General features: G+C 59.9%; 46 protein-coding genes and 2 tRNA genes. 6 read left to right on the top strand and 42 right to left on the bottom strand.

Going from position 1 to position 50025, the window contains the following annotated elements:
- Positions 1-95, top strand: a 95-nt coding sequence (locus tag Q8M73_08125) for an MBL fold metallo-hydrolase (protein ID MDP2288513.1), incomplete at its 5' end; no start/stop codon positions are given.
- Between the two features lie 30 nt (positions 96-125).
- On the opposite strand, the gene Q8M73_08130 is transcribed toward Q8M73_08125, so the two are convergent.
- The 7 genes from Q8M73_08130 to Q8M73_08160 form a co-directional block, all read right to left on the bottom strand.
- Complete coding sequence (locus tag Q8M73_08130) at positions 126-1115, bottom strand: TerC family protein (GenBank protein ID MDP2288514.1); 990 nt, start codon at positions 1113-1115, stop codon at positions 126-128.
- On the bottom strand, positions 1116-2081 hold the full coding sequence (locus tag Q8M73_08135) for a TerC family protein (GenBank protein MDP2288515.1): 966 nt from the start codon (positions 2079-2081) through the stop codon (positions 1116-1118).
- Complete coding sequence (gene uvrB / locus Q8M73_08140) at positions 2078-4135, bottom strand: excinuclease ABC subunit UvrB (protein ID MDP2288516.1); 2058 nt, start codon at positions 4133-4135, stop codon at positions 2078-2080. Before uvrB ends, Q8M73_08135 begins: the two co-directional genes overlap by 4 nt.
- Positions 4136-4166: 31 nt before the next feature.
- Positions 4167-4757, bottom strand: a complete 591-nt coding sequence (gene coaE / locus Q8M73_08145; GenBank protein MDP2288517.1) for a dephospho-CoA kinase — start codon at positions 4755-4757, stop codon at positions 4167-4169.
- A gap of 89 nt (positions 4758-4846) precedes the next feature.
- A complete protein-coding gene (gene rpsA / locus Q8M73_08150; GenBank protein MDP2288518.1) occupies positions 4847-6301 on the bottom strand; it encodes a 30S ribosomal protein S1 in 1455 nt (484 codons plus the stop codon).
- 132 nt (positions 6302-6433) lie between these two features.
- A complete protein-coding gene (gene polA / locus Q8M73_08155; protein ID MDP2288519.1) occupies positions 6434-9082 on the bottom strand; it encodes a DNA polymerase I in 2649 nt (882 codons plus the stop codon).
- A gap of 28 nt (positions 9083-9110) precedes the next feature.
- Positions 9111-9707, bottom strand: coding sequence for a response regulator (locus Q8M73_08160; protein ID MDP2288520.1), 597 nt, complete (start codon positions 9705-9707; stop codon positions 9111-9113).
- A gap of 50 nt (positions 9708-9757) precedes the next feature.
- On the opposite strand from Q8M73_08160, the gene Q8M73_08165 reads away from it, so the two are divergent.
- Together Q8M73_08165 and Q8M73_08170 are read left to right on the top strand one after the other, a co-directional pair.
- A tRNA-Leu gene (locus Q8M73_08165) sits at positions 9758-9831 on the top strand.
- Between the two features lie 283 nt (positions 9832-10114).
- Positions 10115-12601, top strand: a complete 2487-nt coding sequence (locus tag Q8M73_08170; protein MDP2288521.1) for an EAL domain-containing protein — start codon at positions 10115-10117, stop codon at positions 12599-12601.
- A 191-nt stretch (positions 12602-12792) separates the two neighbouring features.
- Here the strand turns inward: Q8M73_08170 and Q8M73_08175 are convergent, their stop codons facing one another.
- The 17 genes from Q8M73_08175 to Q8M73_08255 form a co-directional block, all read right to left on the bottom strand.
- Positions 12793-13647, bottom strand: a complete 855-nt coding sequence (locus Q8M73_08175) for an SDR family oxidoreductase (GenBank protein ID MDP2288522.1) — start codon at positions 13645-13647, stop codon at positions 12793-12795.
- A gap of 116 nt (positions 13648-13763) precedes the next feature.
- Entirely contained in the window at positions 13764-14552 is a 789-nt protein-coding gene (locus Q8M73_08180; protein MDP2288523.1) for a matrixin family metalloprotease, read from the bottom strand.
- 82 nt (positions 14553-14634) lie between these two features.
- The gene (gene nusB, locus Q8M73_08185) at positions 14635-15075 is read right to left on the bottom strand and encodes a transcription antitermination factor NusB (GenBank protein ID MDP2288524.1); all 441 of its coding nucleotides are present in this window, start codon (positions 15073-15075) and stop codon (positions 14635-14637) included.
- Positions 15075-15638 carry an elongation factor P gene (efp, locus tag Q8M73_08190; GenBank protein MDP2288525.1) on the bottom strand — a complete coding sequence of 188 codons (564 nt, stop codon included), beginning with the start codon at positions 15636-15638 and terminating at the stop codon, positions 15075-15077. Before efp ends, nusB begins: the two co-directional genes overlap by 1 nt.
- 82 nt (positions 15639-15720) lie before the next feature.
- Positions 15721-16158 carry a type II 3-dehydroquinate dehydratase gene (gene aroQ / locus Q8M73_08195; GenBank protein ID MDP2288526.1) on the bottom strand — a complete coding sequence of 146 codons (438 nt, stop codon included), beginning with the start codon at positions 16156-16158 and terminating at the stop codon, positions 15721-15723.
- A 32-nt stretch (positions 16159-16190) separates the two neighbouring features.
- Positions 16191-17279 carry a 3-dehydroquinate synthase gene (aroB, locus tag Q8M73_08200; GenBank protein ID MDP2288527.1) on the bottom strand — a complete coding sequence of 363 codons (1089 nt, stop codon included), beginning with the start codon at positions 17277-17279 and terminating at the stop codon, positions 16191-16193.
- Positions 17272-17808, bottom strand: a complete 537-nt coding sequence (locus Q8M73_08205; protein MDP2288528.1) for a shikimate kinase — start codon at positions 17806-17808, stop codon at positions 17272-17274. Before Q8M73_08205 ends, aroB begins: the two co-directional genes overlap by 8 nt.
- Positions 17805-18983: a chorismate synthase gene (gene aroC / locus Q8M73_08210; GenBank protein ID MDP2288529.1), complete on the bottom strand. Its 1179-nt coding sequence runs from the start codon at positions 18981-18983 to the stop codon at positions 17805-17807. Before aroC ends, Q8M73_08205 begins: the two co-directional genes overlap by 4 nt.
- Positions 18984-19027: 44 nt before the next feature.
- Entirely contained in the window at positions 19028-19816 is a 789-nt protein-coding gene (locus Q8M73_08215; GenBank protein ID MDP2288530.1) for a shikimate dehydrogenase, read from the bottom strand.
- Between the two features lie 10 nt (positions 19817-19826).
- Positions 19827-20855: an endolytic transglycosylase MltG gene (gene mltG / locus Q8M73_08220; GenBank protein ID MDP2288531.1), complete on the bottom strand. Its 1029-nt coding sequence runs from the start codon at positions 20853-20855 to the stop codon at positions 19827-19829.
- A complete protein-coding gene (ruvX, locus tag Q8M73_08225; GenBank protein MDP2288532.1) occupies positions 20852-21256 on the bottom strand; it encodes a Holliday junction resolvase RuvX in 405 nt (134 codons plus the stop codon). The genes mltG and ruvX overlap by 4 nt, the downstream gene beginning before the upstream one ends.
- Positions 21257-21270: 14 nt before the next feature.
- The gene (gene alaS, locus Q8M73_08230; GenBank protein ID MDP2288533.1) at positions 21271-23946 is read right to left on the bottom strand and encodes an alanine--tRNA ligase; all 2676 of its coding nucleotides are present in this window, start codon (positions 23944-23946) and stop codon (positions 21271-21273) included.
- Between the two features lie 2 nt (positions 23947-23948).
- A complete protein-coding gene (locus Q8M73_08235; protein MDP2288534.1) occupies positions 23949-24161 on the bottom strand; it encodes a hypothetical protein in 213 nt (70 codons plus the stop codon).
- Positions 24162-24193: 32 nt separating this feature from the next.
- The gene (locus Q8M73_08240; protein MDP2288535.1) at positions 24194-25519 is read right to left on the bottom strand and encodes a replication-associated recombination protein A; all 1326 of its coding nucleotides are present in this window, start codon (positions 25517-25519) and stop codon (positions 24194-24196) included.
- 9 nt (positions 25520-25528) lie between these two features.
- Entirely contained in the window at positions 25529-27274 is a 1746-nt protein-coding gene (gene aspS / locus Q8M73_08245; GenBank protein MDP2288536.1) for an aspartate--tRNA ligase, read from the bottom strand.
- Positions 27271-28557, bottom strand: a complete 1287-nt coding sequence (hisS, locus tag Q8M73_08250; GenBank protein MDP2288537.1) for a histidine--tRNA ligase — start codon at positions 28555-28557, stop codon at positions 27271-27273. The genes aspS and hisS overlap by 4 nt, the downstream gene beginning before the upstream one ends.
- Before the next feature lie 11 nt (positions 28558-28568).
- Complete coding sequence (locus Q8M73_08255; GenBank protein MDP2288538.1) at positions 28569-29276, bottom strand: MBL fold metallo-hydrolase; 708 nt, start codon at positions 29274-29276, stop codon at positions 28569-28571.
- Positions 29277-29320: 44 nt separating this feature from the next.
- Between Q8M73_08255 and Q8M73_08260 the strand changes: the two genes are divergently transcribed.
- Both Q8M73_08260 and Q8M73_08265 read left to right on the top strand, forming a co-directional pair.
- Positions 29321-30112, top strand: a complete 792-nt coding sequence (locus tag Q8M73_08260) for a peptidylprolyl isomerase (GenBank protein ID MDP2288539.1) — start codon at positions 29321-29323, stop codon at positions 30110-30112.
- Positions 30113-30151: 39 nt separating this feature from the next.
- Positions 30152-31462, top strand: a complete 1311-nt coding sequence (locus Q8M73_08265; protein ID MDP2288540.1) for a DUF349 domain-containing protein — start codon at positions 30152-30154, stop codon at positions 31460-31462.
- 12 nt (positions 31463-31474) lie between these two features.
- Here the strand turns inward: Q8M73_08265 and Q8M73_08270 are convergent, their stop codons facing one another.
- The 15 genes from Q8M73_08270 to Q8M73_08340 form a co-directional block, all read right to left on the bottom strand.
- Complete coding sequence (locus Q8M73_08270) at positions 31475-33667, bottom strand: bifunctional (p)ppGpp synthetase/guanosine-3',5'-bis(diphosphate) 3'-pyrophosphohydrolase (GenBank protein ID MDP2288541.1); 2193 nt, start codon at positions 33665-33667, stop codon at positions 31475-31477.
- 123 nt (positions 33668-33790) lie between these two features.
- Complete coding sequence (locus tag Q8M73_08275) at positions 33791-34327, bottom strand: adenine phosphoribosyltransferase (protein MDP2288542.1); 537 nt, start codon at positions 34325-34327, stop codon at positions 33791-33793.
- Positions 34327-35421 carry a protein translocase subunit SecF gene (gene secF / locus Q8M73_08280; protein ID MDP2288543.1) on the bottom strand — a complete coding sequence of 365 codons (1095 nt, stop codon included), beginning with the start codon at positions 35419-35421 and terminating at the stop codon, positions 34327-34329. The genes Q8M73_08275 and secF overlap by 1 nt, the downstream gene beginning before the upstream one ends.
- Positions 35418-37001, bottom strand: coding sequence for a protein translocase subunit SecD (gene secD / locus Q8M73_08285; GenBank protein MDP2288544.1), 1584 nt, complete (start codon positions 36999-37001; stop codon positions 35418-35420). Before secD ends, secF begins: the two co-directional genes overlap by 4 nt.
- Positions 37001-37306: a preprotein translocase subunit YajC gene (gene yajC, locus Q8M73_08290; GenBank protein MDP2288545.1), complete on the bottom strand. Its 306-nt coding sequence runs from the start codon at positions 37304-37306 to the stop codon at positions 37001-37003. The genes secD and yajC overlap by 1 nt, the downstream gene beginning before the upstream one ends.
- 34 nt (positions 37307-37340) lie before the next feature.
- Positions 37341-38369 (bottom strand): Holliday junction branch migration DNA helicase RuvB, encoded by a 1029-nt coding sequence (gene ruvB, locus Q8M73_08295; protein ID MDP2288546.1) that lies wholly within the window; start codon positions 38367-38369, stop codon positions 37341-37343.
- Positions 38366-38977, bottom strand: a complete 612-nt coding sequence (gene ruvA / locus Q8M73_08300) for a Holliday junction branch migration protein RuvA (GenBank protein ID MDP2288547.1) — start codon at positions 38975-38977, stop codon at positions 38366-38368. Before ruvA ends, ruvB begins: the two co-directional genes overlap by 4 nt.
- A 1-nt stretch (position 38978) precedes the next feature.
- On the bottom strand, positions 38979-39488 hold the full coding sequence (gene ruvC, locus Q8M73_08305; GenBank protein ID MDP2288548.1) for a crossover junction endodeoxyribonuclease RuvC: 510 nt from the start codon (positions 39486-39488) through the stop codon (positions 38979-38981).
- A gap of 106 nt (positions 39489-39594) precedes the next feature.
- Positions 39595-40347 carry a YebC/PmpR family DNA-binding transcriptional regulator gene (locus tag Q8M73_08310; GenBank protein MDP2288549.1) on the bottom strand — a complete coding sequence of 251 codons (753 nt, stop codon included), beginning with the start codon at positions 40345-40347 and terminating at the stop codon, positions 39595-39597.
- Positions 40344-40952, bottom strand: coding sequence for a pyridoxal 5'-phosphate synthase glutaminase subunit PdxT (gene pdxT, locus Q8M73_08315; protein MDP2288550.1), 609 nt, complete (start codon positions 40950-40952; stop codon positions 40344-40346). Before pdxT ends, Q8M73_08310 begins: the two co-directional genes overlap by 4 nt.
- Positions 40949-41818, bottom strand: coding sequence for a pyridoxal 5'-phosphate synthase lyase subunit PdxS (gene pdxS / locus Q8M73_08320; GenBank protein MDP2288551.1), 870 nt, complete (start codon positions 41816-41818; stop codon positions 40949-40951). The genes pdxT and pdxS overlap by 4 nt, the downstream gene beginning before the upstream one ends.
- Before the next feature lie 133 nt (positions 41819-41951).
- Positions 41952-42506 carry a hypothetical protein gene (locus tag Q8M73_08325; protein MDP2288552.1) on the bottom strand — a complete coding sequence of 185 codons (555 nt, stop codon included), beginning with the start codon at positions 42504-42506 and terminating at the stop codon, positions 41952-41954.
- Between the two features lies 1 nt (position 42507).
- Positions 42508-43698 (bottom strand): glycosyltransferase family 4 protein, encoded by a 1191-nt coding sequence (locus tag Q8M73_08330; GenBank protein ID MDP2288553.1) that lies wholly within the window; start codon positions 43696-43698, stop codon positions 42508-42510.
- Positions 43695-44579, bottom strand: coding sequence for a phosphatidylinositol mannoside acyltransferase (locus tag Q8M73_08335; GenBank protein MDP2288554.1), 885 nt, complete (start codon positions 44577-44579; stop codon positions 43695-43697). The genes Q8M73_08330 and Q8M73_08335 overlap by 4 nt, the downstream gene beginning before the upstream one ends.
- On the bottom strand, positions 44576-45178 hold the full coding sequence (locus Q8M73_08340) for a CDP-alcohol phosphatidyltransferase family protein (protein MDP2288555.1): 603 nt from the start codon (positions 45176-45178) through the stop codon (positions 44576-44578). Before Q8M73_08340 ends, Q8M73_08335 begins: the two co-directional genes overlap by 4 nt.
- A gap of 132 nt (positions 45179-45310) precedes the next feature.
- Here Q8M73_08340 and Q8M73_08345 point away from each other — a divergent pair, with 132 nt between their 5' ends.
- Positions 45311-47422 (top strand): GTP-binding protein, encoded by a 2112-nt coding sequence (locus tag Q8M73_08345; protein ID MDP2288556.1) that lies wholly within the window; start codon positions 45311-45313, stop codon positions 47420-47422.
- Here the strand turns inward: Q8M73_08345 and Q8M73_08350 are convergent.
- The 3 genes from Q8M73_08350 to Q8M73_08360 form a co-directional block, all read right to left on the bottom strand.
- A complete protein-coding gene (locus Q8M73_08350; GenBank protein MDP2288557.1) occupies positions 47419-47925 on the bottom strand; it encodes an HIT domain-containing protein in 507 nt (168 codons plus the stop codon). The genes Q8M73_08345 and Q8M73_08350 overlap by 4 nt on opposite strands.
- 2 nt (positions 47926-47927) lie before the next feature.
- Positions 47928-49868, bottom strand: a complete 1941-nt coding sequence (thrS, locus tag Q8M73_08355) for a threonine--tRNA ligase (protein MDP2288558.1) — start codon at positions 49866-49868, stop codon at positions 47928-47930.
- A gap of 49 nt (positions 49869-49917) precedes the next feature.
- Positions 49918-49992 (bottom strand) — tRNA-Val (locus Q8M73_08360).
- Positions 49993-50025 lie beyond the last annotated feature (33 nt).

Consider the following 50025-nt stretch of genomic DNA (forward strand, 5'->3'; position numbering starts at 1 on the left):
CCGATGAGACGTGGGTCTACCCGGGACACGGGCATGACACAACCTTGGGCACCGAACGACCACATCTGGCCGAATGGCGCGCGCGTCAGTGGTGAACTGGTGAAGGGCTCGTCGGCCTTCGTGAGCTAGTCGTCGTGACGATGTGGATCGGTAATTCGGCCGGCATGGCCCTTGGCGGTTGGATCACGTCGCACCTTGATCCAGGAGCCCACGGTGACCACCACGAGCACCAAGGCAATGAACACCAGAGACTGATTGGTGCTGATGTGCGGCACCTCCGGCCACACACCACTTGCCCAGGTCAACACCAGCTTTATGCCGATGAAGACCAGGATCACAGCAAGCCCGGTGGACAGATAGATCAACTTGTCGAGCAGCCCCTTGAGCAGGAAATACAGCGCACGCAGGCCCATGAGCGCGAAGGCGTTTGCGGCGAATACCAAGTACGGCTCCTGGGTCACGCCAAAAGTTGCCGGAATTGAATCGAGGGCAAACAGAAGATCTGTGGCACCGATGGAGATCATGACGATCAGCAACGGTGTGGCCAGGCGAACGCCGTTCTCGGTGATGAAGAGCTTGGTGTCTTGGAACTTGTCTGTGTACGGGACGCGTTTGCGAACTGTGCGCACAATCAGGCTGTTCATCGGATCGGGATCCTCATTGCGATGGCGGGCCAGCTGCACACCTGTCCAGATCAGGAGCGCGCCGAAGATGACGAAGGTGAATGCGAATGTCTCCAGAGCCGCAGCGCCAATGGCAATGAAGATGCCGCGGAGAATGAGCGCAAGTACGACGCCGAACAGGAGCACTCGTTGGTGCAGGGCAGTGGGAACTGCGAACTGCGTCAGGATGATGATGAAGACGAAGAGGTTGTCAACACTGAGGGATTTCTCAACGAGATACGCCGCGAAATATTCGCTGCCGATGGCAGATCCTTGCCAGACGATGAGAGCAAGTCCGAAAGCAACTGCGATCCCGACATAGAAGATCGACCAGATGAGCGCTTCCCGAAAGCCGACATCATGCGGCTTGCGACTGACGAAGACAAAGTCGAGCGCGATGAGCCCAACGATGCCAAGGACCGTGACTGTCCACAGCAATGCCGAAGTCTCCATCTATGCCTCCGGCAATGCGGGATCGACCGGAGTCTGGTCTGGACTTCGCAGGCTGAGAATGGCGGTCAAGGCAAGTACTCCAATGATGAAGGCCAACGAGAGCCAGATGGGAATGAGTGGAACTTCAAGCGAGGTTGTTTCGTGAATGGCTTCCAAAATGAGCTTGACTCCGATAAAAGCCAAGATGATGGCCAGACCGTAGTTCAGATGTCGTAGACGTCCCATCAAGCCCTGCAGCAGGAAGTACAGTTGGCGCAGCCCCATCAAGGCGAAGGCGTTGGCAGCGAACACGATGTACGCCTCTTGGGTGATGCCGAACACCGCGGGGATGCTGTCCAGCGCAAACAGCACATCGGTTGTGCCAATGGCCAGCATCACCAGCGCCAAAGGGGTGAGCATCCTTTTGCCGGCAATTTTGGTGAGCAGTTTGGAGCCGTCGTAGTGCGGCGATACTGCGAATCTCTTGGACACATAGCGCACCAGACCGTTGCCTTGCGGATCTGGCTCCTGATCGTGTGAGAACCAGACCTTCCAGGCTGTGAAGAACAGAAATGCGCCGAAGATGTAGAACACTCCGGCAAAACGCGAGATGAGCTCCGCGCCGATCACGATGAGGATTGCCCGCAGAATCAGGGCGATCACCACACCAACAAGCAGCACTCGGTGCTGCAAGGTGGCCGGTACCGCGAAGGACGTCATCAATACGAGGAATACGAAGAGATTGTCGACGCTCAACGAGTATTCAGTGAGATACCCGGCAACAAATTGACCGCCGTAATTCAGACCGAAGTAGATCGACATGAAGATGGCGAAGCACACGGCCAAGGCGAAGTACACCGCAACCCACCTGCCGGCCTCACGCGTGCCGAATACATGCGGACGGCTGTCCACCACAAACAGGTCGATCAAGATAATGATGACAAAGCCACCGATGGTGGCTACCCAGAGCCAGGTAGGAACAATCATGTCCCGGTGGCCTCCTGCATGCCGCGCAGCTCCTTCTTCAGATCGCGAATTTCATCGCGCAAGCGCGCAGCGAGTTCGAAATGTAACTCAGTAGCCGATTGGTGCATTTGGGCGGTCAGATCATCGATGAGCTGCACCAGCTCACCCTGATGGGCCGGAGCGCGTCGCTTGGATTTGCTGGACGCGATCTCACTGACGAGTGCTTGAGTATCAGCATCTTCACGCGCCAGGAGATCGGTGATGTCAGCAATCTTCTTGCGCAGTGGCTGTGGATCAAGCCCGCGCTCCAGGTTGTATGCCACCTGCTTCTCGCGACGGCGAGAAGTCTCATCGATGGCATTGCGCATCGAGGGAGTGATCTTGTCGGCATACATGTGCACTTGTCCGGATACATTTCGGGCAGCGCGACCGATGGTCTGAATGAGTGAGCGTTCGGAGCGAAGGAAACCCTCTTTGTCAGCATCGAGAATCGCGACCAGGGATACTTCCGGAAGATCCAGTCCTTCGCGCAGCAAGTTGATGCCGATCAGGACATCGAATACGCCCATCCGAAGCTCGCGCAGCAATTCGACTCGACGAAGAGTGTCGACCTCAGAGTGCAGGTACTGCACCCGAATGTTGTGATCGAGCAAGTAGTCAGTGAGGTCTTCGGCCATCCGCTTGGTCAAAGTTGTGACGAGCACTCGCTCATCACGGGCAGCCCTGATCTTGATCTCATCCATCAGATCATCGATCTGGCCCTCGGTGGGCTTCAGGACAATCTCAGGATCGATGAGCCCGGTTGGTCGGATGACTTGCTCGACAACTTCACCTTCTGCAGCTGCGAGCTCAAAGGGGCCAGGGGTGGCCGAGAGATACACCGTCTGGCCAACGCGCTCTTCGAACTCCGACCAGCGCAATGGTCGGTTGTCCATGGCACTGGGCAGGCGGAAGCCATGTTCAACAAGCGTGCGCTTGCGACTTGCATCGCCTTCGAACATGGCCCCGATCTGCGGAACGCTTACATGGGATTCGTCGATGACCAGCAGGAAATCCTCGGGGAAGTAATCGAGAAGGCAATTGGGCGGACTCCCGGCGGCGCGGCCGTCGATGTGGAGTGAGTAGTTCTCGATACCCGCACAGGTGCCCAGTTGGCGCATCATTTCAATGTCGTAGGTGGTACGCATGCGCAGCCGCTGAGCCTCGAGCAGTTTGCCCTGCTGGTCGTACTCGGCCAGCCGCTGGGCCAGCTCGGCCTCGATGCCGGCAATTGCGCGATCCATGCGCTCGGGGCCAGCCACGTAGTGCGAGGCGGGGAATACATAGATCTCTTGGTCCTCGGTGATGATCTCGCCAGTGACAGGGTGCAAAGTCATCAGTCGCTCGATCTCATCTCCGAACATCTCAATGCGGACCGGGTGCAACTCGTACATCGGGAAGATCTCCACGGTGTCCCCGCGCACGCGGAAGGTGCCGCGCGTGAAGGCCATGTCATTGCGGGTGTATTGAATGTCCACGAATCTACGCAGCAGCTTGTCGCGCTCTATTGACTCCCCTACTCGAAGTCGAACCATGCGATCGATGTATTCCTGAGGTGTGCCCAGGCCATAGATGGCTGAGACTGTGGCAACCACCAAGACATCGCGCCTGGTGAGCAGGCTGTTGGTGGCCGAGTGACGAAGTCGCTCTACCTCCTCGTTGATCGAGGAGTCCTTCTCAATGAAGGTGTCGCTTTGCGGGATGTACGCCTCGGGCTGGTAGTAGTCGTAGTACGAGACGAAGTACTCAACGGCATTGTCTGGCAGCAACTCACGGAATTCTGTGGCCAATTGGGCTGCGAGAGTCTTGTTCGGTGCCATCACCAAGGTGGGGCGCTGCAGGGCTTCGACCAGCCAGGCCGTGGTCGCGCTTTTGCCAGTGCCAGTGGCACCCAGGAGCACATTGTGACGCTCACCGGCGAGGATTCTCTTGGTCAATTCGGCTATGGCCGCCGGCTGATCACCCGCAGGTTCGTAAGGCGCTTGGACACTGAACGGGGCCACACGGCGCTGTACGTCAGTGATCGGCCGTGTCATGACCACACGGTACGGGAAGGGTCCGACTGCGCTACGCAGGCATCAAGGAGGTCCAGATCCGATCGACCTGCTCCTGAGTCTCCTCCAGTGAGCCAGAGTTGTCGATCACGAAATCGGCGAGGGCCAGGCGATCCTCACGACTCTGCTGCACTGCAATCCGGCGACGAACATCGTCTTCGGGCAGTCCACGAGACACGGCTCGCTCCACCTGCGTTTCGACGGGCACGTCGACGACGATCGCCATCTGCACCAGATCGGTGCCCATCTCAGTGAGTAGCGGAATGTCATAGATCACGATGCGCTCCCCCGCTGCCTCGGCATCAGCAAAGCGCTTATTTGTCTCATCCACGATGCGCGGGAACATGATGCCGTTCATCTGAGCCGTGAGCTCTGGGGTCTGAAAGGCGATGCGAGCCAACTCGGCTCGCAACAGGGATCCATCTGCGCCCACGATGCTTTCTCCGAATGCCGCGGCCAGCTCTGCGATCGCCGGCGCGCCGGGCTCGACGATGTCGCGCCCGATCTGGTCGGCGTCGATGATGTGGGCACCGTGCGCCTTGAACATCTGCGCGATCGTGGACTTGCCTGAACCAATGCCGCCCGTGAGGCCTACTCGAATCACGTGCAGAACCTATCGACTATTCATCGCGCTGGAATAGCAAACGAGGGGCGCCTTTGGGCACCCCTCGTTCGTCGTTGCTGTGTTGCTGACTACTCGCCAGCAAGCTTGTCGCGCAGCGCCTGCAGTGCTTCGTCAGTGGCCAGTGAGCCTTCTGACTCTGAGGACTCACTGGAGTACGCCGAGATGTTCTCGCCCGACTCCAGTGCTGCTGCCTGATCGGCAACCTGTGCCTCATTGACCTGCTTGCGGTGAGCTTCCCAACGCGCATGCGCCTCGGCGTACTCGCGCTCCCAATGGGTACGTTCGTCCTCAAAGCCAACCTTCCATTCGCCCGTCTCAGGGTCGAATCCGGCTGGGCCAACGTAGTTGCCAGCCTCGTCAAAGGCTGGTGCCATGCCATACAGGTAGGGATCGAACTCTTCGTGCGCCTGCGCATCACCACTGTCATTGGCCTGCTTGAGCGAAAGCGAGATGCGACGACGCTCAAGGTCGATGTCGATGACCTTCACGAAGATGTCGTCATTGACCTGAACGATCTGCTCTGGCAGTTCGATGTGACGCTCGGCGAGCTCGGAGATGTGCACCAGGCCCTCGATGCCCTCTTCAACGCGAACAAATGCGCCGAAGGGAACCAGCTTGGTGACCTTGCCGGGAACGACCTGATTGATGGCGTGGGTACGTGCGAAGTGCTGCCATGGATCTTCCTGAGTTGCCTTGAGCGACAAGGACACGCGCTCGCGGTCCATGTCGACATCGAGCACCTCAACGGTGACTTCCTGACCCACTTCGACAACCTCAGATGGGTGGTCGATGTGCTTCCAGGACAGTTCGGAGACGTGGACGAGCCCGTCGACACCGCCGAGATCGACGAAGGCACCGAAGTTGACGATGGACGAGACCACGCCTGCGCGGATCTGACCCTTCTGCAACTGGGTGAGGAAGGTCTGACGAACCTCGCTCTGGGTCTGCTCAAGCCAGGCACGGCGCGAGAGCACAACGTTGTTGCGGTTCTTGTCCAGTTCGATGATCTTGGCCTCAAGGACCTTGCCGACGTACGGCTGCAGATCGCGGACACGACGCATTTCAACGAGTGAGGCAGGCAGGAAGCCGCGCAGTCCGATGTCGATGATGAGTCCGCCCTTGACGACCTCAATCACCTGACCTTCAACAACACCGTCTTCTTCCTTGACCTTCTCGATCGTGCCCCATGCGCGTTCGTACTGTGCGCGCTTCTTGGACAAGATGAGGCGGCCTTCTTTGTCCTCCTTGGTGAGCACGAGTGCTTCAACCACATCGCCCACGCGAACGACCTCATTGGGGTCGACATCGTGCTTGATGGAGAGCTCTCGGGAGGGGATGACACCTTCGGTCTTGTAGCCGATGTCAAGAAGGACCTCGTCGCGGTCCACCTTGACGATGGTGCCTTCGACGATGTCACCATCATTGAAGTACTTGATGGTCAGATCAATTGCTGCGAGGAAATCTTCAGCCGAGCCAATGTCATTGATGGCAATTTGGGCTGGTGCGTTCAAAGAGAGGGTCATGAAGTGTGAGGTCCGATGGGAGTAGAGGTCAACTGCGCGGTTGCGCAGAGGTGGCACTGCACGGTCGTGCAGCGGACCAAGGGTACGGCACGCTTGTTCGCTCGTGAACGTGAGGCCACTTGCAGGCCAGCCTCAGTGCGCTGCGCTCTCCCAGGAGGAACCCAGACCAAGCGAGACCTCAAGGGGGACGTCCAGGCTCATAGCTCCCATCATGCATCGCACCACGATGGCCTGAAGCGCTTCCTGCTCACCGGGCGCCACTTCAAGCACCAGTTCGTCGTGCACCTGAAGCATCATGCGACTGCTCAGCCCCTCAGCGGCCAAGGCATCCGCCACACCCAGCATCGCCAGTTTGATGATGTCGGCTGCGGTGCCCTGGATAGGGGCATTCAGGGCCATCCGCTCGGCCATTTCGCGGCGTTGGCGGTTGTCGGAAGTCAGGTCGGGCAGATAGCGCCGCCGGCCAAGGATCGTCTCGGTGTACCCGCGCTGCCGGGCTTCCTCCACGACGGCAGCCAGGTAGTCGCGCACTCCGCCGAATCTGGCGAAGTAGGTGTCCATCAGCACCCGGGCTTCATCTGGACCCACGCCCAGTTGCTGACCGAGCCCGTATGCCGAGAGGCCGTAGGCAAGCCCGTAGGACATTGCCTTGATGCGTCGGCGCATTTCCGGATCCACGTCTGAGGGATCCACGCCAAATACCTGGGACGCAGCGGTGGTGTGGAGGTCCTCCCCCGCCCGGAAGGCAGCGATCAGCCCAGCATCCTGTGAGAGGTGCGCCATGATCCGCATCTCGATCTGGCTGTAGTCGGCGGTCATGAGCGTCTCGTAGCCCTCGCCGACGACGAAGCACTTGCGGATCTGTCGACCGGCCTCTGAACGAATGGGAATGGTCTGCAGGTTCGGATCCGAGCTGGAGACGCGACCGGTCGCGGACATCAGTTGCGAATACGTCGTGTGCAGGCGACCATCCGTGCCGATGACTGGGATCAGCCCTTCGACGATCTGACGCAGCTTTGAGCGATCGCGCCAATCAAGCAACTCAGACAGCAGCGGGTCGCCGGTCTTTGCGAACAGACTCTGCAGGGATTCGGCATCTGTCGTGTACCCGGTTTTGATCTTCTTGGTCTTAGGCAGATCACGCTCGACGAAAAGAATCTCCTGCAATTGCTTTGGCGATCCGAGATTGAAGGGACGACCGACAATGGCGTGAGCGGCCGCCTCAGACTCGCGCATGTTCGCGGCAAAGCCGGAACTCAGCTCCGTCAGCAACTCACGATCAACTGCCACTCCATCAAACTCCACCCGAGCCAGCAGCAAGGTGAGCGGTATCTCGAGATCGGTCAGCAATGACTGCTCCGCCGCAGTGGCCAGTCGAGCCTGGAGGTACTCGTGCAGTTCTTTGACCGCAGCGACATGGTCGGCCAGATGCGAACGGTCGGCAGGTTCCAGCTCGAGCTGACCTGCTGCCGTGGCCGCAGCAAGCTCTCGGCCGAGGAATTTGTTGACGCAGGCTTCAAGTGAATACGAAGTCTGACCCGGTGAGGCGATGTAGGTGCCCAACTGCGTGTCGAAGGTGACACCAGCCAGTTCGACGCCCTTGGCCAGCAGGGCAAGCGCCGGACCCTTCACGCCGTGTCCGATCTTGGACACCGCGGGGTCCGCGAACCAGGGCCACAGCGTGGATTGGAATGCTGACTCATCGAGATCCAGTACCGCTGCAGCTTGTCCGGATCCCTGCAACGCCACAGCGCGGAGCTCGCCGCCACCATGCCCCCACGTGCCATCGAAGGCAAAGCACACAGGCTGCTGCAGTGCCGAAAGCCAACTGGGAAGTTCGGCGGGCGAGACCGTCACCACAGCTTGCAATTCGGCCGGGGGGGTCAGTTCCTCCACATCGTTGGAAGGCTGGAGAGCGGCCAGTCGTTCGCGCAGGGCACGGAACTGCAAAGCAGTGAACAATTCGTCGATCGCCTGCCGGTCGAACTGCTGCATTGCGCAGTCATCGACATGCAATGCCATCGGTACAGCGCTGTCGAGCTGGGTCAGCTGCCGATTGAGCAGCACCTGAGGCAGATTCGCGCGAAGCGAGTCGCCGACCTTGCCGCCGATCTGATCGGCATGGTCAACAAGCGCGTTCAGGCTGCCGTATTCAACGATCCACTTCGTGGCTGTCTTCTCGCCCACACCGGGAATGCCTGGGAGGTTGTCGCTGGGATCGCCTCGTAGCGCAGCGAAGTCCGGGTACTGCTCTGGAGTCAGGCCGTACTTCTCCACAACGGCTTCCGGTGTCATCCGGGCTAGATCAGACATTCCCTTGCGCGGATACAGAACTGTGGTCTTGTCATCGACAAGCTGGAACGAATCGCGATCGCCGGTGACGATGACGACCTCAAACTCTGATGCCTTTGCCTGCTGACTCAAGGTGGCAATGACATCGTCGGCTTCGTATCCATCAGCCTCAATCACCTTGATGCCCATCGCGCGCAGCACCTCTTGTATCAAGGGGACTTGACCTTTGAAGGGCTCTGGCGAGGACTCGCGGTTGGCCTTGTACTCCGGGAACATTGCCGTTCGAAAGGTTTTGCGAGAAATATCAAAGGCAACTGCGACGTGCGTTGGCTGCTCGTCACGCAGAATATTGATGAGCATTGACGTGAATCCGTAGACAGCATTTGTCGGCTGACCGGTGGTGGTGGAGAAATTCTCAACAGGCAAAGCGAAGTACGCGCGGTAGGCAAGGGAATGTCCGTCGAGCAGCATCAGGCGACCTTTGGACATGCAGCGATCCTAGGGCGACGGCGGGAGCCTAGTGGCGGTCGTTGGATGCTGGCGATGCCCGCAGAACCTGCGCGGCCACCTCCGCCAGCGTTACTCGCCCATCCATTGCCTGCTTGCGCAGCCAGGCAAAGGCCTCAGCCTCTGTCAAGCCCAGTTGTGCCTGCAGCTGGCCTTTAGCCTCATCCACCGCGTCGCGTGCTCGAACCCGTGCGCCAAGGTCATCGACTTGCTGTTCAAGCTGCAGCATCTGAGCCCAACGAGCAACGGCCAGTTCGATAGCCGGCCGTAGATCCGAACGATTGAAAGGCTTGACCAGGTAGCCAAGGGCGCCAGCGTGCGCAGCGTGCTGCACAGTGTCGCTCTCACTGAAGGCAGTGACCATCACGACAGGAGCAATGCGTTCCTGGATAATCTGTGTTGCCGCAGAGAGACCATCGCGCACGGGCATCGCCACATCCATGAGCACCACGTCTGGCCGCAATTGCGCAGCCAGGTCAACAGCGAGCTGCCCATTGGCAACCTGCCCGACCACTGCATAGCCAAGCTCGCCAAGCATTTCCACCAGGTCCATCCGGATCAATGCCTCGTCTTCAGCGACCAACACACGAATCGCCAACTCAGACACGATGGATACCCTAATCGCAGCCGACGTTCCGGCCAGTACTCTTCATCCGCGCCCCGGTACCCCAACCGGCAGAGGGAGCCGACTCAAACTCGGTCCAGTGTGAGTTCAAATCTCACCCGGGGCACAACGCATTTTTGACCCTTGCAAAGCAGGAAGACTGATCCTTGCATCGACATCCACGCACATCTTCCTTGCTGGCCTGCATGACCCATCTGCATGACCTATCTGCATGACGAGCTGTCGAATCGACACGTCTGCCGACAAAAGAGCAGCACTCAAGTTGTGCGCAGGCCGCGCGTCCCCCTGGGTCATGAGTCGGGTATTGGGAGGCGCTATTGGCGGGCAAGTGCCGGTTCGCTGTGCCACGCTAGGGGGTAAGCGCTGAGGTCAGATGCTGGGGGTTGATCATGGTTGGGCAGCGGGCGTGGCCAGTGCTGTATCCCTTCCTGCTTTCGGCGGGCTTCGTGGTGATAGCCGGACTGCTGCGCGTGTGGCCCCTGAGTTCCCTGGGTACCGAACTGCTGTGGATGACGTTCTACCCTGCCGTCTTGGCGTCCGCGGTGATCGGTGGACTGTGGGTCGGGGAGTTTGCGGTCGGCCTGTCGCTCTTGGTGGCGATCTTCCTTGGCCCGCTGCTGGTCGGTGAGTCGTTCGTCAGCACCAACCAGCAGAGGCTGGGGCTGGTGGTCTTCGCCGTCACTGCCTCGTTCATCTGCGTCGTGTCGGAGTGGATGCGCCGAACGCGGAGGAAGGCCCTGCGAGAGGAGTCGAAGCGACGTGATGCCCAGGCGCTAGCGACCTCGCTGAGGCAGGTGACGGAGCAACTGGAGCTGGCTGCGCACATCGCCCACGTCGGCAGTTGGACTTTGGACCTGGCTACAGGTGAAGTCACACGGTCGAGGGAGCTGCACCTGATGCAGGGCACCAGCCCCACTGACCCGGAGCTGGACTACGCCGAATCCGGTCGGTTGTTCACCGCGGAAAGCTGGCTGCAGTTCACGACCGCCACCTCCCAAGCTCAGCAGACGGGCGCACCATACGAGTTGGAGCTCGAGATGGTTCGCCCTGACGGCACACACGGGTGGATGCTGGTCCGCGGAGAGCCGGTGCGGGACGCTGCCGGGGCGGTCGTCGAACTTGCCGGCGTAGCTCTGGACATCTCTGATCGCATAGCTACCGAACGGGCCCTGGCCGCCAGCGCAGAGTCACTGAGGGTGGTCCTGGACACGTCAGACGATTTGACCATGCGCGTCAGCGGCGACTATCGGATCGAGTACGTGAACCGGCGCGTCACGGAAGTGACCGGCACTTCATTCGACAAGTGGGTCGGTAAGTCCTTCACCGAAATGGGTTTCGCGGCCGACGTAAGTGCCGGGCTGGAAGCCAGCATCCGGCGCGTGCTCGAGACCGGTGAGCCGGTCACCTACGAGTACGAAGCTGACAACCTGGAGGGCCACCGGTGGTACGAAACGATCATTGCTGCCGAAATGGATGCCGCCGGTTCGGTCGGACATCTCATTCTTACCTGCCGCGACACCACCGATCGAAAGTTTGCAGAGGCCGAGTTGCGGCGTCGGGCAACCCATGACGAGTTGACGGGCCTTGCCAACCGGGGGGCATTGCTAGCTGAGATCAACCGTGCACTGAGCGCGGGCCGCCGCTCGGGCCGGGCGACAGGTGTCCTGATGATGGACCTCGACAGATTCAAGGACGTCAACGACACCCTGGGGCATGCGGCCGGGGATTCCTTGCTGATCGCCGCTGCCCGCCGCTTGGAGGGCATCGTGCGTGGCGGTGACCTGGTGGCCCGCCTCGGCGGAGACGAATTCGTGGTAGTGATTCGTGACTTGGACGAGCCGGCGGAGGCAGTCATGGCTGCCGAGCGCCTGGTGAAGGAGTTCCAGGCCCCTTTCGCTCAAGGCGAGATCGAACTGTCGGCGACCGCGAGTGTCGGGGTGGCGCTTGCCACCGAGTCCAGCGACGCAGGAGAGCTCCTCCGGGATGCCGATACCGCGTTGTATGCGGCAAAGCGGGCCGGACGCAACCGGGTGTCGGTGTTCAACGCGGACCTGCGAGCCGCCGTCTCCAGCCGTGTAGCCGTCGAGAACAACCTGCGACACGCTCTGGCACGCGGCGAACTCGCCGTGTGGTACCAGCCCGAGGTCGATCTGGTCACCGGCATGGTGATCGCGTTCGAGGCGCTGCTGCGCTGGCACCACCCCGACGGCAGCGTGTGGACCGCGGACCGATTCATCGAGGTCGCCGAGGAAACAGGCATGATGCTAGAAATCGGCGACTGGGTCTTGGTCCAGGCCTGTGCCCAGGCTGCCGCCTGGGCAACCGTTCGCGCCGAGCCGCCGATCGCGGTCCGGGTCAACGCCTCCACCCTCCAGCTCGCCGAGGACAGCTTCCTCAAAGCAGTCGACGTCGCCTTGTCAACCAGCGGATTGGACTCGTCCCGGCTGTGCATCGAGATCACCGAGACCTCCCTGCTGCGCGAGAGCGCTATCGCCAGTTCGAATATCGCCGGCCTTCGCGAACGCGGAATCGCCATCGCCATCGACGACTTCGGCACCGGGTACGCCTCCTTGACCTACCTGCGTCGATACCCCGTCGACATGCTCAAGATTGACCGTAGCTTCATTTCCAGAGTCACCACCGACGCCCACGACCGCCGACTCACAGCCGCCATCATCGCCCTGGCTCGTACCCTGAACATCGCCGTCACAGCCGAAGGAGTCGAGGATCCCGGCCAGGCCGCCCTCCTGCTTCAGATGGGCTGCCCCTACGCCCAGGGCTGGCTCTACGCAAAAGCCCTACCCGCCGAAGACGTCAGCCCACTGCTGGACCGGGCGGGGCCATGGCCACGGCTACCAGGGCCGGGGCCCGAATAGACCCACCTCAGATGGGCCACAGATACCTAGGGCTGTTCTCCCAATGGACACGTGTGTTGCCTAGAAGTCCACCATTGGTCACCGTGCAACTGCTGAAAACCCTTCACGAATTTGGGATTCTTGTCGTGTCCTGCACGCCGCTGGGCATGCAAATCTCACCCGGGCCACGCCACAACTCTTGTCAGTCGTCCTCAGAGCAAAGGCGTATCCGCGCCTGCCGGACGCCAATCCGGGTACAGCTTGCGCTCAAGGGCCAGCGGCTGCGCGTCGATGTTCTGACGCTGCAGTGCGTCGGCCTCAGGGGAGGTCACCAACCAGGCAACTGCTGCGCCAACGGCTGCAGGAGGTCCGGCCCAGGCCGGATCAAAGCCGAACTCTTCAACGTCAAGTGAGTTGCGCTCGGTGAGCACGAAGCCTGGATTCACGTTGTACGCCTTGATGCCCTGATCGCGGTGCTCGGCCTGAATGCTGCCCACGAGGGTGTGCCCCGAAGCCTTGCCGATGCGGTAGCCCAGCCCTGGCCTGGCGCCCTCAGGGTAGAACTCGTAGCCAGCACCTGAGGAAATGGTGACGAAGGTGCCGTGACCTCGCTCGATCATGCCCGGCAGCAGCTTCTGAGCAATGCGGATCGGCGCGACTCCGTGCGCCATGACAAACAGCGGGTACTGCTCAATTGGGGTGTCCAGAATCGAGTCCATCAGACCAGGCCCGATATGGCGGCCGTTGTTGACCACGACGTCCACGCCGCCCCACTCGGCCAGCAGCTTGTCGCAGGCTGCCTCAACTGAATCAAGGTCAGTCAGGTCCATCCGGAGCGCTAGTGACTTCTGCCCGCGCTCTTCAACGAGCGCACATGTCTCTTCAACGCTGCCAGGAAGCGGACGCAGATCCTGCTTGTGAACGGTCTGGGAGTGCTCAGGGGTGGGATCGCTGGCGCGCAGAGTGCGAGCCGCAATCGCAACATCGAAGCCGTTCTCCGCCAGCGCAAGTGCAATTGCCTTGCCAATGCCGCGACTGCCGCCAGTGACCAATGCCTTCTGTGCCATGACTACTCCCTGAGGTTGGAATCCTTTGACTCCGGAATCCGCGACGCTACCCCAGTGGATGATCGGTCGTCAGCATTTCGGTGGAACAGCACTGGAAGCCTGCGCCAGTTGCGAAGTCAGGAGGCACAGACCTTCTCGATGGCCTTGATTCCCGCGATATCACCGCTGGCCAGGGTGGCGTTGTTGTGCATGTACTTGTACATCACGTTGCCCGGGTCATCGCTGTGCGCCAATCCCAATGCATGCCCAAGTTCGTGCATGAAGAGAGCGCGTCTGCGTACAGGATCCACCACCTTCACGTAGTCAGCGCTCACGACCATGTACCCGCCCACAATCTCCCGGGTGTCAGGCCGAACCATGTTGGGCGAGGCGAAGCCCACGACCGCGCTGGTGATCATCCTCGAACGTGAGTCCGGCACGAAATAGACGGCGATGTTCCGTTGCAGATCGGCTGAAGTTCTGACCGTGGAAGTCGCATCATCGAAGACCACGGGATGCTCCCCCTCATCCACAAATGCATAGCCCGCGCCACGAGTCCATTCTTCGAATGCAGCGGCCAAGTCTGGGCGGATGCTGGCTGCCATGTCCTTGGACAGGTAGGAGGTGTCGGTGGTGAAACTGATGGGCGTCGAGCAACTCGCCCAGCCACTGCCGGCAAATGCCTCATCGTTGTAGATGGATCCAACGCGGGTTGTGCCATAGGCAACGGCGCTCGTACCCATCAGCAGGGTCAGCGTGCAGATCAATGTAGCGATGGGGCTACGGCGGTAATTGAGCCGAAGTAGGCGCTCGGGACCGGTCCAATGCCGCCGACGCCTGCCATCTCCTGTGTAGTCGCTGGGACGACGCAAGGGATTATGCGGATCGCGTCGATCAGCGCCAGTAGGAGGCTCGCTAACCGTCACGCGCCGAGCATAGACCAAATGTCCCCCGTTCGAGTGGCATCCCAATGGCACGCAAGGCAGCGACTCGGCGAAATCTTTGTGGCTAGTTGTCGCCCAGACTCGCGACTGCCAACTGCGGCTTGATCTCGATGATGCGGCCAAGCAGTCCGTTGACGAATGAAGCTGACTCTTCTGTCGAGAGATCCGCAACCAATGCCACCGCCTCGGACACTGCTACGGCGTCGGGCACATCATCAGCCCAGATGATTTCGAAGGTGCCGATGCGAAGCACTGCCCTGTCGACTGCTGGCATGCGCTCCAAGGTCCATCCCATGGAATACGTGCTCAGAATCTCGTCAATCTGCTCCTGATTGGCGACCACACCTTCAACAAGTTCGGTGACATACGCGTTGAGTTCCGGCTCGTGATCTGCCGCACGTCGATCAATCTGCCCCAACAGGACTTCGGACGCATTGGTGCCACGCACATCGGCTTCATAGAGCACGTCAAGTGCACGCTTGCGTGCCTTGCTTCGCGCTGCCACTAGTCGTTCACGCGCCCGAGGTACGAGCCGTCGCGAGTATCGACCTTCACCTTGGTGTCAGATTCAATGAAGAGCGGAACCTGGATCTCGGTGCCCGTTTCGAGAGTGGCCGGCTTTGAGCCACCTGTTGATCGGTCGCCTTGCACGCCCGGCTCGGTGTAGGTGATCGTCAGTTCGACGTTCGCGGGCAGCTCAACAATGATCGGCGATCCATTGTGAATCGAGACATTGGCAACCTGGTTCTCAAGCAGGAAACGCGAGGAATCCCCAACAACGGCGTTGGGCACGGGGTACTGCTCGTAACTGCTGACGTCCATGAACACCCAGTCCTCACCATCACGGTAGAGGTACTGCATATCGCGACGATCGACCTGCTCAGTCTCGACTTTGACCCCGGCATTGAAAGTCCGATCAACCACCTTGCCAGTCAACACGTTCTTCAGCTTGCTGCGCACGAATGCACCGCCCTTGCCAGGCTTGACATGCTGAAATTCGATCACGGTCCACAACTGTCCATCAATGTTCAGGACAAGGCCGTTCTTGAGATCGTTCGAGGTTGCCACGCGAATCACTCCAGAGGTACGTCAATTCAAAGGTCGCATGATCCTACTCAGCATTCGCAGATCACCCGGCCAAGGTGCAGGGCTAGGCGGTCAATCGGGCAATCTGCTCCAAGGCCAAGAGGTATGAGTCCACACCAAACCCAGCTATGGTGCCGCTGGCCACCCCGGCAATGACTGAGGTGTGGCGAAATTCCTCCCGCGCAGAGGGATTTGAGAGATGGACCTCGATGAGCGGGGCCGTCAGCATCGCGCAGGCGTCACGTAAGGCGTATGAGTAGTGCGTGAAGGCAGCAGGATTCATCACTACCGGCAACCCCTGATCAGCGGCTTCGTGCAGCCAATCAATCAATTGCGCCTCGTCATTGGTCTGCCGAATATCAGCCGACATGCCATAGGACTCCGCTGCCTCACGGCACATCTGACTCAACTCAGCAAAAGTGGTGCGCCCGTAAACGTCGGGTTCGCGCACTCCCAGGCGATTGAGGTTCGGGCCATTAAGCACAAGCACCGTACGTGACATATATGAAGCCTAATGCGGACAGCCGCGGAACTTCAGCGCGCAATCGCCGCGTATGCCGCCTCAAGAAGCTGTTCTTCCGGGCCATCCCAAGAGACGGGGGACCCGATGCCATCCAGAACAACGAAGCGAATCACTGAACCGCGAGCCTTCTTGTCCAGGCTCATCGCCTTGATGAGTTCGGGCCAAAGGCCTGCTGGATAGGAAGTTGGCAGACCCAGGCTTCCAAGAATCTGGAAATGCAGAGCAGCATCTGCGGGGTTCAGACGCCCGCCGAGCCGGGCCAGCTCAGCTACAAAGCACATGCCAACGCTGATTGCCGCCCCGTGCCGCCAGGCGTACTGCTCAAGGTGCTCAACTGCATGACCCAGGGTGTGCCCGTAGTTCAGCACCTCACGACCAAGCGCAGAGCCGGCTCGAACCTCGCGGAAGTCTGAGCCGACCACAGTTGCCTTCACCTGCACTGCCCGCGCGATCAGCTCAATCATCACGTCACTTGACGGATCAGTGGCAGCCGCAAGGTCGGCCTGCACGATGCGAAGGATCTCAGGATCGGAGGTGAAGCCAACCTTGACTACTTCGGCCAAGCCAGCGTTGATATCGCTTTGATCCAAAGTCTCAAGCAGGTCGACATCGCAAATCACACCGACCGGGCTGTAGAACGAGCCGACAAGATTCTTGCCTGCCGAGGTGTTGATCCCCGTCTTGCCGCCAACGGCGGCGTCGACCATGCCCAACACTGTTGTGGGCACGTGCACCAAGGGAATCCCGCGCAACCAGGTGGCAGCGGCGAATCCGGCGAGATCTGTCGTCGCTCCGCCGCCCAGACTCACGATCGTGTCATTGCGAGTGAATCCGGCTGCTCCGAGCTGAGCCCAGCATTGCGCGAGTACTTCACTGGTCTTCGCCGCTTCAGCATCAGGCAACTGGATTCCGAGAATCTCGTAGCCCTCAACACTGAGCATGGCTTCAAGGGCAGCGGCACGCTCACTCAACGTAGGTGCGTGCACGATGGCAATTCGCGTGGACCCTTCAAGCAATGAGTGCAATTCCGAAAGCACGCCACGTCCGATGACAACGTCGTACTCCCGTTCGGCGCTGACGTGAATGCGGTGACTAGTCATGTGACGTCACACTGCTGGCTTCATCGCGGGCCTTGAGCAGATCCACGAGCTCGTCGACCACCTCACGAACCTTGCGTCCACTGGTGTTGACGGTAATGGAGCTGACTTCTTCGTAGAGCGGTGCCCGCTCAGCCATCAGTTCTGCCATCTTTCCGCGCACATTGCCGATAAGGAGCGGCCTAGCCGTATTCATGCCAACGCGACTTGTTGCCGAGGCAAGATCGACCTGAAGCCAGATCACTTGCTCACCCCGCAGAGCTTCACGAGTACTCGGGTTCACTATCGCTCCCCCGCCGAGCGCGAGCACACCAGTGCTGTCCCGCAGTGCCTGTGAAATGACCTCGAGCTCTTTGGCGCGAAATGCCGGCTCACCGAGAGTCACAAAGATGTCAGACACCGACATGCCCATCGCTGCCTCGATCAGTGCATCAGCGTCAGCGAAGTCCACGCCCATTGCAGTGGCAAGCCTCTTGCCAACAGTTGACTTGCCGGACCCGGGAGCGCCGACCAGCACCGCCACGGGACTCATCGGATGGTCAGATTTGCGAGATAGGCCTGCACATTGCGTCTGGTCTCGGCAACGCTGTCTCCGCCGAATTTCTCCGTGATGGCGTCTGCCAGCACCAACGCAACCATCGCTTCGGCAACGACACCTGCAGCGGGCACAGCACACACATCGGAACGCTGATTGATGGCTGGCGCGGCCTCACCGGTGGCAATGTCAACAGTGCGCAAGGCTCGTGGAATTGTCGAGATTGGCTTCATAGCAGCGCGCACCCGCAGAGTCTCACCTGTGGACATACCGCCTTCGGTACCGCCGGACTTGCCTGAAGTGCGCTCAAGCCCGAACTCTCCCGCGATGATCTCGTCCTGAGCGTCACTGCCGCGCACAGCAGCCAGACCAAAGCCGTCACCGATCTCCACGCCCTTGATCGCCTGAATGCCCATCAGTGCGGCAGCCAGACGGGAATCAAGGCGCCGATCCCAGTGCACATGGCTGCCAAGGCCAGGCGGAAGTTGGGTGGCAATGACTTCGACGACGCCGCCCAGAGTGTCTCCCTCGCGATGCGCGAGGCTTACTTCTTCCTCCATTGCGGCCGCCGTCTTGGGATCAAAGCAGCGGGCGGGGTCGTCGTCGATTGCTGCCAGGTCAGCCGGCGAGGGCAACGCTCCTTCAGGGCTGGCAATTGATCCGATGCGTACCACGTGGCTGAAGACCTCAATGCCGGCAATCTGGCGAAGGAAGGCTTTGGCGACCGCACCAAGGGCGACTCGAGCCGCAGTCTCGCGGGCACTGGCACGTTCCAGAATTGGCCGCGCATCCGTGAATCCGTACTTCTGCATGCCCACCAGATCAGCGTGACCTGGTCGAGGCCGGGTCAAGGGTGCATTGCGAGCCAGGCTTGCAAGTTCTTCGGCATCAACTGGGTCCGGCGACATCACGACCTGCCATTTTGGCCATTCGGTGTTGCCGACTTCGATTGCTACCGGTCCGCCGAGTGTCAGGCCATGACGGATGCCTCCGATGATGCGCACTTCGTCCTTCTCGAACTTCATGCGAGCACCGCGACCAACGCCCAATCGGCGTCGCTGCAATTCCACAGAAATATCCCCGGAGGTCACTTCGATACCCGCGGGCAGGCCTTCGACGATCGCTACAAGGGCTGGACCATGCGATTCACCCGCAGTCAGCCAACGCACCATGCCCTAATCCTGTCAGATCCGATTTTGCCTGCACGGCAAGCGCATCAGTTCAGGCTGGCGCGCATTGCATCGACAGGTCCGTCGAGCCCGGTCATCAGCCGCACTTGCTCAACGGCCTGCCACAGCAGCATTGATCGCCCGCTCGCGATCTGAGTTGTAGGCCAAGCAGCGGCCAAAGGCGTCGGCCATGGGTGATAGGCCACATCGAGCAAGGCGGCAGAAGTGCTGCCAGCAACTTGGGCCCATGGTGCTCCAGCGTCCCCGGGTAGCGAGCTCAGCACAAGTGACACATCAAGACTCGATGGCTTGGGTTCCCATGCAACCGCGCTCGCTGACAGGCCGAGGGATTCAGCAAGCTCAAGCAACTCAGCGACTTGCTCGGGTCGGCGGGCAGCGACGCCCACAGATCCAACCCGCATCTGTGCAAGGGCGGCGATGCCGCTGCGCGCTGTGGCGCCTGCACCAAGAATCAGGGCCGAGTCCAGATCTGAGCCAAGGCCGATCTCCTCAAGTGAGCGCACGATCCCGGTGACATCGGTATTGGTGCCCGACCATCCGGTGGCAGTGGGCAGCAAGGTGTTCACGGAACGAATGGACAATGCGGTGGGATCAACCAGCTCGCACAGCTCGATGGCCACTTCCTTCAAGGGCATCGTCAGAGACAGCCCTGCCCATGAATCATCAAGCTGAGCAAGGAAATGGGCAAGTTCACTCTCGTCTACTTCGATGGCGTCGTACGTCCAATCAAGCCCCAGTGCTGCGTATGCGGCTCGATGCAGAGCGGGACTCAGACTGTGCGCGATAGGAGAACCAAGAACCGCAGCACGCTTCATCGCCTGATTCTCACCCATGCGTTCTGAGATATTCGGTCAGAACTGCCTTATCGCGAAGGAACTTTGAGTAGTTGCGCGCGAATCTGGTCTCGCCAGTGTCGGGATTCACGGTGACGAAGTACAGCCACTTGCCCGGGGCCGGGGACAGCGCCGCCATTATTGCGGCGGACCCAGGCGAATTGATCGGGGTTGGCGGGATGCCCTTGTTCACGTATGTGTTGTAGGGCGTGTCGCTCTTGAGCTGCTCGCCGGTGAGGCTGAGTTGGGTGATGCCAAGTCCGTACGCAACTGTTGAGTCCAACTGCAGAGGCATGCCCGCTTCGAGTCGGTTGTAGATGACTCTTGAGACCTTTGTATAGTCGCCTGGGTGACCCTCGGCCTGAATCATCGAAGCAATGACCATGATGCTGTATGGATCTGACTGCAAGGCTGCTGCTCTCGCTTCAAGATCCAGTTCCCTGCTCTCCTGGTTGAAGCGCTTGAACAGCATCTTCACCACATCGTCAGCTGACTCATCGCCAGCGAGGTCATAGCTCGCCGGAAAGAGCATGCCCTCTGGCTGGCCCTTTGCCCAAGCCGGAAGTCCGAGTGCTGCCGAATTCTTCAAGGACTCGTCAAGGCTCTCAGTCGCAATCCCGGTGGCCTGCGCTGTTGTCTGAACGCTTTGTTGCAGACGCAGGCCTTCAGGCAAGACGAGTCGACTGTCAGCGCGTGACTTCGGATCCAGCATCAACGCAAGTGCACCTTCGCCACTCATCTCCCGCAGCAGGGTGTACCGCCCTGGGCCGATGGTCTGCGACTTGTCGTTGCCCTGCGCCGCATCCAGGAACGCGGATTCTGATGCCACCACTCCGGCTTGCACCAGCGTGTTGGCGATGCCGGAGAGTGAGTCGCCGCGTACCACGATGACGACAGCCTTACCAGTACCAGGCCCCGAGAAATCGCTCCCACCGCCGCTAGCGACGAAGACCACGATCAATGCGAGCACTGCAACAACAGACACCACAAGTGTGACGAGCCGATTGCGACGAGACATCATCGTGACCTGCTTTCAAGTACTGATTGCAGCAGCACCACGGCTGACGCGCTGTCGATCCAGGATCGCGAGTTCTTCACCGTCCGGCCCGCCGCATGCATCCCGCGTTGCGCTTGCACTGTTGTGAGTCGCTCATCCACGAGTCGGAGTGGGATCTCAGTGCTGGATTCAAGTTCCGCTGCCCATGTGCGCGCCATCTCAGCCGAAGCACCCTCACTTCCATCCATCTTCAACGGCAGACCCACGATGATCTCCACCACTGAATACTCACTGATGAGCTCAAGAATCTGGCTGATTGCCGCGTCACCTGCCGGCACGCTGTCCAGCGGGACGGCGAGCACCTGGCCGGCGTCGCTGCGCGCTACGCCGATGCGCACGGTGCCAACATCGCAGGCAAGGAGCACGCCGGTGAGCTCAGTCAGTTGGACACCCGAGCCGTGATGCTTGCCTTCACGGCTTCAATTGCGTCTGCAACCCCTGCCGGGTGAGTTCCGCCACCTTGGGCGAGGTCTGGTTTGCCACCGCCTCGTCCGCCCAAGAGCGGCAGCGCGGCGGCGAGGAGAATGTTGGCGCCCACTCCCAGAGCGATGGCCTGCTCGTTGGCTGCAGCAATTGCCGAGACTTTTCCGTCTGCGACAACTGTGCCAAAGAGGACTACCGGCACACCGGACCGATTTCTGCCCTTGACCTGCACGACCACTTCGCGCAATGCCGCCGCATCCATGCCCTCGGGTGCTTGGAAGGCCCACACGTGCACGGGACCGATCTCAACTGCTGCCCCGATGACGTCGTCAACACTTGCCGACAACGCAGACTTGCGCACTTTCTCCAGGTCGCGCTCGGCAGTCTTGAGCGAGGCAATCGTGCGTTCGATCCGATCAGGGATCTGCTCAGCAGGAACCTTCAGCAGTTCGGTGAGTCGATTCACGAGCACGTGTTCGCGGGCCAGGAATTGATAGGCGTCGGCTCCAACGAGAGCCTCCACCCTTCGCACTCCGGTACCGATGGAGCCTTCGCCAAGGAAGGTGACTACGCCCAATTGCCCGGACCGCTGTGCGTGAGTACCGCCACACAGTTCATGCGCCCAGTCCCCCACTGAGATGACACGTACCTGATCGCCGTACTTCTCGCCGAACAGTGCCATTGCGCCAAGGGCTCGTGCGTCCGCCTGAGACATCTGATGCGCAGTTACCGCGAGATCCTCCAACAGCACCTCGTTGACGCGAGCCTCAACGGACTGCATGACATCAGGAGCGATTGGTGTGGAACTTGGAAAATCGAAACGCAGGCGACCCGGTGCGTTCTCAGATCCCATCTGAGTGGCGGTGTCACCGAGTTCTTCGCGAAAGGCGCGATGGATGAGGTGGGTGGCCGTGTGCGCCCGCGAGATTGCCCGACGACGTTGGATATCGACGTGGCCAACGACGCTCATTCCTGAAGCGAATTCACCCGATCGCACTTCACTGCGATGGACGAAAAGCCCTGGCACGGGCATCTGTACGTCATACACCTCAGCGACAGCGCCGGTTGACGAAACGATGCGGCCACGATCACCCAGCTGCCCGCCAGATTCGGCGTAGAAGGGCGAACGATCAAGAATGATTTCCAGATGCTCACCTGCTGAAGCCGCCGCAACCGTAGCCCCATCACGCACCAGTCCGATGATGGTGGCTTCGGAATCAACCTCGGTGTAGCCGGTGAAGCTTGTGCGCCCACCTGTCTCAAGAATGTCGCGGTAGGCAGTAGTTGCCGTTAGGCCAACCTTGCGTTCGCGAGCGTCAGCCTTGGCTCGTTCGCGCTGCTGGCCCATCAACGTGCGGAAGCCTTCTTCATCAACCTGAAGTCCCTGCTCTGCCGCCATCTCCAAGGTCAGATCAATGGGAAAGCCATAAGTGTCGTGCAGTGCAAAGGCCTGTTCACCCGAAACGGTGCTGCCACCTGTTGAACGAATGCCTTGGGCTGCCGTGTCGAAGATCGTGGTTCCAGCCCGCAGGGTCTGAATGAAGACTGCCTCCTCAGCGATGGCGATCTGACGAATGCGATTGACCTCGTCATTGAGCTCTGGGTACTGCGGAGCCATCGTCAGCACAGTGGCGTCTATGAGCTCACCCATGCTGGGATCCTGAGCACCAAGCAGTCGCATGTTGCGGATGACGCGACGCATCAAACGACGCAAGACGTATCCGCGGCCTTCGTTGCCCGGCAGGACTCCGTCACCGATGAGGAAGGCACATGTACGCGCATGATCTGCAATCACTCGCAGCGCGACATCGGACTTTGGGGTGGCCCCGTACCGAGTGCCGCTCAGTTCGACTGCACGATCAAGAATTCCGCGCGTGGTGTCGATTTCGTAGATGTTGTCCACGCCCTGCAGGAGCGCTGCCATGCGTTCCAGCCCCATACCTGTGTCGATGTTCTTCGCTGGCAAATCCGCAAGGATCGGGTAGTCCTCCTTGGCTGGCCCGGCTCCACGCTCGGACTGCATGAAGACCAGGTTCCAGACTTCGAGGTAGCGATCCTCATCAGCCACCGGACCACCATCGCGACCATGCTCTGGACCACGGTCGTAGTAGATCTCCGAGCAGGGACCGCAGGGCCCGGGTATCCCCATCGACCAGAAGTTGTCGGCCATGCCGCGGCGCTGAATGCGATCAAGCGGCAAGCCCACCTGCTTGTGCCAGATGTCGATGGCCTCATCGTCATCCAGATAGACCGTCGCCCACAACTTGTCCTCGGGGAAGCCGTAGCCACCATCAGCCACCGAACTCGTCAGCAGTTCCCAGGCCATCGGAATGGCCAATTCCTTGAAATAGTCACCGAAGGAGAAATTGCCAGCCATCTGGAAGAAGGAGGCGTGCCGAGTGGTCTTGCCGACCTCCTCGATATCGCCGGTACGGACGCACTTCTGGACGCTGGTTGCCCGCGGGTATGGGGCTGGAGCCTCCCCAAGGAAATACGGCTTGAAGGGCACCATGCCTGCGTTGACGAACAACAGTGTGGGGTCATCAAGCAGCAACGAAGCCGACGGCACAATCTGGTGCCCTCGATCGGCGTAGTAGCGCAGGAAGCGACTGCGAATCTCAGCGGAATCCACGGTCAGGCCCCTTTTGATTCGTGATTGCGATCGCTGTTGAGCCGAGCTTCGACCATTGATCGCGCGGACTCCACAGCCGCAGAAGCATTGACAGCAGCTTGCTGAATGGTCATCACGATGCCACGCTCACGCGACTCATCGACAAAGCGCTGACCGCGTCGATACGCAAGGATCCCTACGGCCGCCCCGACGGCAAACCAGAACATCCTGCGCATCACAACTCTCCCTTTGGTTAAGGCTTCCAACCTTAATGCTCGGGATTCTCGTTCTGTCCGCTACGCAGTTGCGCAAGCCGTTCGGCAACCTTGGACCAAGCTGCCTCGGCGCCATGCTGTGAAGGTCGGTAGTAGCGAACTCCCTGCAGCACCTCTGGCAGATATGTCTGCGCTACCACGCCTTCTGGCAGGTCGTGGGGGTAGATGTACTGCGCGCCGTGCCCGTGATCCTTGGCTCCGGGGTAATGGGCATCGCGAAGCCAAATGGGAACTGAGCCGACCCGACCCCGACGCACATCATTTGCTGCCGCGCCGATGGCCGTGACGACTGCATTGGATTTGGGTGCGAGGGCTGCATGAATCGTGGCGTGCGCAAGGATGATCTGAGCCTCGGGCATGCCAACGATCGCCACCGACTGCGCCGCCGCCACGGCGGTCTGCAGCACTTGTGGATCAGCCATGCCGATGTCTTCGCTGGCAAGGATCATGAGCCGGCGCGCGATAAAACGCGGATCCTCCCCTGCCTCCAGCATTCTGGCCAGATAGTGCAAAGCGGCATCTGGATCACTGCCTCGCACACTCTTGATGAAGGCGCTGATCACGTCATAGTGCTGATCGCCATCCTTGTCGTAGCGCAAGGCCACATGCTGGACGGCCTGTTCAACATGCTCCAGGCAAATGACCGACGATCCAGCTGAGTCTGCCGCGATGGCCGCCGCCTCCAGGGCTGTGAGTCCTCGCCGCGCATCCCCGATACTCAGATGCACGAGATCCACCATTGCCTGATCATCGATCGCAAATCGATCGTCGAATCCACGAGGGTCATGCAGGGCTCGCCGAAGCAGCAGGTCGATATCCACGTCGGTCAGCGGCTGCAGGGTCACCACAAGGCTGCGGGACAGCAGAGGTGAGATCACAGAGAAACTGGGGTTCTCAGTTGTGGCCGCGATCAGCGTTACCCAGCCATTCTCGACTGCCGGCAACAGGGCATCCTGCTGGCTCTTGCTGAATCGATGCACCTCGTCGATGAACAGCACCGTGCCCTGCCCGCTGACCGAGGATCGGGCTCGAGCCGAATCAATGACTGCGCGCACATCCTTCACGCCGGCAGTTACGGCCGAGAGCTCTTCGAAACTGCGCCCGGAGACCAGGGACACGAGCGAGGCAAGAGTGGTTTTTCCGGTGCCAGGCGGACCCCACAGAATGACTGAGATCGCCGAGCCCTGACCCGTCAGCAGGTTGCGAAGCGGAGTACCCGGGCCTAGTGCCGCCTCTTGGCCAACGACGTCGTCAACCGACGAAGGCCGCATCCGAACAGCCAGCGGGGCAAGCGCATGGCTCTCGTCGAACAGGGTCATCGCATGGAACTAGGAGGAAACCGTATGTGCTCGCACTGGCGGGCCGTCAATGCCGGCTTCCTTGCGCTGCAGTCCGGTGATAGGCGTCGGCGCACCGGTCAAGGGATCCTGCCCGCCACCTGTCTTGGGAAAGGCAATCACATCGCGGAGCGAGGGGGCCCCTGCAAGGAGCATGCAGATGCGATCCCAGCCAAATGCAATGCCGCCATGCGGAGGTGGGCCAAACTTGAACGCTTCAAGCAGAAAGCCGAATTTGTCATTGGCCTCCTCCTGGCTCATGCCCAGCAGTCCAAAGACTCGCTGCTGCACATCAGCCTGATGGATTCTGATCGAACCACCGCCGATTTCATTTCCGTTGCAGACGATGTCGTAGGCCCAGGCCAGAGCGTCACTTGGCGCCGTCTCGAAGTTGTCGATCCAGTCATGGTTCGGCGAAGTAAATGGGTGGTGCACAGCTGTCCAGCCACCATCGTCAGTGAGTTCGAACATTGGGGCGTCCACGACCCAAAGGAAGGACCAACTGCCTTCTTCAATGAGCCCCTGACGCTCGGCAATCTCACCGCGGACAGCACCCAGCAGCATGCGTGACTCAGATGGCTTGCCCGCAGCAAAGAAGATGCAGTCGCCCGGCTTGGCGCCAGTAGCATCCACGATCCCTGCGCGCTCGTTGTCGCTGAGGTTCTTGGCCACCGGCCCGCCGAGTTCACCTTCGGCATCGACCGTGATGTAGGCCAAGCCCTTGGCGCCGCGCTGCTTTGCCCATTCCTGCCAGGCATCGAATTGCCGGCGTGGTTGGTCAGCGCCGCCCGGCATGACCACAGCACCGACGTACTCGGACTGAAATACTCGGAACGGAGTGTCAAAGAAGAAGTCGGTGAGCTCGACAAGTTCCAGTCCGAAACGAAGATCTGGCTTGTCTGAGCCAAAGCGACGCATGGCCTCGTGATAGGTCATGCGAGGAATCTCGCCAATCTCATGAGCGAGGATGCCCTGCCACAGCGCGCCAATGATGGCCTCGCCAAGTTCAATGATGTCCTCTTGCTCAACGAAGGACATCTCAATGTCGAGTTGAGTGAACTCGGGTTGCCGATCGGCTCGGAAGTCCTCGTCGCGATAGCAGCGGGCGATCTGGAAATAGCGTTCCATCCCGCCAACCATCAGCAGCTGCTTGAAGAGCTGCGGTGATTGCGGCAGGGCATACCAGTCACCTGGCTGCAGGCGAACAGGAACAAGGAAGTCACGCGCACCTTCAGGGGTCGAGCGCGTCAGTGTCGGTGTCTCGATCTCGATGAAATCCCGACCAAGGAGTACATCTCTGGCCAATTGATTGACCTTGGAGCGCATGCGAAGGGCGTCACCGGCAGATTGGCGGCGAAGATCCAGATAGCGGTACTTCAGTCGGACCTCGTCGCCCACAGCAACGCGATCGTCGATCGGAAAGGGCAGAGGCGCGGCAACTGACAGCACCGTCAGCTGGGTGGACATGACCTCAATCTCGCCGGTGGGCAGATCAGGATTCTCATTGCCAGCGGGGCGAATGCCGACCTGGCCGGTGACCTGCAGGCAGTACTCATCACGCAGGCCGTGCGCGATTTCCGGGTCGTGCACCACGACTTGGACCACACCAGAGGAGTCACGAAGATCAAGAAAGGCAACTCCACCATGGTCACGACGGCTGGCGATCCAGCCCGCCAGGGTGACGGTGGTCCCAGAGTCTGCTGCCCGCAGCGTGCCTGCCAGGACGGATCGAATCACGAATGAACTCCCTTAGTGCTGCTCAATGTCTGTTCGGCAATCTTGCCCGCCAAGGTTGGCTGCACACTCTCCCATGCCACGATCTCCTGCTCACCACGCGACATATCTCGGATCACCGACGTGCCATCGGAAAGCTCCTGCTCACCCACGACCAGTACCCAGGGCGCACCGCTGCGATCTGCAGCCTTCATAGCGCCCTTGAGCCCGCGGTCACCGAAGGCCAGATCGACCCGGATGCCGCTGCGCCGAAGTTCTGCGGCAAGTGCGACCAGCTTGCTCTTGGCCTCCTTGCCGATGGGAACGGCAAATACGTCAATCAGCGGGTCTCTACCGATGCTCAAGTGCTCTGCCTCGCACGCAAGCAGAGTTCTGTCTGTCCCAATGCCAAAGCCGATGCCTGAGAGCGCCTGACCTCCCAGGGATTCCATCAGTCCGTCATAGCGGCCGCCGCCGCCGATACCCGACTGCGCACCGAGGAGTGGATGACTGAATTCAAAGGCCGTCCGGGTGTAGTAGTCCAAGCCGCGCACAAGTGCTGGTGCTTCAGTCCACTCGACGTTGACGGCCCGAAGATGCTGACGAACCTCGTCATAGTGCTCGCGACACTCAGGGCAGAGATGATCAACCATGTATGGCGCACCCACGAGCAGCGCTTGCACTTCTGTGCGCTTGTCATCCAGGACGCGCAGCGGGTTGATTGCCGCCCGCTCGCGCGTGGCCTCATCGAGGTCGAGGGCGGCGAGAAACTCCTGGAGGAGGGCTCGATACACCGGACGACACTGAGCGCAGCCAAGAGAAGTCAGTTGCAAGGTGAACTGCTGAAGGCCAAGTGAACGAAAGCCGGCATCTGCAATGGCAATGACTTCAGCGTCGAGAGCGGGGTCCATTGATCCGATGGCTTCGACTCCGACCTGCTGCAGTTGGCGATAGCGACCCTGCTGCGGGCGCTCAGCACGGAAGAAGGGCCCGGAATACCAGACCTTCACCGGGAGTTGGCCGCGATCAAGTCCGTGCTCAATCACCAGTCGCATGACACCAGCGGTGCCTTCAGGACGAAGCGACAGCGAACGCCCACCGCGGTCCTGGAATGTGTACATCTCCTTAGCCACCACATCTGTGGACTCGCCTACCCCGCGCACGTACAAGGCAGTGTCCTCGAAGACCGGAAGTTCGACATAGCCGTAGCCAGCCATCCGGGCTGGTGCGGTCAGAGCTTCGCGCACCTCAAGAAATGCAGTACTGCGTGGCGGAAAATATTCAGGGACACCTTTTGGCGCCTGCATTTGATCCACGGTCACAGACCAGTCCGCGCCGGGAAGTACTGGTTCCCGGGCTGCAAGAAGGGATTGCTCAGTTTCTCCTGACCGATCGTGGTCTGCGGGCCGTGCCCCGGCAGCACCACCATGTCGTCATCGGCTGGCAGAACAATTCGCTGCAGCGAATCCTGCATCAATTGCATGCTTCCGCCGTCAAGATCAGTTCGGCCGATGCTTCCGGCGAACAGCAGATCACCACTGAACATGATGGGTGGCACCTCTGCATCGGCTTCACGTTCGAAGACGATGGAACCCTCTGTGTGGCCAGGAGCGTGACGAACGAGCAATTGGATGCCGGCCAGGTCGAGCACCTCGTTGTCAGCAAGGAGGCGCACATCTTCTGGTTCAGTGAGCTCCAATGCGCCCTTGGTCATCCGGAGCAAGGATTCGCGGTTGGCATTGATCGTGGATCCCGCCAATTCGGCCAGCCGGTAGCGATCGTCAGCGTGAATATAGGCCGGAATCCCAAAATCGTGACTCAACGGCGCTACCGACCAGGCGTGATCCAGATGCCCATGGGTGATGAGCACTGCCGCCGGCTTCAGTTTGTGCTCACTGATGATCTGCATAAGGCCGTCGATGGAGTCCTGACCGGGGTCGATGATCAGGCAGGGCTCTCCTGGCGCTGAGGCCATGACGAAGCAATTGGTGCCAAAGGAACCCGCAGGGAAGCCAGCCACAATCACCCGGGCAGCCTAGTCCGGAGACGGCCCGTGAATACACTCCGCTGGTGACCAGTAGCAACAAACGCGAGCGTGAACTAGCCCGGGCGAAATATGAGCGCCAGCAAGCCCGAAGGACACAGCGTCATGCCCATCGTCGACGCAACCAGAAGATCACGGCCGTTGTCGTTGTCGTGGCAATGGTGCTCGCCTTCGGTGGCTGGGTGCTGTTCAGCATCGTTGTGAATGACGACACGAATGCACCAGTAGCCGAGGCTTCCCCAGCAGCAGTGGCCAGCTGCACGGAGGCGACGCCCTCCACGGCGAGCCCGCAGAACTTTGCTGATGCTCCGAAGGTTGATCCGAGCATTGCGACAGGCACGACCATCACCTTTGCCACCAATTGCGGCGACATCGTTGTGCAGACTCTTCCAAAACTCGCGCCGGCAACCGTGACTTCTGAAGTCTTTCTTGCCAACAAGGGCTTCTACGACATGACTCCCTGCCATCGCCTGACGACTGCTGGCATCTTCGTACTGCAATGCGGCGACCCAACCGGATCAGGTTCTGGGGGTCCCGGGTACACGGTTCCCGACGAGAACCTGCCCCCCAAGGGCAGCACGGTCTATCCAGCCGGGACAGTCGCCATGGCCAATGCCGGTTCAGGAACCTCCGGTTCACAGTTCTTCATCGTCTACGAGGACTCCCCTCTTGGCCCGGACTACACGGTGTGGGGCAAGGTCATTTCCGGCCTCGATGTCGTGAAATCAGTCGCCACAGCAGGGGTAAATGACGGCAGCGGCGACGGTGCTCCAACGCAACCAGTGGTGATCCAGCAGGCAACTGTGAGCACCCCCTGATGATCCCGGTAGCGTGAGCACCCCTAGGGAAGGCACTTCATGACCGAGCTTGTACCCGGCGCGATACCGACGCCAGCGGTACTGCGACGTCCAAAACCAGCCGTCGAGGCTGGGCCGCCAGCCAGCGACCCGAGCAAATTTGGTCGAGTTGAGGCCGACGGGACCGTGGTGCTCCTTGCCCCCGAGGGCGAAGTAGTGGTCGGGCAATGGGTTGCCGGACCACCCGCCGAAGGCTTGGCGTTCTTCGGACGCAAGTACGACGACCTGATCGTGGAATTGGATCTGACTTCTCAGCGGCTGGCTGATGGCCGGGCGACTGCAGATCAGTCCACCGCTGCCTTGACGCATGTGCGTGCCGCCATTGCAGCCCACGCCTATGTCGGCGATACCGCTGCCCTGCTCCAAAAGGTGGCCTTGCTGGAGGAAGCCATCACTGCTGCGAAGGCAGCTGCCTTGGCAGCGCGCGCGGCACAGAAGACACAGGCGCTTGCGGTGCGCGAGGCGCTCGCGGTTGAGGCAGAGTCGCTCGCGTCCAGCACTGCCTGGAAGACCACAAGTGAGCGCTTTGCCAGCATGATCGATGACTGGAAAGCCCTCCCCCGGATGGATCGCAATTCTGAGCAGGAAGTCTGGAAGCGCATCAGCACCGCCCGAGCGACTTTCGACAAACGCCGACGCGCTCACTTCGCTGAGGTCGAGGTGCAGCGCAAGGATGCAACCTCACGCAAGCGCGAACTCATTGCTTCTGCCGAGGCACTGGCTACCTCCACGGACTGGGTCAACACCTCGCGAAAACTTCGCGATCTGATGCAGGAGTGGAAAGTTGCTCCGCGGACGTCCAAGCGCGACGAAGACAAGCTCTGGAAGCGTTTCAAATCCGCTCAGGATGCCTTCTATGAGGCTCGTACTGCGGCTGAGACCGCTGTCGAAGCTGAATTGAAGATCAATGTGCCTGCCAAGGAAGCGCTGGTTGTTGAAGCAGAAGCGCTCCCCACTACAGACCTCAAGGCTGCCAAGCAGTCTTTGCGATCGATTCAGGATCGCTGGGACAACCTGGGTGACCTGCCCAAGCCCGATCGTGATCGCCTTGAGAACCGATTGAAGAAGGTCGAAGAATCCATTCGCCAAGCCGAGGCAAAGGCCTGGAAGAAGAGCAATCCGGAGGCCCGGGCTCGCGCCGAGTCCACTGCCAACGCCTTTGCTGATGGTCTGGCCAAACTTGAGGCGCAACTGGCCGCAGCACAGAAGGCCGGCAAGGCTGCTGATGTGGCCAAACTCCAGGCTTCGGTTGACTCAACCAAGGCGCTGCTCAATGCGGCATCATCGGCAGCTCAGGAATTCAGCAGCTAGCTCATTTCGAGATCACACTCGATAGGCGTCGTAGACGCCTTCGACGTTGCGCACGGCCTTCAACACCGAACCCAGATGCTTGGGATCAGCCATCTCGAAAGTGAAGCGAGACATCGCGATACGGTCTCGGGTGGTCGTGACTGACGCGCTCAAGATATTGACATGGGTGTCGGAAAGTGCCCGGGTCACGTCAGACAACAGTCGGGCACGGTCAAGGGCTTCGATCTGAATATTCACCAGGAAGACACTGCTGGCAGTGGGAGACCATGACACCGCGACCATGCGATCGGGTTCGCGCTCAAGCTCTGGCACATTGACGCAGTCATTGCGGTGCACAGACACCCCGTTGCCACGCGTTACGAAGCCGACGATTTCGTCGCCTGGTACCGGCGTGCAGCACTTGGCCAGTTTCACCCACACGTCATCAGTGCCCACCACCATGACACCAACGTCAGAGGCACTGCGCGTATCGCGCCGTTGTGCCCGAGCGGGTGTAAGAGTCTCGGCCGCATCGTCATCAGCCTCTTCGACACCGCCAACCGATTCGACCAGTCGCTGCACGACTGAGGACGCACTGACTTTGTTCTCGCCGACTGCTGCGTACAGGCCAGAGACATCGGTGTGGTGCAGATCAAGCGCAATGGCGTTAAGTGCCTGGGTGGTCATCAACCTCTGCAGTGGCAGACCCTGCTTTCGCATGGCCCTGACGATTGAGTCCTTACCCTGCTCAATGGCTTCGTCTCGGCGCTCACGCGAGAACCAGGCCTTGATCTTGCTCCTGGCTCGCGCTGATGCGACGAAGGACAGCCAGTCGCGACTTGGCCCTGCGCCTTCGGCTTTGGAGGTGAAGATCTCGATGACATCACCATTGGCAAGAGGGGATTCAAGTGGCACCAATTTGCCGTTGACGCGCGCGCCGACGCATCGATGCCCGACTTCGGTATGCACGGTGTAGGCGAAGTCCACTGGAGTGGCGCCAGTAGGCAGTGCAATGACATCACCCTTGGGAGTGAACACGAAGACTTCGGAAGAACCCAGGTCGTAGCGGAGCTGATCCATGAACTCATCTGGATCCTCAGTCTCTCGCTGCCACTCAACAAGCTGGCGCAGCCAGGCAAAGTCGTCAGGGCCCTGCTTCTGTGCGGCATCTCCTTGCTTGTAGCGCCAATGCGCGGCCACTCCGAACTCCGCGCCTTGATGCATCTCGACGGTGCGAATCTGCAATTCCACAGGTTTGCCACCTGGGCCAATGACCGTCGTGTGCAGGGATTGGTACATATTGAACTTCGGCATGGCAATGAAGTCCTTGAACCGGCCCGGCATCGGACTCCACTTTGCGTGGATGATGCCCAGGACGCTGTAGCAATCCCGTACATCTTCCACGAGAATGCGCACTCCCACGAGGTCATAGATGTCAGCGAAGTCCCGACCGCGCACGATCATCTTCTGATACACCGAGTAGTAGTGCTTTGGACGACCGGTGACTGTTGCCTTGATCTTGCTCTGTCGAAGGTCGGCTTCGATGTCGGTGATGATCTCGTCGACAAACAGATCACGTTGGGGTGAACGCTGCCCGACCAGCCGCACTATCTCGTCGTACATCTTTGGATAGAGCGTGGCAAATGCCAGATCTTCCAACTCCCACTTCACAGCATTGATGCCCAGGCGGTGCGCGAGAGGTGCGTAGATCTCAAGAGTTTCGCGAGCTTTGGCCTGCTGCGACTCCTCGCTCATCCAGCGCAGAGTGCGCATGTTGTGAAGGCGATCGGCCAGTTTGATCATCAGTACCCGGATGTCTCGCGCCATGGCCACCACCATCTTGCGGACTGTTTCAGAAGTTGAGGCATCGCCGTATTTGACTTTGTCGAGTTTGGTCACACCGTCAACGAGTGCTGCGACCTCATCGCCAAAATCCTCGCGCAGAGAATCCAGTGAGTAGCCGGTATCCTCGACAGTGTCGTGCAGCAATGCCGCCGCCAGTGTCGTCCCGCCCATGCCCAGATCGGCCAGAATCTCTGCGACCGCAACAGGATGGGTGATGTAGGCATCTCCGCTTCGACGACGCTGCTCTCGATGAAGATAGGCGGCCGTCTCATAGGCGCGCTCCACCAGGCGGGCGTCTGCTTTGGGGTGGTACTTGCGCAGGGTGCGCAGCAGTCGATCCAACTCAGGATGTTGGCGTCGAGGGCCGCCGAACAGCGGCAGACGTGAGCGACGCGAAGGATTCTCAGGCGCGACAACAGCCGGAGCCGGTGACAACTCCGTGGGAAGCGGTGCTTCCGTGCTCACGGTGCTCCTCGCGTGTGGGGATAGTGCAGTTTAGAACCCTCAGGCGGAAAGTAATGACACGACTGGAACTCCACGTGCAGAGCACATGTCCCGCCCGCCCAGGCTCTGGATCTCCATGACGACAAGCACGGCAGTCACCTCGGCACCCGTCAGCCGCACAAGATCGATGCAGGCGGCTGCTGTGCCGCCAGTGGCAAGCACGTCATCCACGATCACGATCTTGCGTCCGGGGCCCAAAGCATCCTGATGCAATTCAAGAGTTGCATTGCCGTACTCAAGTGCATAGTCCTGCGCATGCACGGCTCCGGGCAGCTTGCCCGGCTTGCGCACGGTGACGAAACCGGCACCACGCACTTGAGCCAGCGCCGCCCCATAGGGGAAACCGCGGGCCTCAATTCCGACTACTTCATCAACGGGCCCTTCGCCCAATTGGGCATCCAGCTCGGCGATGGTGCAAGAAAAGGCGCGACCGTGGGCCATGAGTCCAGTGAGATCCTGAAACCTCACTCCCGGCATCGGCCAATCATCTATCTGACGAATCTGCGACCGAAGCAATTGTTCTACCTCAGGAAGCATCAGGACTTCTTCGGCCGCTTCGAACGAGGGGCTCGTTTTGGCTGCTGTCGAGGACCAGCTTCGACAAGAGTTGTGACTTCACCCTGCTCATCTGCTGCCGCGTCAGTGCCCTTGGCGCTCTTGGCACTTTGAGCCCGACGCGCATACACGCGATTGGACAAGGCGATGATCTGTGGCTCCTTCTCCTTCAACTGAACGAAGAAGGGAGTCGCAACAAAGATCGACGAATAGGCACCAACGGCCATGCCGACTGCCAGCGCCACTGCAAGATCCAAGAGAGTGCCGGCGCCAAGCACGCCTGCGCCCACGATGATGATGGCAAGGACAGGCAACAGGGCCACGATCGAGGTATTGATGCTTCGCACCAAGGTTTGGTTCACAGCCAGGTTCGCCGATTCGCCAAAAGTCATGACCGATTGCGCCGTGATATTTCGCGTGTTCTCACGCACCTTGTCGAACACCACGATCGTGTCGTACAGCGAGAAACCAAGAATCGTCAGGAAGCCGATGACAGTGGCTGGAGTGACTTCCAAACCGAAGAGTGCATACAGCCCGACTGTGATGACGAGGTCATGCGCCAAGGCCAGCAGACCCGCAACTGCCATGCGCCACTCAAAGTAGATCGACATGAACAGCGCGACAAGGAGCAGGAAGACCACGAGGCCCTGGAGGGCCTTCTTGCTGATCTCACTGCCCCACGAAGGCCCCACCACCTGAATCTTGATGGTGTCCACACCGACGCCGCAGGTCTTGGCCAGGCTGGCGGCAAGGACGGTGCTCTCAGCCGGTGTCAACGACTCTGTCTGGACTCGAACAGTGCCATTGCCAGCCACGGTGACGATTGCCTGTGAACCTGTCTGGGCTTCGGCAACCACCCGAGCCTGCTCCACCGAGCACGTCGCGTTGGGGACGCCGAAATCACCGCCGCCGCGAAACTCGATGCCGAGGTTGAGGCCACCTCGCAGCACAAGTGACCCGATGGCCACCAGAAGGATGATGCTGGAGACGATGTACCAGGTCTTGCGGCGACCAACGAAATCGACGGAGCTCTCGCCGTTGTACAGCCGTTGACCAAATCCGGAGAAGCGACTCATGACGACACCTCCTCAGTAGCTGGAATGGCTTTTCGCCTGCGCGATGCAAGAGTCTCAGCCACCTTTACAGGTGCAGTGCGCGCCGCATCAAGCCCGCTCCAGCGACCAGCGCGCTGCATCCAGGAAGTCCGACCCAATAGCACAACCACAGGATGGGTGAACAGGAAGGCGATGATGACATCGATGATGGTCGTGAGTCCAAGGACGAACGCGAATCCGCGCACGCTTCCCACCGAGAGCAGATACAGCACCACTGCTGCCATCAGCGACACGAAGTCAGCTGCCAGCAGAGTTCGCCGGGCGCGGACCCAGCCGTTCTCGCACGCCTGCCGAAGGGTGCGACCATCGCGTAGCTCATCGCGAATTCTTTCGAAGTACACAATGAAGGAGTCAGCGGTGATTCCGATGGCAACAATTGCGCCGGCGACACCGGACAAGGTGAGAGTGAGCCCAACCGTCTTGCTCATCACGATGAAGACGAGATAGGTCACCACGCCTGCGAGAACCAACGAGACACTGGCCACGACCCCAAGCAGGCGGTAGTAGAACAGCAGATACAGGATGACCAGGAAGAGGCCAAGAAGGCCGGCGATGATGCCAGCCTGCAGCTGATCGCTTCCAACTGTCGGGGAAACAGATGTGACGTCGACAGTTTCCAAGGTGACCGGAAGTGCGCCGTACTTCAGAATGTTTGCCAGGTCGGTAGCTTGCTCAATGCTGAAATTGCCCTCGATCTGAGCGGTGCCTCCGAGGATCGCCTCATTGAATCGAGGCGCTGAGGTCACCACGCCGTCAAGGACGATTGCAAAGGCGTTACAGGGAGACTGCCCGCCGATTGAGCAGTCCGGTAGCGCCGACAGCGTGGTGGAAGCCGAAGCCAAGGCCTTGGCACCCTCGGAGTCAAAGCCCAATGAGACGACGAAGGTCACGCCGTTGGTCGGCAGTTGAGCGCTTGCGCTGGTGACATTGGTGCCCTTGATGAATGCAGGCTGGAGCACGTACTTGGCGGTGCCGTCCTTGGAGCAGGTGCCCAGCCACTTGGCCGGGTCATCGGGAGTGCCCCCGGCAATAGTCAATGGATTGGTGCAGTCCAATGCCAGAACAGCCTTCTCAAATGCAGCGTCGGACTTTACTGACTGCACTGGAACAGTGCCAGCCTTCGCGCCCTTGTCCAATGTCGCGGTCGGCGGCAGCACTGCGTACACAGGGCGAAAATCCAGCAGGGCTGTGCGCTGGACCAGATCAACGAGTCGTTCTGGATTGCTGCCTGGGACCGAAACGATGATCGCAGCGCCTGAACCACTGCCTTGAGTGGTGACTTCGGCCTCCACAACACCGAGACCATCGACACGATTACGAAGGATTGTGACGGTCTGCTGCAACTGCTCGTCGGTGATCTCTGCACCCTCATTGACCGGTTTCGGAATCAGGATGACCTGAGTTCCGCCTTGCAAGTCAAGACCCAGTCGGACCGTGCTGTCGGTACCGGGGAAGAAAGCCCAGACCGCCAATCCGAGCACCAGCACGAGCAGCGCTGCCAGCGAACGCCAAGGATGGCTGATCGAGCGAGGAGGAGCCATCAGATGCCATCCTCCTGGGAATCTCCGTTGGGAGCCTCAGCAGACTGGGGAACAATGACGCGGCCAACGGCTGCGGGCAGCATCTGAATGACCACATTCGGCGCGATCTCGACGTGAATCACTTCACCCTCAACCGAGGTGATGGTGCCGAAGATTCCGGAGGTGGTCATCACGCGGACGCCTGGAACCAGGGACGTCTGCATCTGCATCTGCATCCGCTTGCGAGCCTGACTGGGCCGGATGAACAAGAAATAGAAGGCCGCAATGATGATGACAATGGGTAACAAACCCGACAAACTTTCCACAATTCTCCTGACACGCGGCGACTAGCCATTCACCTTAACCCTCAAGGTCGAGGGTGGGCTGCAAGGGCATGGCCGGTGTCAGCCCCAAATGCTGCCAAGCCGTGGCCGTGGCCACTCGCCCTCGGGGCGTCCGCACGATCATGCCCAAGCGCACCAGGAAGGGCTCAGCCACCGTTTCGATGGTCTCAGGCTCCTCGCCGATGGCAACGGCCAATGTGGACAGCCCTACCGGGCCACCCCCGAAACGCTTGATCAATACCTCGAGAACTGCTCGGTCGATGCGATCCAGTCCAAGGGAGTCCACTTCGTACAGGTCCAGCGCGGCATGCGCTGTTGCAAGATCAACTTGACCCTCACCGTGCACCTGTGCCCAGTCGCGCACTCGTCTCAACAATCGGTTTGCAATGCGAGGCGTGCCACGACAACGACCTGCGATCTCTGCTGCCCCTTGTTGATCCAGCGCCACGCCGAGCAATTGAGCTGACCTCTTGAGGATCACTTCGAGGTCGGGAGGGTCGTAGAAATCAAGGTGCGCAGTGAAGCCGAAGCGGTCGCGAAATGGGCTCGGCAATAACCCTGCGCGGGTAGTGGCTCCAACCAAGGTGAACGGCTCGATTTCAAGTGGAATCGCCGTGGCACCCGGTCCCTTGCCCAACACCACATCGACGCGGAAGTCCTCCATTGCCATGTAGAGCAGTTCTTCAGCCGGTCGCGCGGTGCGATGAATCTCGTCAAGGAAGAGCACTTCCCCAGGTTGCAGACTGGAGAGAATGGCAGCCACATCACCCGCGTGCTGGAGTGCAGGCCCTGACGTGATGCGCAGGGGAGCATTGAGCTCGGCGGCAATGATTCCGGCCAGTGTGGTCTTGCCAAGTCCAGGCGGACCACTGAGCAGCACGTGGTCGGCCGGCCGTCCCCGCTTGCGGGCTGCTTCAAGTACGAGTCCAAGTTGGGACTTGACTCTGGTTTGCCCAACGAATTCCGAAAGATGCTTGGGACGAAGAGCACCTTCAACGAGCGAATCCTCTGGCTCGAGCTCGCCGTCGACCAGGCGTTCGTTCATGCTCGATCCAGACTTTGCAGTGCAGCCTTGAGGAGCGCGGCAATGTCTGGCTGCCCGTCCTGCAATTGCGCAGCCGCGAGTGGAGCCACCCCGTCGGCGGCCAACTCTGCTTCGCGGTTGGTCCAACCAAGGGAGACCAGGCCGGCGGTCACTGATGAGTGCCAATCAGCTCGTGCATCCTCGAAAGTCAAAGCGGCGCTGGACGACAGCGGCCCGAGTTTGTCCTTGAGTTCGAGCACTAAGCGCTGGGCACCCTTGCGTCCGATACCTGGGACCTTCACCAGGGCATTGAGATCATCGTGCGCGATCGCGCGCCGAAGCTCGTCTGGCGAAAGCGTGCCCAACACAGCCAACGCAATCCGCGGGCCGATGCCGGTGACAGTCTGGACTTGCTCGAACACGCTTCGCTCTGCCGCGTCAGTGAAGGCATACAGGGTCCAGCCATCCTCGCGAACCACGAGGGAGGTCAACAACTCTGCTCGATCACCGACTCGCAGCGACAACGCCGTGGTCGACGTGCACGTTGCCGAGAGACCTACTCCCCCGAGATCAATCACTACCGAATCAAGGCTCACCGCCTGAACCACTCCTCGAACAAAGGCAATCACTTCAGACTCCGCGTGCCGCTGCAGCGAGGCGCCGCTTGGCTGTGCCACGCCAGACATCGCAAATGGCAATTGCCAAAGCGTCAGCAGCATCGGCGGGTTTGGGAGGTTCTGTCAGGCCGAGCAGTTTGGTCACCATGAAGTTGACTTGCGTTTTGTCTGCGCGACCAGATCCGGTGACTGCAGCCTTCACTTCTGTTGGCGTATGCATGGACACCTGGATCTGCGCCCGGCCAGCGACGAGCAAGGCGATGCCGGCTGCCTGCGCTGTGGCCATCGCGCTGCGCACATTGTGCTGACTGAACACTCGCTCAATAGCTACGGCATCTGGCTTGAATTCTTCGATGAGGGCAAGCAGGCCGCATTCAAGCAGGACTAGGCGATCGGACAGTTCGGCATCCACTGGGGTGCAGACCACTCCGATATGGATGGCAGTGAGCTTTTGCCCCGGTGCTCCGTCGACCACAGCCACCCCACACCTGGTGAGTCCAGGATCCACGCCAAGCACGCGCACTGCGACTCTCCCATCGGCTCTCAGACATGACGGCAATACGTCATCGAACATCAGTTCGAACAGACTATCTGGGCAGGGACTGACACATACGCACGACGCGCGCGAATTAGTCCAACGCCGCCATGACTTCGTCGGTCACATCGAAATTGGCGAAGACGTTCTGCACATCATCGCTGTCTTCGAGGGCTTCCATCAGTCGAAAGACCTTGCGCGCGCCATCCTCGTCCAAGGGCACATGGACGCTGGGCAGGAATGTGGCATCGGCTGACTCGTACTCCCAGCCAGCTGCTTCGACGGCTGTGCGGACCGCGACCATGTCGGTGGCCTCGGAGACAACTTCGAAGGACTCGCCCAGGTCATTGACCTCATCGGCTCCCGCGTCGAGCACTGTCATCAGCAAATCATCCTCGGTCACGCCTGGACCCTTGGGCACGATCACCACACCCTTGCGATGGAACAGATAGGCGACCGAACCTGGGTCGGCCATCGAACCGCCGTTGCGCGTCATGGCTACCCGAACCTCAGAGGCCGCACGATTGCGGTTGTCGGTGAGGCACTCGATGAGCACTGCCACTCCGCTGGGGCCATAGCCCTCGTACATGATCGTCAGCCAGTCAGAACCGCCAGCTTCTGCACCGCTGCCACGCTTGACTGCTCGCTCGATGTTCTCCAGCGGCACCGAGCTCTTGCGCGCCTTCTGGATGGCGTCATAGAGGGTGGGGTTGCCGCTGACATCTGCACCACCATGTCGGGCCGCAACTTCAATATTCTTGATCAGGCGAGCAAAGAGCTTCGCGCGACGACCATCGATCACGGCCTTCTTGTGCTTGGTGGTCGCCCATTTGGAGTGACCGCTCATGCGTAGTGCCTCACTATCTCCACGAAGGTGGCATGGATGCGGTGATCGCCAGTCAACTCCGGATGAAAGGAGGTAGCGAGCAACGGTCCCTGCTGAACGGCGACAATCGTACCTGCCTGCTCACCTGCTCGCAGGGTCGCGAGGATCTCCACATCCTCACTTGCCTGCTCGACCCATGGGGCACGGATGAAGACGGCGCGCAGCGGTCCTCCAAGCAGACCCCGTATCTCGAGATCAACCTCGAATGAGTCAACCTGACGCCCGAAGGCGTTGCGGCGGACCGTCATATCGATCCCGCCGATGAACTGCTGGTCCGCGCGAGCATCCGTGACCCGATCGGCAAGCATGATCATTCCTGCGCATGAGCCAAACATGGGCAGACCAGCTTGACGCGCTTGCTGAAGCGGTTCCATCAGTCCATCGTGAACTGCCAATTTCGACATGGTGGTTGACTCACCGCCGGGAATTACCAGGCCCTGCACTGCTGCGAGATCCTCAAGGCTGGATACCGGCCGAACGGACGCACCGGCAGCTTCCAGAGAAGCGAGATGTTCGCGGATATCACCTTGCAGAGCGAGCACCCCAATGAGCGGGGCAGCAGTCACCAGCCTCGGTCCTCCAGGCGATGGTGCACGGGGATGTCTGCCACATTGATGCCGACCATTGCCTCGCCAAGTCCGCGTGAAACCTCGACTATGACATCAGGCTCGTTGAAATGCCGCGTCGCGCGGACGATTGCCGTGGCTCGCTTCAAAGCATCCTGCGGGCTGGCCACGCCGCTGCCACTCTTGAAGATGCCGGAACCGACAAACACGCCATCCGCACCAAGTTGCATCATCATTGCGGCGTCCGCTGGAGTGGCGATACCGCCGGCGGTGAACAACACCACTGGAAGCGATCCAAGTGTGGCGACCTCTGCCACCAGCGCGTAGGGAGCTTGCAATTCCTTTGCGGCCACGTACAGCTCGTCTGGTGCCATCGAACTCAGGCGATTGATCTCGGCACGGATCGTGCGCATATGGGTCACAGCATTGGAGACGTCGCCCGTACCGGCTTCACCCTTGGAACGGATCATTGCAGCGCCTTCGTTGATGCGCCTCAGCGCTTCCCCGAGATTGGTCGCACCACAGACGAACGGCACTGTGAATTGCCACTTGTCGATGTGATTGGTGTAGTCAGCAGGGGTAAGAACCTCTGATTCATCGATGTAGTCCACACCGAGGGACTGAATCACTTGGGCCTCTACGAAGTGTCCGATGCGCGCCTTGGCCATCACAGGGATCGAGACGACGTCGATGATGCCCTGAATCATGTCGGGATCAGACATGCGAGACACACCACCTTGGGCACGAATGTCTGCGGGGACGCGCTCCAGCGCCATGACGGCAACGGCGCCAGCATCCTCGGCGATCTTGGCCTGCTCGGGGGTGACCACATCCATGATGACCCCGCCCTTGAGCATCTCGGCCATGCCGCGCTTGACGCGATCAGTACCGACCAAAGGCTCAGCAGACACGTGCACCATCCTCATTAGACCGCTGGCAACCCAGCATTGACGGACCACCATCGTAGGGCCGAGGCAACAGACGGCGCAGGTGCCGTAGTCAGGACTCGATGTAGCCAAGTCCGGCAGGAAGCCGGTCGTCCATCTCCCAGGTCGTGGGCACGGGAGTATGCCCAGCCAGTCGAAACCACCGAACCAGGCGATGCTCATGAATCTGACTGCACGCAAGCACGGCGTCATTGAGAAATCTACGGCACAGCTCCACCCGACGAATTGCTGCGGACAGCTCATCGAGCAGGTCAGCCGCCATCGGGTCGTTTCGCAGCAGATTGACTTCTTCAACATCGTCGAGCGCCTGCATCAGGACTTCGGACAAGGCCGACTCCGCGGAAATGCGCTCAGCTACGTCGGCATCAATCGACAAGCGCGCGTCATGCGCAGTCTCAGCAATGAGTTCACTGGACGCTGGGTCGAGCACTTCCGCGACTGAAAGTTCGATGGCAATTGAAGATCGTCTGAGCAGTTGCGCATCCAGGGCAAATGTCGACGTCTCAATTCGCCGATGGAGTCGATCGAGGCGACCCGCGGTTGTGCTGAGGTACCACGCAAAGATCAGGACAAGGACCAGGCCAAGGGCGATCAGCCACCAATTCATATCAGCGACCTCCTTGGCCAAGACCATTGCTGAATCGGCCCATGATCTGCCCACGGAGATCCTCGGTCACTCGTTCACCCGAGGCAGTGACGCTCTCATAGACAGCGAGAACATCATCGACGACAACATCCCAATCGAATCTGCGGACGCGATCTGAGCCGGCAGCAACGAGCCGTTGCCGCTCAGCAGGGTCTGCGAGCAAGGCGATAGCAGCCTGTGCCAATGCTTCACTGTCTTCATTGGCAAAGACCCGACCGGCCTTTCCGTCATTGAGCACTCGTACAAACGCGGGGAGATCAGCGGCCAACACCGCGGTTCCTGCTGCCATCGCCTCGATCAGAACAATGCCGAAGGATTCAGCGCCGGTATTGGGAGCCACGTATAGGTCTGCTGAATTCAGCGCCTGTGCCTTCTCAAGTTCGGACACCAGCCCAAGAAATGTCACGTGCGCTCGGATTTCAGGTGCAAGGTCACCTTCAATGTCTTCAACATCGCCAGGCCCTGCCACATAAAGATGCGCCAGCGGATCACCCGCGATGATCGAAGGCATTGCTTCAAGCAGCACGGAAAGTCCCTTGCGCGATTCGTCCAGTCGCCCGAGGAACAGCAGCGCATGGCCTGGCGTATTCATCGCAGGGTGTGCGCTTGCGCCGGCAAAGGTGCGCAGACGAACGCCATTGGGAATCAGTACAGCATCCCCGCCCACATGCGCCACAAGTGTGCGCCGGGCATCCTCGCTTACCGCGATGCGGCCACTGACCTTCTCCATTGCGGTCTGTGCCAGACGATTCACACTGGCCAGAATTCGAGAGTGCGGATTGGACGAATGCCAGGTGGCGACAATCGGTCCATCGGCAACCCAGATGGATAGCAGAGACAGTCCTGGAGCCATTGGTTCATGCACGTGGATCAGATCAAAATTACCTTCTTGGATCCACCTACGCGCCTGCCGCGTTGCTCGCAGTCCAAAGTTCAGACGCGCAATTGAGCCGTTGTATCGCACTGCAATGGGCTTGCCGCCATTGGTGACCTCGTGCGCTACCGGACTGTCGTCATCAAGAGGCGCGAGGATGTCCACGAAGTGACCACGCTGACGCAATTCTGCAGTCAGGTCCGCGACATGCGAACGCACTCCACCTGGGACATCCCAGGCATAGGGACACACCATGCCGATGCGCAAGGAAGCAGTCACAGCCAGACCTTCTGCATCATGTGCCAATCCCTTGGATGCTCATAGATCGCCTGTCCAAGGCTGATCGCAAGTTGCTGTGTCATCTGCGGAATCTGGGTGGAGCGATCCTTGCCGGGTGTCGCCACAATCGGCTCATATATATGCCCCCGCAGCTTTGCTCCGTCGTACCAGAGCCCGATCGGAAGAACTGGGGCGCCCGTCAGCACGCCGAGCAGCGCAGGACCCGCTGGCAGTGTTGCTCGTCCGCCAAGAAAGTCGACTTCAACTCCGTTGCCACCGAGATCTCGATCTCCGAGCAAGGCGACCATCCCGCCCCGTTGGAGAGCGCGGGCCAGTGATTGCACAACATTGGGATCACCCAAGGGCATCACTTCCATACCCAGACGGCTCCGATACTCCAGAAACTGATCAAACAGGCCTTCAGGCTTGAGTCGTTCTGCAACCGTCGTGAGCCCGCCGTAACGATCTGCAGCCCATGCTCCAGCCGAGTCCCAATTGGCCAGATGGCCTGGAACCATGATGACGCCCGAACCTATCGCCATGGCTTCATCAAGCATCTTGGTGTTGTCGAGGTAGAAGCGCTCTCGAATCTGTTCAATTGTCCACTTGGGCAGGCGGAAGGCTTCCATCCAGTAGCGCATGTAGCTGTGCATGCCCTCACGCGTGACTGTTTCCAGTTCAGCGGCCGAGAAGTCCGGGCGGACGCGGCCCAGATTCATGCGTAATCGTTGCACTCCAAGGCCATTGCGTCGATAGGTCTGATCCGCGGCCATCTTGAATGCCGCGCGTACCCCAGACTCAGGCAGATGCCGACTCGCGAACCAGGCAAGGCGAAATGCTTCCTCAGTTGCGCGATCACGAAATTGATCACCAGCAATCATGCGCGCAACTGCCCACGCACATGCACGATTCTCTGCACGATGGTGATAACGCCTAGAGCGCCGATGAGCCATAGTGCAGCAGGCAACACATAGGGCACACCGAAGCCAGTCAGGAATGCCGCAAACAGCACAACGATGAGTCGTTCAGCTCGCTCAGCAATGCCGACATTCGCCGTGGCTCCAACTGCCTCTGCTCGCGCCTTCGCGTAGGACGTCACTTGCCCAGTCACCAAGGCCAAACTGGCCGCCACACCCACACCGACTTGATCGTTGAGCAGGGCCCACCAGATGAAGGCCGCGAAGATTGCGGCATCGGCAACACGATCCAAAGTTGCGTCAAGAAAGTTTCCCCACGGCCCGCTCGTTCCAGCCAGCCGAGCCATTGTGCCGTCGAGAAGATCAGTCAATGTGAAGGCGGTGATGAGAAGGGAGCCGAGAATGAAACGGCCATTGGGAAAGCAGATCAGAGCCGAGAGCACCACACCCACGGTGCCAAGCACAGTGATGGCATCCGGCGAGACCTTGATGCGCAGCAGGAACTTGGCCGGCGGTAGCAGGACGGCGGTGATCAACTGTCGCGCACCGGGGTTGTTCAGCATGCTTCTCCAGGTGTTGATCGACGCGAATCACCGATGGTATCGGCAATCCCATCCTTCTTTGCTGAGCGCGAGTTGCGCAGTTGGGGCTCGCAGCAGATTCTGGGAGGATGCAGTTCCATTGAAAGGCGAATCATGACGCTCGGCTCAACACAGCCCCTCGGGGTCGAGGCGATTCGCAATGTGGTGCTCCTGGGACCGACGGGCTCCGGAAAGACCACCTTGGCTGAGCAATTGATAGCCATCTCCGGAGCAGCAGCCGAACCAGGATCTGTCGCAGCCGGCACGTCAATCATGGATTCCGATCCGGCCGAGCGACGCCAGAAGCGCTCCGTTGAGGTGTCCGTCGCGTCTCTGGAATTCCAAGGCTCGCTCATCAACCTCATTGACACACCGGGATATGTCGATTTCCTTGGCGATGTGCGAGCCGGGCTACGAGCCGCAGATGCTGCGCTGTTTGTGGTCTCCGCCGTCGACGGCATCGATGCCGCTACCCGCGCCCTGTGGGATGAGTGCGAGGCGATCCATATGCCACGCGGAGTTGTGATCACGAATCTGGATGACGACGACGCCGACTTTGACGAGGCTGTCGCCATCTGCCATCGCATGTTCACTGGTGGTCGTGAAGTGCTGCCACTTCATCTTCCGGTTCTTGACGACGAGGGCTCCTTCATCGGTGTTCTTGACCTCATCACCAGCCGCATCCACGAGTGGAGTACTGCGCAACGACGTGAGCGGGCGGCTGATCCTGAGCACCTCGAAATGACTGCCAGCGCTCGCGCTGAGCTACTCGAGGGCATCGCAGCTGAATCTGAGGATGCAAGCCTGATGGACTTGCTGATAGACGGCCAAGACGTCAGCGACGAAGTGCTCACCGGTGATTTGGACCTCGCCATCAACCGTGGTCACTTCTATCCAGTGCAGGCCTTCTCGGGTGCCAATGGCTTTGGTGGAGAGCTCATTCTCGACCTGATCGTCCGCGCATTTCCCTCACCCCTTGAACGCGCCATGCCGCTGATTACCACGGCTCAGGGCCAGCCCATCGCGCCTTTACATCCCGATGCTGACGGCCCGCTGTGCGCCGAAGTCATCAAGACCACGACCGATCCGAGTGCTGGAAGGCTCTCAATCGTGCGCGTCTTCTCCGGAAGGCTGCCCAGCGATGCCCAGTTGCATGTAGCCGGGCATTTCAGCAATCGCCCAGATCGGCATGATCACGATCTCACTGAACACGATGGAACGCTGAGTCTCTCGGTCGGAAGCATTCGGCGAACAATTGACAGCGCCATCGCCGGCAGCATCGTCACCGTGACTCAGCTCAGCCGAGCCGAGACGGGAGACACGATCTCCTTCACCTCCAATCCCCTGCTGGTCGAGCCTTGGCTCATGCCCGAGGCGAATCTGCCAATCGCTATTGCCGCAGCCGAGCCTGCCGATGAGCGGGGGCTGGGGACTGCGCTGGAGCGCTTGATTGCCGAAGACCCAAGCTTGAAGGTGACCACGTCCCAGAGCCAACTCACGCTTTGGTGCCTTGGCGAGTCGCATGCAGATCTCGCAGTTGAACGTCTGCGCGATCGATTCGGCATTGAAGTCGCGGCCCAGGAGCTGCGCATCTCCCTTCGTGAGTGCTTCTCAAGTCCCGGCAGCGGAACAGGACTAGCCAAAGACGAGCAAGACGTGGCTCTGGCCTCCTGTGCGATTGACATCGTGCCTTTGGCCACAGGTGCCGGCATTGAGATCGTGAATGCACTTTCAGTAGATGCCAGCCAGATCGATCTGTTCAGCGCCGCCGAGCGTGGAGTTCGTCAGCAACTGGCTCAAGGAGCCCTTGGCGGCTACCCGACGACCGATGTCCAAGTAGTCATCACTGACGTTGCTGCATTGGCATCGTCATGTGATGAGCATTCTGTTGAAATGGCAGGTGCCTATGCGATTGCCGACGCGGAGACCAACACAGGAAAGCACCTCTTAGAGCCGCATGAGACGTTGATGATCACCGTGCCCGAGGAATTTGCTGATGCCATCACGAATGACTTGAAGGTCAAGCGAGGCACCATCACGGCAACGCAGGTGCATCCAGACGGGACAGTGACACTCACTGCAACTGCACCGGCCGCTGAACTCTTCCGTTTCGCCATTGACATTCGTTCGCTCTCACACGGAGCTGGCACATTTGTTCGGGAGGCTGCAGGATTTGCCCGCGTGCCAAAGCGTGCAGGCATCCGAATGCTCCCGATGGCCCACTAGCGCCAGGCTGCGGCGAGCAACTCGCGGGTTTGCTCCAACAATTGCGGCATTACCTTCGTGCCTGCAATGACTGGCATGAAATTCGTGTCGCCTCCCCATCGGGGCACCACATGCTGATGCAGGTGCGCGGCGATTCCAGCTCCCGATACCTCACCTTGGTTCATGCCGATGTTGAATCCCTGAGCATTGGAGACTGATCGCAGAGCGGTCATCGCCTTCTGGATGAAGGCCCCCATCTCAGCAATTTCATGGGCCGCCAGCTCGGTGTAGTCGGCGACATGCCGATACGGGCAGACCATCAGGTGTCCTGAGTTGTACGGATACAGATTCAGCAGCGCGTAGACCGTCTCCCCGCGAGCGATGATCAGGCCCTGGGAGTCATCCAATTGCGGAGACCGGCAGAAGGGACAGTCGTGGCCTTCATTGCCGTGGCTCGGCTTGCCTTCGCCCTTGATGTAACTCAGCCGATGTGGGGTCCACAGCCGATCCCAGGCACTCGACATCGCTACACCTGCACGCGAGACTGAACAGCTGCCACAATCTCATCAATCGCTTCGGCAATGGCAACGCCATTCTTCTGTGTGCCATCGCGATAGCGGAAGGAGACAGCTCCCGCGGCAATGTCCTCATCGCCGGCGATCAGCATGTAGGGAATCTTCTGCCGCTGGGCGGTGCGGATCTTCTTCTGCATTCGATCATCTGAGGTGTCGACATCGACCCGAATGCCACGAGCGCGCAACTGCGCTGCAACTTCTGTGAGGTAGCCAATGTGCTCATCGGTGATCGGGATTCCGATCACTTGCACGGGTGCCAGCCATGGCGGGAATGCGCCGGCGTAGTGCTCAAGCAACACGGCAAAGAAGCGTTCGATCGAACCAAACAGCGCTCGGTGAATCATGACGGGGCGTTGTCGTGTTCCATCTGAGGCTTGGTACTGCAGGTCGAAGAGCTCGGGAAGATTGAAGTCCACTTGGATCGTGGACATCTGCCAAGTGCGTCCGATCGCATCCTTGGCCTGCACTGAGATCTTGGGCCCGTAGAACGCCGCGCCACCTTCATCGAGCACCAGGTCCAAGCCCTGCTTGCTGGCCGCCAGCCGGAGGATTTCGGTGGCTTCCGCCCAGACTTCATCAGAGCCAACGGATTTCTCCGGGTCGCGAGTGGACAGTTCCAGATAGAAGTCATTGAGTCCGTAGTCACGCAGCAGATCAAGGACAAAGGTCAACAGCGAATCAAGTTCATCAGGCATCTGTTCTTTGGTGCAGTAGATGTGCGCATCATCCTGTGTGAATCCGCGCGCTCTGGTCAGACCTTGAACGACGCCAGACTTCTCGTATCGATACACCGTGCCGAATTCGAACAGTCGCAAGGGAAGCTCACGGTACGAACGACCACGAGCATCAAAGATCAAGTTGTGCATCGGGCAGTTCATCGGCTTGAGGTAGTAGTCCTGACCCTGCCGGCGAATATTGCCTTCGTCATCGAACTCCGCATCCAGATGCATCGGCGGATACATCCCCTCGGAATACCAGCTGAGGTGCTGCGACTTCTCAAACAGCGCTCCCTTGGTGATATGCGGGCTGTTGACGAACTCGTATCCCGCCGCATCGTGCCGTAACCGCGAGTAGTCCTCCATCACCCGACGAATCACCCCACCCTTGGGATGAAATACCGCCAGTCCGGAACCGATCTCCTCAGGAAAGGAGAACAGATCGAGTTCGGCACCAAGGCGTCGATGATCTCGGCGCTCGGCCTCTTCCAGGAAGGCCAGGTAGGCCTTCAGATCATCCTTGGATGGCCAAGCCGTTCCATAGATGCGTTGCAACTGCTCATTCTTCTGGTCGCCCAGCCAATATGCCGCTGCCGTGCGCATCAATTTGACTGCATTGGTGGGGATGTATCGGGTGTCAGGCACATGTGGACCTCGGCAGAGGTCCCCCCAGCAACGCTCGCCGGTCTTGATATTGACGTTGTCGTAGATCGTGAGCTCTTTGCCGCCGACTTCCATCACCTCGGCGCCGCCAGCACTTCCGATCAGGCGCAATTTGTACGGCTCGCCCGCAAGTTCATCCAGAGCCTCCTCGTCAGACACCACGCGACGCTCAAAGCGCTGCCCGCTCTTGAGGATCGTCGTCATCCGCTTCTCGAGCTCGGTCAAGTCCTCGGGAGTGAATGGTCGCTCAACATCGAAGTCGTAGTAGAAACCATCTTGAATCGGCGGCCCGATCCCCAGCTTGGCCTCAGGAAAGGTGTCCTGAACGGCTTGAGCAAGCACGTGAGCCGCTGAGTGACGCAGCACTGCCAGACCCTCAGGTGAGTCAACAGAGATCGCCTCTACAACGTCAGTTGGCAATACCTCAGTTGAAAGATCGCGGATCTCGCCGTTAATGCGGGCTACGACAATTGAACGATCCCCGCCCACGAGGTCGAAGGCGGTCTGAGCCACAGGATCTCCTCTTTATCTACGCCACAACGCCATACCAAAGCGTTCCGGTTGGTGGGCGATACTGGGTTCGAACCAGTGACCCCTCGCGTGTGAAGCGAGTGCTCTACCACTGAGCCAATCGCCCGGAATGCGCAGAACTGTATCAAGGATCGACTTT

The sequence above is a fragment of the Actinomycetota bacterium genome (genome assembly GCA_030684515.1).
In the GTDB taxonomy this organism is placed as follows: Bacteria; Actinomycetota; Actinomycetes; order S36-B12; family S36-B12; genus UBA11398.

Bases quoted from the DNA above. Each gene is read 5' to 3' on its own strand.
- hisS (MDP2288537.1), bottom strand. From the start codon at position 28,557: ATGCAGGCGCCAAAAGGTGTCCCTGAATATTTTCCGCCACGCAGTACT.
- Q8M73_08345 (MDP2288556.1), top strand. From the start codon at position 45,311: ATGACGCTCGGCTCAACACAGCCCCTCGGGGTCGAGGCGATTCGCAAT.
- secD (MDP2288544.1), bottom strand. From the start codon at position 37,001: ATGGCTCCTCCTCGCTCGATCAGCCATCCTTGGCGTTCGCTGGCAGCG.
- Q8M73_08135 (MDP2288515.1), bottom strand. From the start codon at position 2,081: ATGATTGTTCCTACCTGGCTCTGGGTAGCCACCATCGGTGGCTTTGTC.
- mltG (MDP2288531.1), bottom strand. From the start codon at position 20,855: ATGATGTCTCGTCGCAATCGGCTCGTCACACTTGTGGTGTCTGTTGTT.
- Q8M73_08175 (MDP2288522.1), bottom strand. From the start codon at position 13,647: ATGGCACAGAAGGCATTGGTCACTGGCGGCAGTCGCGGCATTGGCAAG.
- Q8M73_08310 (MDP2288549.1), bottom strand. From the start codon at position 40,347: ATGAGCGGTCACTCCAAATGGGCGACCACCAAGCACAAGAAGGCCGTG.
- polA (MDP2288519.1), bottom strand. From the start codon at position 9,082: ATGTCCAAAGGTCGCCTGATGCTGCTCGACGGACATTCCCTTGCCTAC.
- Q8M73_08325 (MDP2288552.1), bottom strand. From the start codon at position 42,506: ATGAATTGGTGGCTGATCGCCCTTGGCCTGGTCCTTGTCCTGATCTTT.
- Q8M73_08235 (MDP2288534.1), bottom strand. From the start codon at position 24,161: ATGCGCAGGATGTTCTGGTTTGCCGTCGGGGCGGCCGTAGGGATCCTT.
- Q8M73_08340 (MDP2288555.1), bottom strand. From the start codon at position 45,178: ATGCTGAACAACCCCGGTGCGCGACAGTTGATCACCGCCGTCCTGCTA.
- ruvB (MDP2288546.1), bottom strand. From the start codon at position 38,369: ATGAACGAACGCCTGGTCGACGGCGAGCTCGAGCCAGAGGATTCGCTC.
- Q8M73_08240 (MDP2288535.1), bottom strand. From the start codon at position 25,519: ATGACCCTGTTCGACGAGAGCCATGCGCTTGCCCCGCTGGCTGTTCGG.
- pdxS (MDP2288551.1), bottom strand. From the start codon at position 41,818: ATGGCCGAGATGCTCAAGGGCGGGGTCATCATGGATGTGGTCACCCCC.
- secF (MDP2288543.1), bottom strand. From the start codon at position 35,421: ATGAGTCGCTTCTCCGGATTTGGTCAACGGCTGTACAACGGCGAGAGC.
- Q8M73_08215 (MDP2288530.1), bottom strand. From the start codon at position 19,816: ATGAAGCGTGCTGCGGTTCTTGGTTCTCCTATCGCGCACAGTCTGAGT.
- aroC (MDP2288529.1), bottom strand. From the start codon at position 18,983: ATGGTGCGTTGGCTGACTGCGGGTGAATCGCATGGTCCAGCCCTTGTA.
- uvrB (MDP2288516.1), bottom strand. From the start codon at position 4,135: ATGACACGGCCGATCACTGACGTACAGCGCCGTGTGGCCCCGTTCAGT.
- Q8M73_08130 (MDP2288514.1), bottom strand. From the start codon at position 1,115: ATGGAGACTTCGGCATTGCTGTGGACAGTCACGGTCCTTGGCATCGTT.
- aroB (MDP2288527.1), bottom strand. From the start codon at position 17,279: ATGACTAGTCACCGCATTCACGTCAGCGCCGAACGGGAGTACGACGTT.
- Q8M73_08350 (MDP2288557.1), bottom strand. From the start codon at position 47,925: ATGTCGAGTGCCTGGGATCGGCTGTGGACCCCACATCGGCTGAGTTAC.
- Q8M73_08265 (MDP2288540.1), top strand. From the start codon at position 30,152: ATGACCGAGCTTGTACCCGGCGCGATACCGACGCCAGCGGTACTGCGA.
- Q8M73_08335 (MDP2288554.1), bottom strand. From the start codon at position 44,579: ATGATTGCTGGTGATCAATTTCGTGATCGCGCAACTGAGGAAGCATTT.
- Q8M73_08205 (MDP2288528.1), bottom strand. From the start codon at position 17,808: ATGAGTCCCGTGGCGGTGCTGGTCGGCGCTCCCGGGTCCGGCAAGTCA.
- aroQ (MDP2288526.1), bottom strand. From the start codon at position 16,158: ATGTCACGTACGGTGCTTGTGCTTAATGGCCCGAACCTCAATCGCCTG.
- Q8M73_08275 (MDP2288542.1), bottom strand. From the start codon at position 34,327: ATGCTTCCTGAGGTAGAACAATTGCTTCGGTCGCAGATTCGTCAGATA.
- rpsA (MDP2288518.1), bottom strand. From the start codon at position 6,301: ATGACCCTCTCTTTGAACGCACCAGCCCAAATTGCCATCAATGACATT.
- Q8M73_08170 (MDP2288521.1), top strand. From the start codon at position 10,115: ATGGTTGGGCAGCGGGCGTGGCCAGTGCTGTATCCCTTCCTGCTTTCG.